Genomic DNA, 57,671 nt, shown 5'->3' with positions numbered 1-57,671 from the left:
TAATTAACAATATTAGATTTACATCAAGAGAAATAGATGTAATAGCATGCATTATGCATGGGAAGAACATAAAAGGAGTAGCTAATTTTTTATCAAATGAGGATAAACAGGTTGAGACAAGAACTATTGAAAGTCATATTTCTAACATCAAACGGAAAATAGGAACAAATGTTCGAGAGGGCATTATAAACTTTATGGAAAAGTCCGATAAATATAAACTAATACAAAGTTACTATTTAAGTTTATTAATTCAACAAGAATTTAAAAAAAACTTAAAGGAAATTTTAATATTAACAAAGCCTTATAATATATCTTTTTTTATTGTTTTGCAGATGCTAGGAAACAATGATTTAAACTGGATGATTTATAAGATACGTAGGGATTTACAACTTGTAGGCATAACAGTTTTTATAGAACTGCGAGAATATTCTGATAATGTTCCTATAGTGCTCATGCATAAGGGGACACATGGCGAAGATAAAAAGCAATGTACTATCTATGTTTTATCTGTAAATAAAACTAATATACCTAAACGACAATCTATTGTTATGTCTAATGATCAGGATATATCTAAAGTATTTTTCCTTACAACACAGGAAAAACAAGGTTTAGAATTTTTACCTAAGCGAACTAATTTTGAATATATTAATCTTTCTCTATCCAAACAATATCATTTTATTTTTTTAGAAATTGTCACAAAAGTTTTTTCTAATACAAATGTAGAGAATATTATTGTTAAGTTCAGGGAAAGATATAATAATATTATGTCAAATCAGACTAGTTCAGTTGCCCCTCACGCCTATTTGACAGACAAAAATATTCAAGCTAAAGTTAGGAATATTTATTTACCAATAGTTGATGTATTGGTTTTGATTATTTGTAGTACTTATCTTTTAATATTTGACCCAGCTGTTAGAACAACGGTTAAAAGTCAAGAAGCAGAAATGCCTTACCTTAAACCACAAGAATCAATAATATTTCCTAAGAATTTGACTACTTGGAATATACCTAGACAAGATAACGTTTTTGTTGGTAGAGAAAAATTATTGAATAATTTACACAATAAATTACGTCAGAATCATACACCAGAAGGAATAAGTAATGTGGCAATTAGTGCATGTACTGGACTTGGAGGAATTGGAAAAACACAATTAACTTTGCAATATGTCACGCACACAAAACATCCGTATACATTTAAAGCTTGGTTTCCTGCAGAGAATATTGATGATTTGTGTAATAAATATATTGAATTCGCTAAGCTATTAGGATATACAGAAAACATCTATACAAAAGAAAACATTATCGCTTATGTTAAACAATGGCTAGTTGATAATCCAGGATGGCTTTTAGTTTATGATAACGTAAATAACTATCGTGAAATTGCACCATTTTTACCAGAAACTGGGGGACATGTAATTTTAACAACTCGTCAACGTCATTGGTCAACAAAATTTTCAATATTGCCCATTGACGTCATGACAGAAGAAGAATCTATTAAAACAATAAAGACTTTAATACAGCGAAATGTGGCATTAGAAGAAGAAAATGCTATAAGGGAATTAGTAGAAATTTTAGGATATTTACCCTTAGCACTAGTACAAGCTAGTGCTTATATTAAGCAAAAACATATTACTATTCCAGAATATTTAGGCCTTTACAAGAAGTATGAATCAGAATTATTATCAGATAATTCTTTTTTAGAAGAGACAAATAATTATATCTACCCAGTGGCAGTAACCTGGAACATTACCTTAGATGAAATTGTTAGAGATACTAGAATTAACAATGAACCACCAATAGCTATTGAACTTTTAATAGTATGTGCTTACTTAGCACCAGACAAAATCTCTCGAAAACTATTGCTTACATGGCTGCAAACTGCTCATCCTGATTTATCATCGCCAGAATTAACATTAAATAAACATATTGCTCTATTATGGAAATATTCCATGATCAATTATGATAACGATAATAATATTTCCGTCCATCGTCTAGTACAAACAGTTTTACGTCATCAGTCCAATCAGATACTAAATAAAAACAATAATATGTATCCTACCTTAAATTTAAGGTGGTTTGAATCCCTATTACAATTTTTTATAGATAATAAGCAAGAATTTAAACTAACTAATTCTTTTCAACAAATTATTGAAACTAGTCAGCACTTTAAAACTCAATTTCAGGATAAATATAATGAAAATCTTATAACAATGGATTTGATGGTTGCTACAATCTACTATTATCAAGAAAAGTATAAAGATTTTCTAAAGATACTTGATCAGGTTAATGCATATTTGCAGAAAATTGACGGCTTAGAAATGTTAAAATGTGAAATGCTAGCCTTATATTCAGCATATTTTTATAAAATCGGTAATTATCATGAGGCTGAAGAAAAACTAAATAAAGCATTTGATGAGTACAATAATATAAAAATAAATAATTCAGAAAAAGACAATGATATGAAAATATTGAAGGCAAAATTAGTGTATAATAAAGCCAATCTTGTCTTAGAGAAAAGTAAAAAAACAGATAAAACTAATATAAATACACTAGAAATAGAGAATGCTATTAAATCAATTCAAGAAGCAATGATTTTATTTAAGGCAGCTAATAGAACTAGAGGTTTTTTATTATCAATTAGATTGTATGGACAACTACTTATTTTAACTAACCAAGGGGATAAAGTAATAATAGAGTTTAATAAATACAATAACTTAATTGAGCAAATATATGATTACATGATAAAAATGCTTTTTTATATAACTTATTCAGATGCTTATTTTAGCAAAGGCGATTTCAACAAAGCTTTGGAATATTGTGGTAAAGCTAAACAACAAGCAGAGAAATTACATCTTAACAATAAATTAAATTATCTTAACAATCAAGAGAAAACTATTAAAGCATCACTGCAATAAAATTGAATAGCATTCTATAGTTAAGTAAATTCAATTAGGTATAATAAAGAGTATTAAAGATATTTATTGCGTAATAACAATTTACCGTTATTGTGGAGTAAGAGGAGAGAATGGGACTGTGTTATTATATAAATTTAATCTTTTGTAATTTGTAGTTATATTTAAACAATGTGTGTGTAATTGTCTTGCAACTTTTGGTGTTTTGAGATAAGTAGCAAGAGCTAAGAAGACCTGTAAAGTTTCTAAAATTGTTTTCTGTCCTTTTTTATGAGTTTTAGCTCCTATTGTTTGTACAGGCACCGTCAAGTTAAGAGAGATGTAAATTAAGTATTGAGCAAATGCATGGAATAATTTATAGAATAGCAGTAACCATTTATCTCTAAATTTCACCATTATGCGTATTACTCAAGCTCCGAAGAGACATCGTTTTCCAGCAAGCATCATTAGCCATGCAGTATGGTTATATCATCGTTTTAATAGTAGCTACCGAGATGTTCAAGAACAGATGGCATATCGAGGTATTATTTTGAGTCATGAGACAGTAAGATTTTGGTGCAATAAATTTGCAGTTTATTTTCAAGATGTTATCAGAAGGAGAGAGCGGAAGCCAACTGATAAATGGCATTTAGATAAAATGAACATTAAGATTAAAGGTGAAGTATTCATACTATGGAGGGCTGTTGACTCTGAGGGACATGAATTAGAAGTATTGCTACAGAAGCGACGCAACAAGAAATCAGCTATTCGCTTTTTATTAAGATTATTGGGCAATTACCCAGCTCCAAGAGTAATTGTTACTGATAAGCTCAAGAGTTACATTAAACTGATTAAGCTTATGTGTCCTAGGACTAAACATCGAACTAATAAGAGATTAAATAATCGCGTTGAGAATGCACATCAACCAACTAGGCGAAAAGAGAAGATATTGATTAAATTTAAGCATCCTAATGCAGCACAATGTACATTATCACTGATGGGAAAAGTTAGAAATATATTTGCCGTAAATGTTGGAAGATATACTAAAACAGCACCTTACCAAAGAATTGCATTTGCATCCGCTAAATCCATTTGGGATGAAGCTACTCAAAGACTTCTTGCTGCCTGAAATCTAAAAATATTACTCTTTTTGACACTATGTTACTTAACTTGACGATGCCCTTTACACTTATTGTTATTACATGCATCTTTTAATTTCTGTCCAGATTTAAATTTTATCTGCTTATGTGCTGCTATTATCACCGGTTTACCTGTCTTTGGATTACGACCAGTTCTAGATGCAACATTTATAATACCAAAACTACCAAAACCTAATAATGATATTTCTTTTCCTTCACTTAATGCAGATGTAATCGAAGAAGTAAAAATATCTATAATTTTTTCTGCTTCTACCTTAGTACAATCATGCTTCTCTGATATATAACTTATGATTTCACTTTTATTCATTTATATTACTTGTTTAATCCAAATTATTATTTAACACAAAATATTTCAGTAATACTGACTCTAAGTTATTTCAAATACTCTACAAAATTTAGGCTCCAAGCAATATTTTTATAGTGTAGTTACTTCGATAACAAAAACATGCATGTCAATATTAATGAGACCATTCAATTTATCTTGAATGTACTATTTGCTGTTTTTGTATATTTTGTACATTATTTCTTATATTGTCTTGTACTGAGCATTTAAGCTTTAGGCCAATTTCTTGAGCTTTGAATTGTAAATCTGTAAGAAATACATTTCTGATATAATTTTTATTATATCCATTCCACACATCTTTTATATAAGATACCATTTTTTTTATCACATTTTTCTTGGAATTATTTAATCCTCTTGATTCAATACACTGATTTACTATGTCTCGAGAGAATCTATAAACATATCCTTTAGGTAAATCAATAAATTTTTCTAAAATTATTGCAGTATTATGGGCAATATCTTTTTTATGTTCAGAGGTAATATTGTGTCCTTTATCATTAAGTTGTTTATTGACATTATTCAATACTGTTGCACTTAATGCTTCTGGTACAAAATTTAGTTTTTTTAAATTTTCTATCGCTTGTGGCTCTATCAAATCTGTGGATGATATGTTATCTATTTCTGCTTTTATAGCTTGTTGATAAAGCTTATGTTGCCCATTAACTTCCATTATGCTATTAGCAAAATCGTTATATTTTTGTAACGCATGTTCCGCAGTTAAAGGTTTAATATCTGTACCTATCTTTTGCAATTCACCAATAATCTTATCACCAGACATACCATCCCCCATCACACTAATCACTACTTTTGGGTCAAACGACGATTCCCCTGCTTTTCCAAGTTGAGCAGTAATGGTCGCAGCAACATAATTTTTAGATTGAAACTGTGTATGAATATTATCCTTGATAAGGTCGTTGTAGGCAGTTCTATCACAATCAAATGTTATTTTTTGCCCACCAATATAAGAAAGGTTATTATCTTTATCTATGATCACCTTAGACATATTACCATTTCTATTCATATATAGTATAGGGTCTACTATATAATCTGCTATTAGAGTGCCAAAACCTGTTAACCCTCCTGCAATACTTCCCTGATAAGAGGTCGCAAGAATATATTCAGATTGCTGTTGGGATAATTTATATTTATTGGTTAGCACATTATAAACATCATGGTAATCTATATCGCGCTCATCTCCATATTGTAGTTTTATTTCTTGAGTTAAGTTAGTGAGACCTTGTTCTGTTTCGATATAAAAATTTGGACTACGATTTATATCAATATTAAAACTTTTTTGCACTTCAGGGCTATTCATTTTAAAGGACCCGTCTTGTAATTTACACAAAGGATCGTATTTAGGATCAAAGAATGTTAAATCTTTTAATTTTTTATCTATTTGCTGTGCAGCATCTGCTGTAGTAAAAGTATGTGTATTCATAAAATCATCTTTAATTTTAAATTAACCAAGTATTTCATATATAGCTTCTATTAACTAGAAAACTAATAGGGTGACCATATTACTCTGTACATTTACTCAGTATCTTCACCTATTAAATTAGTGGTATCCTCATCACTCAAGTAACTTACATCCCAAGTATCATAATTGTTATTAAACCACTGATCTTGCAATACATCCATCTCTTTTGATGGCATGTTATCTTTAATAAGCTCCTATCGCCTTGAAATGTTCATATATATCATCACTAGTTAAGTTATTTGCTTCCTTGCCAGCAATATACGCTGTTTTAAAGGCATCGTCAAGTTAAGTAACATAGTGTCAAAAAGAGTAATATTTTTAGATTTCAGGCAGCAAGAAGTCTTTGAGTAGCTTCATCCCAAATGGATTTAGCGGATGCAAATGCAATTCTTTGGTAAGGTGCTGTTTTAGTATATCTTCCAACATTTACGGCAAATATATTTCTAACTTTTCCCATCAGTGATAATGTACATTGTGCTGCATTAGGATGCTTAAATTTAATCAATATCTTCTCTTTTCGCCTAGTTGGTTGATGTGCATTCTCAACGCGATTATTTAATCTCTTATTAGTTCGATGTTTAGTCCTAGGACACATAAGCTTAATCAGTTTAATGTAACTCTTGAGCTTATCAGTAACAATTACTCTTGGAGCTGGGTAATTGCCCAATAATCTTAATAAAAAGCGAATAGCTGATTTCTTGTTGCGTCGCTTCTGTAGCAATACTTCTAATTCATGTCCCTCAGAGTCAACAGCCCTCCATAGTATGAATACTTCACCTTTAATCTTAATGTTCATTTTATCTAAATGCCATTTATCAGTTGGCTTCCGCTCTCTCTTTCTGATAACATCTTGAAAATAAACTGCAAATTTGTTGCACCAAAATCTTACTGTCTCATGACTCAAAATAATACCTCGATATGCCATCTGTTCTTGAACATCTCGGTAGCTACTATTAAAACGATGATATAACCATACTGCATGGCTAATGATGCTTGCTGGAAAACGATGTCTCTTCGGAGCTTGAGTAATACGCATAATGGTGAAATTTAGAGATAAATGGTTACTGCTATTCTATAAATTATTCCATGCATTTGCTCAATACTTAATTTACATCTCTCTTAACTTGACGGTGCCGCTAAAACCTCAAAACCTTCATTATACCTTGCGTCCCTCGTTCGACACGTTCGTACGAATAGCAAAAACTGAAGAGTGGCGCACCCGAGAGGAGTCGAACCCCTAACCTTATGATCCGTAGTCATATACTCTATCCAATTGAGCTACGGGTGCTAAATCTTAGAGTAGCATATATAAAAGCTTATAGTTTGTCAAGAAACATAGATTTTCCAAATAAAACTTCGTTTACTTACTCTTCATTCATTAAAGGTAATTAAAAAACAATAAAATATAAAAATAATTACAATTAATAGTTGAATTATCATTTTAGATATTGTATATAGGGTTTCATAATTAATAAGAGAGAGAAAATGCATAAAATTTTTAGGCACCGTCAAGTTAAGAGAGATGTATGGTAAATTAAGTTGAAGTTTGCGTATTAAAGAATTGAATTAAAGCATTATATAATTGATCAAATTGAGTAATTGTAGCTTTAATCCATCGCTTCATATTGACCCAAAATTTCTCTATTGGATTTAGATCAGGGGAGTAAGGTGGTAAGAATATTATCCTACAACCTACTGATTCTATTAGTTCTTTGGTCCTTTGAGACTTATGGAAAGCAGCGTTATCCATCACTACAACTTGTCCAGGTTTTAGCTCTTTTATTAAAAATTCTCCAACCCAACTTTCAAATAATTGTCTATTACATGTTCCATTAAATATCATCGGTGCTATACACTCTTTATTAACATAACCAGCTATGATATTTGTTCTGTTGTAATATTTACCGCTTTTTTTACCAATAAGTTTTTCGCTTTTTTTGCCCCATCCTCTATCTTTGCAGATATTTATCTCAATACCACTTTCATCAATATATACAAGATGTTCTATTGGTGTATCTTTTATGACCTCTTGGTACTTATCTCGCTTTTCTTGACTTGCTTCCAAGTAGGAAAAGTCTTTTTTTTATAGCTAAAACCTAGTTGCTTTAACCAATAATACGCACCCACAGAACTCATATTAAAATACGTACCCATTTCTAATAATGTGAAATTAGGATTAGAACTCACGTACAACTCAACATCTTGACTTGTTACCCGTCCTTTTTTGCCTCCTATTCTTCTTGCTAAATAATGTCCTTCGGACTTATATCTCTTATACCAATTCCTTACTGTGTTTGCTGCTATTTCAAATCTTATCGCAGTGCTATTGCAGCTATTACCTCTTTCTACATATCCTATAACTCTTTTTCTAAAATCTTGACTATATGATCTTGGCATTTTCCTTTATATATATCATCCCTATACTCAAACCTCAACTTAATTTACTATAAATTAAGTATTGAGCAAATGCATGGAATAATTTATAGAATAGCAGTAACCATTTATCTCTAAATTTCACCATTATGCGTATTACTCAAGCTCCGAAGAGACATCGTTTTCCAGCAAGCATCATTAGCCATGCAGTATGGTTATATCATCGTTTTAATAGTAGCTACCGAGATGTTCAAGAACAGATGGCATATCGAGGTATTATTTTGAGTCATGAGACAGTAAGATTTTGGTGCAACAAATTTGCAGTTTATTTTCAAGATGTTATCAGAAAGAGAGAGCGGAAGCCAACTGATAAATGGCATTTAGATAAAATGAACATTAAGATTAAAGGTGAAGTATTCATACTATGGAGGGCTGTTGACTCTGAGGGACATGAATTAGAAGTATTGCTACAGAAGCGACGCAACAAGAAATCAGCTATTCGCTTTTTATTAAGATTATTGGGCAATTACCCAGCTCCAAGAGTAATTGTTACTGATAAGCTCAAGAGTTACATTAAACTGATTAAGCTTATGTGTCCTAGGACTAAACATCGAACTAATAAGAGATTAAATAATCGCGTTGAGAATGCACATCAACCAACTAGGCGAAAAGAGAAGATATTGATTAAATTTAAGCATCCTAATGCAGCACAATGTACATTATCACTGATGGGAAAAGTTAGAAATATATTTGCCGTAAATGTTGGAAGATATACTAAAACAGCACCTTACCAAAGAATTGCATTTGCATCCGCTAAATCCATTTGGGATGAAGCTACTCAAAGACTTCTTGCTGCCTGAAATCTAAAAATATTACTCTTTTTGACACTATGTTACTTAACTTGACGATGCCGTTATTTCAGAATTTTTTATAAATGATTTTTTAAACAGCAGAGTAAATTTTACAAGAAATATATTTACTCTAAAGAACTAATAAAAGCTTCATCAAGACCGGTTACACTAGAGATTAAAGCAATATTGCAACCTTGGGATAATAGTTTTTTTGCTATTTCTGTTTTTACTCTGATATTTTCTTCAGCTTTTCCTTCAGCTTTTCCAATTTGGATACCTTTAGCTTCACCAATTTGGATACCTTGAGCTTTACCAACTTGTAAACCTTCAAGAATACCTATTTCTTTTCCTTCTTGTTGCCAATGCTCTGCTAAACTTCTCATAAGCCTTGTTCCTATTTCCGGATTCAACTTTGTTGATAATAAATTCTTTAGTCTTATTTTATCAGCTTGCTCTATCTTCGTCAATGTATAATATAATATCATTTCTAGATAATCATAGCCTATAGTTATTTTTGTTAATTCCGGTAATATATCTGATATTTCTTGCCATCTCTTTAATAATTCCCTCTCATGTATATGCTTGAGAAAAAATTCTAATATCCCTGACCATATCCTTTGTTTAAACTCTTCATCAGGAATTTCATGGACATTCACTAACTGGTAATCATTAATCCATAATTCTTTTGCTAATTTGTTATTGGCAAATAAATCCCACAAATTCCTTGCAACATTATATTTCGCCTGATTATTGTAAAATATCATTGGGTATACCAACGGTAAAGTCTTAGCTTTAGGATTTTGTATTAAATGTCGCTCACAAATATTAATCATATATTTAAATAGCCTAAAAGCCATAAAATGATCTGCTTGTGATTGATGTTCGACAAGCAAAAATAAGTATCCGTCTTGTTTATCAAATTTGCATGAAAATAAAACATCAGAGATAGAATCTTTTAAAGAGCTTTCTACAAATGTGGTGTTTTCCATTGCTAAACTAGGAAAATCTATTAAACTTTTAATATTTGGGGGCAAATGTGCATTAAAGAATTCATGGGCAACTAGAGGATTCTCCAGTGCTTTACGAAATATCTTATCATGCTTAGCTTTCTTCTTATCCTGATCTGGATCACCCAGCAGGTTTCCTTGTTCACTCATATTGTTGACATTTTTTAACTTGATAAAATATTATTATACTACACTCTAAACTCTTATTCCTTGACTAAGCTTGTGCTCAGACACTTGCTTTACCGCACTTCTTATTTCTTTAGCTATTTCTGAGCTTGGACTTATATACTGCATTACTTGTTTATCCCTTCCTATAGCATTTAAATAATCTTCAGCAACGAGATGGCTTTTGCCTTGAAAATCATATATTACTATATCAGAAAATTTTTTATCACCAAGATTATAATTAGGATCAAATTTATTCTGCATAATTTGTAAATCTTTCTGTATCTTCTGCTTTATTGCTGCTATGCAAATCTTGTTACTATAAGCAGTACAAGAATCTATACCTTTTTCTCTGTAGAGTTGCATAGCAGTATTGATATTTTCTGCTGTGCCAAACTTGGCTAAAGCTGTTATTTGCTGTTGTTGTAAATTATTTAGTTCATTATTATCGTTATTTGCCAATTTTGAGAATAATAATTCTATAGACTTAATTTGTGATTTGCTATTATCATTTGCTTTTAAGGATGATTTAAGTTCTATTGCCTTGATAGTTGCTGTTAATTTTATTATTTCAGGCTCTATAAGCTTATCTATAGATTCTGCCCCTTGGGATTTTAACATATCATTAAAATCGCCTTTTTCTGCTGGTCGTATTATTGATACTATAGCTCCTTTGCTAATTAATTCTTCCTGTGCTTTAATTACAGTATTAACTGATACTGCATCTTTACCATCATTATCAGCAGCAATTATTATTCTCTCACCTTTGATAGGCTCATAGTTCCTGATGTTACTTACACCTAAACTACAAAGAATTTTGCCTTTAATACCAGCTTCCGCAATGCTTAAAGCGGTTTCTACCCCTTCTGCTATAACCGTTACATTACTTGCTAAATTATTGCCATCTTTACTGCTTTGTACGTTCTGCTGTTCGTTATTTTTATTAATCTCAACAAAAGAACCTTTAATTTTTCCAAATGAACGTTTATTAACCTCAATATCAGCTTTATTATTTGTTTCTTTGTTTAAATAAATTGATTGTCCACCGGTAATATTACCATCTTTATTTCTAGCAAAAGCAATTAATGCAGGATAATATTGTTTACTATTACTATCCCACATCATATTAGTTTTTAGATCGTTACTTAGTTGGTATCTTGTTAATACTTCTTTAATTCTACGATGTTCTGATAAATATCTTTTTGCTACATTATTTGGCATGACATATTTTACAGAGTCTGATTTTTCATATAATCCTATAGCTCTCTTAATTTTTACTGTTTCAGCCTCTTGCTCTGTTTGAGTTTTAATTTGTTGATTTTTGTTTGCTGCTAAATTTACTGCTAGATCTTTACTATTTGTTGACACACCAACCATATTTTGTAAATATTTCTTAGCTTCTACAAAATCACAATTTTTTTCTCTTTGTACTAAGGTAAATAAATCTCCTCCCTCTCCTATACTAAAATCATGCCAGATACCAGCTTTACTGCCACCTATCTTCATCGCTATTTTACCATCTTTCTCCCAGCGGAGTAACTGGCTATTTGATAAATGCTTATTTGGACTACCAAGTAAGCTTCGTCCTATTTCTTCAGCTTTAAATGATAATTTTTGTTTTAATTCCAGTGCTTTTTGTTTATTAATAGCATTATAATCTATTTTATTCTTTGCCATAATATCCTCTTGTAACTTAACACTCATTGTTGTATCTTGCTTATTACAATTATTGAGATTATCAGAAGAGCTTTTTTGCTCTTCTTGGGCTTTATGGCTTGTGGCAAGATTTGTACTAGTGCTTCTTAGGATTTCTGCTACTTTAGCAGGTGGTCTTGAGCTTATTCTTAAGTGATAATAATTATCATTACTGTGTAATCTATCCTTAATATCTTCTACTACCCCTTTAAACCAATTACCTACTTTATCTATAATATTAGGACTCTTGCTTTCCTGAACTGCTAGCAACTCTTCTAAAGTTTTAAAATTAATGCTAGATAGCCTATTATCTATTTTGCTAAGTTGCGATATTAAACTGACCATATTCCTGGTAGCCTTCCTATTATAGTAAAGTTTTACCTCTTCTATATGTCTAGTCATGGCTACATAAGAATTTCTGCTATTTCCTGCTAAATTATGTAATACATAGACATCTTTAATTGAGGCTCCTTGTGCTTTATATACTGTAGAAGCATAGCCATGTTTAAAGCTTACATCTTGAGGATTAAATTCTATTTCTTTCCTGCTATCTGTTTTAGTAACAAACTTATCGTTGCTTACTGAAGTTATCGTTGCAAATTCCCCATTTTCTATTTGTAAATCTTTATTAGTACTTTTAAACAAAATACGATCTCCTGCCATATAATCTTCATACTGCTGAGATGGTAGATAGCGTCTATACTCTTTACCGGTAAGCAAGCCTTTAGCTTTTAGTAACTCCCTGATCCCTTGATTAATACTATCTACTTCAACATTACGCATGGTAATTATTAAACGCTCATTTAGAGCAAATTTGCTGTTGCTCCAATCATTAATTAATCTTGCCATTGATTCTTCTAGCGTATGATCAATCTTTAAACCATCATGTTGTGCAAGTAAACGCAAGCCACCAGCAATATCTGATTTTGCAAAGCACGAAGCCATGTCTCTTGCCCATACTTTATTTTGTCTTCTAATTCTACTCAACTCATACGAGCCAAATTTACTAGCCAATACTGCAAACATTCCTCCTCGCTCAACGGAAGTTAGTTGTCTCTCATCTCCAGCCAGTATCAAATTACAATTATTACTCCTTGCTACTTTTAATAATTCTAAATAATCACTATTACCTACCATTCCTGCTTCATCTACTACTAGCGTAGTATTTCTTGGTAGCTCAGCTTTACCATTATATAATTTAAATAAAAACCCTTTTACCGTATGACATTGCTGGTAGCCTTTACTTTTAAGCTCTGATGCTGCTTTATGAGTAGGAGCGAGTCCTATAATATTTTGCCCATGATGAGTAGCAATTTTATAGCCTTCAGCAAGTACTTGTGACTTACCGGTGCCGGCTCTACCTTGAAGGATTTTAATACCTTGACTATTAATTAATATGTGATGCAGGCTTGCTCTTTGTGCTTCATTAACACTTGCAAGATTATCAATAGCACTTTTAAGCTTAATACCATTATTAAAATGAATCTGGCTATTTACCTTATCAGCTATTCTAACTATCCTTAATTCTTCATCCCGTATGTCTTGAGTAGTATAGTATTTAGTATCCGTGCCATCTTCATTATATAGTTTTACCAGCCTATCTGAATTTAATACCTCCCTTATTAGTTTTTGCTTTTCTGCTTCTTCTGGAATTTCTTTTACTGCTTTTTCTATATCGAGTTTAGTAAAAATAGCTTGATGACGAATAATACGATCAAGTACCACATCCGCTCCTTTGATAATTTCAATATGGGCTAACTTACATATTTTATTTTGCTCTGCTATTTCATTGATAATACTTCTCATTCTAGTAGGACCAACATGCTGCTCAGGGCTAAAACTTATTGGGTCTACTCTGATTTCTAAACCTAATTTAGCAAAATATTTATTGATTACTTCTTTAGCTCTTTCATGAATAATTTTATCTTCGGGGATAATAAACGCTTTGCCACTTACCTTGGCAAATTTAGGATTTAAATCTACTGCCTTAGCTCCTAAAGATTTTCCATCTTCTGTAAATCTTCTGGTAGTAACAAGCAAGTGAGCATGCCAATTCTTCTCACCATCATGAGGTGAATGAATATCTACCTGCACCCTAAGCCCATTCTTTACCCATCCCATTTCTTCAATAATTTCATGGGTAATAGCTATTCTATCTTGTAAATCTAATTCCGTATCATCAGGCAGTGCTATAACTACATCTTTTAATAATTGACTGTTTTTTCACTTTTCTGTACGCTCCACTTCATTCATCAAAACCCTTGGGTCTTTGAATCTTTCATCTACATGAGCAGGCAACAACACTGCATGGTAAACATTATCTCCTTTTTTGCTAAAATTATAAGTGACGTTAGTTCTCTCATCTTTAATAATCAGCCTGGCATTATAAGCAGCTTTTAGGCAAGCATTTTTACCTTCACTTCTGCCAACTATTTCTATTCTTGCAAACTGTATCGCCATGGTTCATGAATCTCAATCCTATTCAATCCATCATTGACATTACCATGCAATCTTAAAATCATCCATTGAATCTAAAATATATGAACCAGCAAGCAAATAATAAACGATAGTTTATATATTGCGTCTGCCTACTCTTTCGAGTAGGCCTGAACCTCTTCCTCTGCTGCTTTTTAACTCTACTTCATAACTAAACTCTTGTTTCATTATTTGTTGATTGGTTCGGTTACAGGTATGGAATTACTTTAATTTTAACTCTGTGTTTATTTTTGTGCTTATATTGGAGGATTTAGGTAGTATAAATCTAATTAACGCGAGTTTCGTATTAAGATGCCTAGATTATAGCTAATAAATTTGTCATAATCCTGATTCTTTAAGGCTTTTGGGCAATTTAATAAGAATAGTTGGAGTAAAAAACGACAATTTGCTGAAAATTTACGTATTTTTAGCAAATTTTATAACAAAGACCGTGTTATCAATATCCTTATAACCCAGTATTTATCAGCTATTCAGGACCTTTGTGAATACGAAACTCGCGTTAATTAGTCGCTTCAAAAGGAAATCTTGCAGAATTTTTTATCAATAATTAAAATAGATTTGACTGCTCTAATTTTTTGAGGATTCATGACATGTGACAATAATATTTAAATATTATACTCATATGGGGAATATCATAAAACAAAGACTAAAATTGCAACAGAAAAAAGCAAAAATTATTACAGAAGAGGCTAAACTTAAAATTCAAGAAAGGAAAATGCGTACTCTCCACTTAATAGCAATGGGAGGATTAATTGCTAAAGCTAAACTTGATGATTTACCATCTAACAGCTTATTTGGGGCTTTGATTTCTTTGAAAAAAGAATTAATACAACATCCTAATGTCCAAGATCAGTGGACTCAAATCGGTAAAAATATTTTTGATCAAAAATTAAACAATTAACGTCCATTATCTTAATGGGACTGTTGAAAAAGTTTTAAGTAATTTAAATACATTATAGTAAAATAAATTAAAAGTTATACTATATACGCTTATTTATCAAAACTACAGTGGTTTATACAAACAAAATGACTACAAAAATACTTTTTCAACACTTCGCTGATATTAATACACATAACACTTTATCTTCTATTAAAGGTAAATGTAATATTCTACCATGACATCTTTTCTTAAGTTCAATCTTTTTAAATTCAGGTCTAATCCGTTCTACTATCTCTCTAAATCTTTAAATTTACACCAGCTAGTTGTACCAAATTTTTTGGGTATTTACTCAACTTTAGATAATTTAAACTTTTATTCACATTATCTATTTTCCTTTACTTAATTCAATCCAATCTCTTTCGCAGGAGGTTTATTATTTCACGAACCTTTTCTTTTATAGCTCTTGTTAGAATCTTGTATTTATGTAATATTTATGATATGTATGCTTTCCTTTTTCCTAATTTTATAGGATGACTATGACTTTCTCAAACTAAAGTTTCTCCACATGAAGGTAGAGGCTAGAGCCATCCGATGGATAGTCCACTTTTCGCTTTTCGCATGTTCCGTTACGGCAATCCAAATGATGACAAAGATTCTCAAGTATCTGCTCATATGCAAGGAGTTGTGACATAGTCCAATTAAATCGACTCAAAATATTATAGGCATTATTGATGTTAGTATTAATATAAGCTGTATTAAACCTATCATTAGAGAGTAACTTTCTTAATCTTGTTTCCTGTGTCTTTTTATATTCATCGTGGTTTGCTGTACCAAATTCTGCTGTATTATGCATCTCTCTGCTACGTATTTGTATTTCTATATTACGTTTATAGATATTAATTATGACATGTAAGGAACGGTAGCCATTATCCTTAGGATTAGTAATATAGTCTTTAAACTTCTTTACATCAACAGAATAAATATTGTAAATAATATCTAATACTTTATAACAGTCTTCTTTTTTATTAACTATAATCCTAAAAGCAATTAGGTCCTTCAATTCTTTCACAGTGGTAGCTTTTTTTAATATCTTCTTTAAAACAGAACAAGGGGATTTTAATCTGTAATGTATTTCAGCAGCTATATTAGCTTTATATAGTTTAGTGCTAATAGCAGCTATGATATTATGTAAATCATTAGTATTTATACCTTGCATAATTAACATTTATAATAAATTATAATACGTTTGTTATAAAATAATCAGCTTTTGATCCCTGTAATTAACTATTAACTCCACATTAGTACACTAAACTCCATAAAGAGATATAACTCTTGGAACTTTACTTTTAAATTTATGGAGGGAAAAAGCTGATTATTTTACAGTAACTTAAGTGCAATTTAACTCCCTGACCTTACTAATCTGGCAGAATGTAATAAATTCGCAGAACTAAATTTGCCTATCCCCGAGGCAAGCCACGGGGAATTTAACCCAACAGGGATTAAAACTTAAATTAGAATTATTAACAACTCTTAAAAAAACAGTAAGTATTATACATAAATAAAAAACACATAGATATTTAATGTAAAAATTTATCTATTAAAGACCTCTAAAAATAAGTGAATTAAGTAGTCAATAATAAGAAAGTAGATATTAATGAAGAGATTATAATCATTAAGAATTATTAGAATGGATATATTTACAGTTGCTGGAAGAGACAGATTAAGTAAAGATAACGTACTTAAGTTAGAACAAATAATTAACTGGAATCAAGTAAGTAATTATTTAAAGAACAGTAAACTGAGATCTGACTTAGAGCCTGTCTTGAAAGACTAATTATCTAATTACATAGTACTTCAACATGTTACTTTAGTACTATTTTATGTCTAAAAAATTTACAAGTTTTAGCAAAATTACTGTTTTTTTATATAGATTTTAAACTGCTTGTTATGAATTAGTGTATTATTGTTGTTATCAATCCACTTTCAAGACAGGCTCTTAGGCAGGATTGGTTATAGCGAGTGATTGTTATTTAAATGTATCCTATTAGGACAATTATATAATTTAACGTGAATAGCGAATTAAAATAAGTCAAGAATTAAGGGAAGAGTCGATAGATGGTTTGTTAGGTAGTAACTGGTAATTGATAAGAGAAGCGATCATGTGAGAGAAGGCATTTTTGACTGATCCATATATGACGATGTCTTTTAACCTTATAGAATATATAATAGTTTAAATAAATTAGATTTTATGGAAGATAAAGGCTATGTGTCCGCAAGAAATATATGCAAAACATTTACGTGTAATTAACAATATTAGATTTACATCAAGAGAAATAGATGTAATAGCATGCATTATGCATGGGAAGAACATAAAAGGAGTAGCTAATTTTTTATCAAATGAGGATAAACAGGTTGAGACAAGAACTATTGAAAGTCATATTTCTAACATCAAACGGAAAATAGGAACAAATGTTCGAGAGGGCATTATAAACTTTATGGAAAAGTCCGATAAATATAAACGGCACCGTCAAGTTAAGAGAGATGTAAATTAAGTATTGAGCAAATGCATGGAATAATTTATAGAATAGCAGTAACCATTTATCTCTAAATTTCACCATTATGCGTATTACTCAAGCTCCGAAGAGACATCGTTTTCCAGCAAGCATCATTAGCCATGCAGTATGGTTATATCATCGTTTTAATAGTAGCTACCGAGATGTTCAAGAACAGATGGCATATCGAGGTATTATTTTGAGTCATGAGACAGTAAGATTTTGGTGCAATAAATTTGCAGTTTATTTTCAAGATGTTATCAGAAGGAGAGAGCGGAAGCCAACTGATAAATGGCATTTAGATAAAATGAACATTAAGATTAAAGGTGAAGTATTCATACTATGGAGGGCTGTTGACTCTGAGGGACATGAATTAGAAGTATTGCTACAGAAGCGACGCAACAAGAAATCAGCTATTCGCTTTTTATTAAGATTATTGGGCAATTACCCAGCTCCAAGAGTAATTGTTACTGATAAGCTCAAGAGTTACATTAAACTGATTAAGCTTATGTGTCCTAGGACTAAACATCGAACTAATAAGAGATTAAATAATCGCGTTGAGAATGCACATCAACCAACTAGGCGAAAAGAGAAGATATTGATTAAATTTAAGCATCCTAATGCAGCACAATGTACATTATCACTGATGGGAAAAGTTAGAAATATATTTGCCGTAAATGTTGGAAGATATACTAAAACAGCACCTTACCAAAGAATTGCATTTGCATCCGCTAAATCCATTTGGGATGAAGCTACTCAAAGACTTCTTGCTGCCTGAAATCTAAAAATATTACTCTTTTTGACACTATGTTACTTAACTTGACGATGCCATTGCTAAATATAAGCTTTTAAAAACAGCATTAGTTGTATAAATTATTTTCCTTATTTCTTCTGGATATCCTAAGAAAATCATTAAATTATCCCAGTGAACGTACCAAGATTTAGCAATTTGATGATATTGTTTATTCCATTTAGATTCAAAAGCCTCTAAAGCGGAAAGTGCTTCTTTTTCTGTGCTAGCTGTATAAATAGGTTTTAAATCACCAGCAAGCTCTTTCCGGTCCTTGTATGATACATATCTTAAACTATTTGTAATTTGATGTACAATACATAATTGATGCTCCGTCTTTGGAAAAACAGCACCTATAGCTTCAGACATACCATTAAGGTTATCGCTACATGCTATCAGTATGTCTTGCATACCTCTATTTTTCATCTCAGTAAAATTACCAAGCCAAAATTTAGCTCCTTCATTCTCGCTGATCCACAATCCTAAAATATCTTTCCGTCCTTCTAAATCAACGCCTAAGGCAACATATACTGATTTATTGATAATACGTTTATCTTGACGCACTTTTACTATTAAACAATCAAAAAATACTATAGCATATACTGGATCTAATGGACGGCTCTGCCATAGCTTAACATCCTCTATTATATCATCCTGTGATCCCGCTAATTAAACTCTTGCTTACATCAGCTCCATATAACTCCTGAAGCTGTAATTTTATATCTGATAAACTCATACCTTTAGCATACAAAGATAGTACTTTATCATCAAAACCATCAAGTCTTCTTTGGCGCTTTGCTACCAATGATGGTTCAAAGCTACTATTTCTATCTCTTGGTACCTCAATCTCAACAGCACCATTCTTTGTAATTAGATTCTTTGTATTATAACCATTACGTGAATTCTGGGCAGCACTTTGATTATACTTGCTATGGTAAATTAAGTTGAAGTTTGCGTATTAAAGAATTGAATTAAAGCATTATATAATTGATCAAATTGAGTAATTGTAGCTTTAATCCATCGCTTCATATTGGCCCAAAATTTCTCTATTGGATTTAGATCAGGGGAGTAAGGTGGTAAGAATATTATCCTACAACCTACTGATTCTATTAGTTCTTTGGTCCTTTGAGACTTATGGAAAGCAGCGTTATCCATCACTACAACTTGTCCAGGTTTTAGCTCTTTTATTAAAAATTCTCCAACCCAACTTTCAAATAATTGTCTATTACATGTTCCATTAAATATCATCGGTGCTATACACTCTTTATTAACATAACCAGCTATGATATTTGTTCTGTTGTAATATTTACCGCTTTTTTTACCAATAAGTTTTTCGCTTTTTTTGCCCCATCCTCTATCTTTGCAGATATTTATCTCAATACCACTTTCATCAATATATACAAGATGTTCTATTGGTGTATCTTTTATGACCTCTTGGTACTTATCTCGCTTTTCTTGACTTGCTTCCAAGTAGGAAAAGTCTTTTTTTTATAGCTAAAACCTAGTTGCTTTAACCAATAATACGCACCCACAGAACTCATATTAAAATACGTACCCATTTCTAATAATGTGAAATTAGGATTAGAACTCACGTACAACTCAACATCTTGACTTGTTACCCGTCCTTTTTTGCCTCCTATTCTTCTTGCTAAATAATGTCCTTCGGACTTATATCTCTTATACCAATTCCTTACTGTGTTTGCTGCTATTTCAAATCTTATCGCAGTGCTATTGCAGCTATTACCTCTTTCTACATATCCTATAACTCTTTTTCTAAAATCTTGACTATATGATCTTGGCATTTTCCTTTATATATATCATCCCTATACTCAAACCTCAACTTAATTTACTATATATCCTAAATGATTATTCATCTCAGACTGTAAAGCTCTCTCTACAAGACGCTTGGTCAGTTCTTTTAATAAATCATCCTACGCAAATAAAGTTGATACATCTGTATCATTATTGATCAATAAATCTATCGCTTGATCCATTGCAGCATTTTGTTTCTCTGTCATTGTAATTTCTCTTTTTGTTATATTTTCTTTTATATAACCTTTGGGAAATTTACACACTTATTTGGACAGAGCCGATTGCTTATTTATATTCTGTAGTTTAGTGGTATTGGTTAGCAAGTCGTACACTATCACCCACCATTTAAATTTTTCATTTATTGGTAGTATGTCACAATAAATTTTTTATTTGGATTTGTTCTAATTTTTCTTCTTTCTCCAGCTTATTTAAAAAATCCTTATAGAAACCATTTGTAACATATACTAACTCCATATCTAAGTTATTTTCAGACGATTCAAGTATTACTAAACAGTCATCATCGCTAAAAGTAGCAATTTTTTCACTTTTTTGTTCAATTATATTATTTACCAAACTATATTTATCTTTTAAAATCTCATAAAACTCTTCAAATTTGGTTTTATCTATAGTTAAAATTACTGCTTCTATTATATTAAAATCATTACATATTACTAAAGCTTTAGATATGTATTTTTCATTAGGTTCGATAAAATAATTATGCCCTTGCCAATAATTAAGCTCTTTTCCAGTAATTTTATATTTTTTTGTTAAATCTAAAGCAGTAGCTTTATTTAGCTCAAGTCCAAGCGGGGTGGGATTAGAGTAAGAGTTTAAGGATAAAAATATTATGATAAAGTACAATAAGTTTTTTATAAACACATGAAAACCTTAGTGAATTATATTAGAGAGGTAAGATTATTTTCTATAAATTGATATCTATATATTACTAATATCATTATATTTATAATTTTTTAATTAAAAGTTAAATAAAATCCTCTTAAAACTTAATATTAAAAATCTTTACAAAATTTAGTGAAAAAAGATAAAATCTAATATATTATAAATAATTATATCTTTAGCTCATTACATGGTAATTTTTAGTATAGTTTTTTTTAAAACCGTTTCAGTGTTATTAAGTGTAGTAATCGGATTTTTAGCAGGTAAGTACTCAAATGTTGAAAGAGATAGTATCTCTTCTTTATTATTCTATTTTATATCGCCTATAGTATTCTTTACTATTCCTGCTAGTACAACTTTGACATTTTCAGCATTAAGTGTTACGGTTGTAACCTTTGTAATTGCGACATTGTTGTCATTATTTTCTTACTATTTTTTCGGTAAATTTTGGCAGGACCACACACGTAATATTATAGCTTTGTCTGCTGGTACAGCAAATGGTGGATATTTTATGTTGCCTATAGCTGCTGCACTTTTTGATGATTATACGCTAAGTATTTACATGATGGCAGTGATAGGCGTTAATATTTATGAGTGCTCGGTAGGCTTTTATATTTGTATGCGAAGCTTTGCAAACACTACTGATAGTATATTGAAAGTAGTAAAATTGCCAATTTTGAATGCATTTTTCCTAGGTTGTTTATTTAGTTTTTGCGGTTTTACTTTACCTGATTTCTTAGATGATTTTATATATAATATGAAAGGTTCTTTTTCTATACTAGGTATGATTATGGTAGGTCTTGCTCTTTCATCACTTCAAAAATTTGAAGTGGATATAAAATTTACTCTGGCTACTTTTGCTGCTAAATTCTTATTTTATCCCTTAGGAGTGGGGCTATTTATCATGTTTGATCATTTTGTAACAAAATGGTATAATAATGATTATTATAATGCATTAAAGTTACTTTCTACAGCACCCTTAGCTGCAAATACTATAGTTATAGCAAATTTACAAAAAATTTATCCTGAAAAGGTCGCTGCTACTGTGTTTTTATCACTACTTTTTGTAGTAGTATATATGCCAACAATGGTCAGTATATTTTTAAGTGATTTAAATTAATCGATTCATATGAAAATTAGCTCAATTAAAATTGGTCCATATATTAACTTTCTTCCTCTTCAATATATACCAGAACATAAAATTTCTTATGTAGAATTTGGTGATCCTCAAAATAAAAATGTAATAATATGTGCTCATGGCTTAACAAGAAATGCTCATGATTTTGAAAAATAGCTAAAGAATTAAGTAAGGATTATAGAGTAATTTCTCTAAGCTATCCTGGACGTGGTGATAGTGAAAATTTTAAAAAACCAGCCATTATAACTATACTACTTACATTAAAGATACATTATTATTTTTAAATAAGTTAAAGATAAAAAAACCTATTTGGCTAGGTACTTCAATGGGCGGAATTATAGGTATGGTTCTTGCCAGTAAATTTAAAAATATTTTTAAAGGTTTAATATTAAACGATATAGGAGCGTTTATCGATGCTGCTCCTTTAGTCAAAATTGCAGCTTATGCTAAAAAAACTGTCATATTAGAGGATTTAGAGAGTGCAAAAGAGCATTTAAAGCTTATTTATGGTCAGTCGGGAATTTAAAGATGAAGAAGATTGGGATTATTTAACAAAACATAGTGTTATTTCTACATTTGGCGGAAAATATAAAATGAATTATGATCCTGCTATAACAAAAGGTATAAAAAATGTCAAAAGTCAGAAAGATGTAGATTTATGGTCTATATGGAATAAAATAAAATGTAAAATATTACTGATTCATGGCATTAAATCTCAAGTTCTAACAAAATCTACTGTAGAAAAAATGCAAAAAACAAAAGATTTTGATCTTTACGAAATTAAATATGCAGGTCATACTCCCTCCTTGACAAATTCCAATGAAATTGAACATATAAAATCTTGGTTAGAAAAATTATAAAAAGAAGATAAATTAAATTATGAAAATTACTACTAAAGTACTAATAATTGGTTCAGGTCCTGCCGGGTTAAGTGCTGCTATTTATGCAGCAAGGGCGTCTTTAAATCCGATATTAATTAATGGTATTCAGCCTGGCGGTCAGCTTACCATTACCACCGATGTTGAGAACTATCCAGGATTTGCAGAAAGCGTACAAGGACCTTGGCTAATGGAACAGATGCGTATGCAAGCTGAAAATGTTGGTACTAAAATTGTTAACGATTATGTTGAGAAAGTGGATTTGTCACGAAGACCTTTTAAAGTGTCTACAGGATCTAGGACAGAGTACGAAGCTGAAAGCATAATTATTTGTACTGGTGCGGAAGCAAGGTGGCTCGGCATCCCTACAGAGCAAGAATTTATGGGATTTGGGGTGTCAGCTTGTGCTACTTGCGATGGTTTCTTTTTCAAGAATCAGGAAGTAGTAGTAGTTGGTGGCGGTAATAGTGCTGTTGAAGAGGCTTTGTATTTAACCAATCATGCAAGTAAGGTTACTATAGTACATAGAAGAGATAGTTTTAGAGCCGAAAAAATATTACAAGAGCGTCTGTTTAAAAACCCTAAAATATCTGTGATTTGGGATCATGTAGTGGATGAGATAGTTGGTAATAATAAGCCAAAATCCGTTACAGGGGTTAAAATTCAAAATGTTCATACTAAGGAGGCGAGCTTAGTAGAGTGTAGCGGCGTATTTGTAGCTATCGGGCATAAACCAAATACCGCTTTATTTGCAGAGCAAGTTACAATGGATAGTGATAATTATATTATTACTACTCCAGGAAGCACTAAAACCAATATAGAGGGGGTATTTGCTGCTGGTGATGTTCAAGATAAAATCTATAGACAAGCTATAACCGCAGCAGGTACCGGCTGTATGGCTGCCCTTGAAGCAGAGAAATTTTTGAATAAGTGATGTTCTTGTGGCTTGTCCAATAATAGTACCGGACAGTTTAAAAAAATGTTATATTTTATTCAGGTATAGGTGACTTTATATGTCATTCCCGCATAAGGCTTGCCCGCATGTATTGATTTTTCCGTCATTGCCACGCAAGCGATGCTCGCTCGCAATGACGTAAAAGCAATTTATGCAACCTGCTTATGTAAGCAATAGTATAATAAAAAGTTAAAATTTTTCAGCCCAATCGTTAAGCATATCACCGGCTAATTCACGATTTAGATTTTCAATCTCATTTATCAATACATTTACAGCATATTTAATAATATTAGGTGAAATTAGATATTCATTTATTTTTTGTATAGTTTCACTATTTACTAATTTTGGTCTAGTTTCTAGAAAGTTTTTAAGATTATCTAACTCACTTAAATGTTTAGAAAAAGATTTTGAATTTTCAGGTGTTATTGAGGCACCGTCAAGTTAAGAGAGATGTAAATTAAGTATTGAGCAAATGCATGGAATAATTTATAGAATAGCAGTAACCATTTATCTCTAAATTTCACCATTATGCGTATTACTCAAGCTCCGAAGAGACATCGTTTTCCAGCAAGCATCATTAGCCATACAGTATGGTTATATCATCGTTTTAATAGTAGCTACCGAGATGGGCATCGTCAAGTTAAGTAACATAGTGTCAAAAAGAGTAATATTTTTAGATTTCAGGCAGCAAGAAGTCTTTGAGTAGCTTCATCCCAAATGGATTTAGCGGATGCAAATGCAATTCTTTGGTAAGGTGCTGTTTTAGTATATCTTCCAACATTTACGGCAAATATATTTCTAACTTTTCCCATCAGTGATAATGTACATTGTGCTACATTAGGATGCTTAAATTTAATCAATATCTTCTCTTTTCGCCTAGTTGGTTGATGTGCATTCTCAACGCGATTATTTAATCTCTTATTAGTTCGATGTTTAGTCCTAGGACACATAAGCTTAATCAGTTTAATGTAACTCTTGAGCTTATCAGTAACAATTACTCTTGGAGCTGGGTAATTGCCCAATAATCTTAATAAAAAGCGAATAGCTGATTTCTTGTTGCGTCGCTTCTGTAGCAATACTTCTAATTCATGTCCCTCAGAGTCAACAGCCCTCCATAGTATGAATACTTCACCTTTAATCTTAATGTTCATTTTATCTAAATGCCATTTATCAGTTGGCTTCCGCTCTCTCCTTCTGATAACATCTTGAAAATAAACTGCAAATTTGTTGCACCAAAATCTTACTGTCTCATGACTCAAAATAATACCTCGATATGCCATCTGTTCTTGAACATCTCGGTAGCTACTATTAAAACGATGATATAACCATACTGCATGGCTAATGATGCTTGCTGGAAAACGATGTCTCTTCGGAGCTTGAGTAATACGCATAATGGTGAAATTTAGAGATAAATGGTTACTGCTATTCTATAAATTATTCCATGCATTTGCTCAATACTTAATTTACATCTCTCTTAACTTGACGGTGCCTTCTGGATTCCTGCTTTTAGCTAAGAATGACATTAAGGTATTTTGCGATCCACGCTACAATGCCTCCACGGGAATGACGTATAACCTTAAAAAATGAGCAGTAGACGAAGTTTAATTTGGAACAGAGCTAGGCGTTTTGAAGATTTTACTAGCTGCGTGCATACTAGTGTAGTAGCGGATTAAAAGCGAAAAACAACGACGTTAATTTTTCAAATTAAACGAGTATACTAAATAGAGCAAGCGTTGCTACTATAATCATCTTCCTCACGGATAAATTTTTGCTTTACCTTAGAGTTATTATTGTAAGGCTTACTATTTTTAACTGGTGCTACAGGTTCGTAATTTGAAACTGGAGGCACATAATTTTGATTTGCTGTTGCATTTGGGCAAGTATATTTCGATATATCACGCTTAGTTTCCCTTAGCATTGCCTTTATCTGGTCTAGCTCTTCTTGCATTTTTCTTTCTTTATCGGTATTATCCTTTCTAACCTTTTTATTAGCTTTACTTAAGGAAATATCATCCTCAGAATCTTCACCTGATTCAGCTTTATACCTTGCCATATCTCTTTTAATCATTTTAAGGTATATCTCACGATTTCTTTTGACGGGATCAATTTGCTCCCCTCTTAAAGGATTATCATAATCATCATCGTCATCCTCTGGGTCATCAAGATTATCTTCAACTATATTCTTTTTAGCTAAACTAATATATTTATTATTATATAAAGGTTTTCTTTTACCACCTTTAAAACCTTTACTATCAACTAACCTATTATTTGCGGATTTTTGGAAGTAACCTCTAACGCTATCAGTACAACCTGACAGCACAAAAACACCTAAAAATAATATTATAATTTTTTTCAACATATATTATTCCAAAACTTCAATTAGATTTATTTATATAACTTGACAAATTATCTTTAAAAACAAGCCATATGAAAAAGTCTATTATGATTAATGCCACATAATAATCAAACTTGCAAGAATAAAGAGCTTATATTGTTTAAATTAGCTCTTCTATTAGGTTACTTAGCAACTTATGCCCCTCTTTTTTTCTTTTTAATAGATTTTTCGAGGTATTTTCTAATATCCTCAGATTACTTATTAACTCAAATATTTTCTCAGCTAATTTTTCACTTGATATATCATCTTGCTTCATACACCAACCACATTTCTCATCCTCTAATAATTTTGCATTATGATATTGATGATTATCGGCAGCACTTGGTAACGGAATAAAAATTGCTGGTAGTCCTATATAAGTGAGCTCTTCTATAGTAGATGCTCCTGCTCTTGAAATCACTAAATCAGCATTTTTATACTGATTTGCCATATTGTCAAAAAATTCAGCCAATTCGTAAGTAATATTTAAATTTGAGTATATATTTTTTATTTTTACTTGATCGTCAAATGCTGCTTGTTGAGTTATATGCAGTTTAAGACTTGGTTGCTTTTGCACTAAAGCTTCTATGCTTTCAGGTATTAACTCCGAAAATAATTTAGCCCCTTGGCTGCCACCAAAGATAAACAGCCTGAACGGCTCTGATTTCTTTTTGACAATCTTTAATTCCCTAATATTCTTTCTAACTATCCCACCAGTAACTACTGTTCTATTTTTTGCAACTACAGGCAAGTTTTTGGTATTTTTATAAGAGATAGCTATTTTCTTAGCAAAATTTGCAAAAAATTTATTAACCTTTCCAAGATAAGAATTCTGCTCATGAATTACAATCGGCACTCTTAGAAAAATTGCTGCAAACATTGAAGCAACAACTGGATAACAACCAAATCCTACTACTACTGAGGGAGAAAGACTAAACAACAATTTTATAGCTTTAAAAATAGCAAGCGATAATAGCGGTAAGAATAACAAAATATTTTTTGGTCGTTTTAAATCTATGACATGAAAAATTAATCCCGCATCATGATTTATATACTTCTTACATCTTAAATCAGTAATAAAATGAACTTCATATTTTCTTTTTATTAACTCTTCCCCAAGAGCAACTGCCGGAAAAAAATGTCCACCTGTCCCACCTGCCACTAAAACTATCTTTTTCATATTTCTATTTTATTTATCTTGTACGAATCAAGCGGCGTTCGGTATCTAGTAAAGCCAAGAAGCATACCAGTAGCTATAGCGATCGCAAGCGTTGAAGAGCCACCATAGCTAATAAAAGGCAACGTCATACCCTTAGTAGGTAATAAATGCAAAGTCACGCCCATATTAATTATTGCTTGGAGCCCTAATTGGGCAATAATACCGCTAGCAGCAAATTGGACGAATTTATCTTGCTCATTTAATAGCTTAGCAAGGCTTCTAAGCACTATAAACGCAAATATACCTATAACAATAAGGCAAATAATAGCCCCAAACTCTTCTCCTGCAACGGCAAAAATAAAATCAGTATGCGAATCAGGTAGAACCTGCTTTACTGCCCCCTCACCCGGTCCTTTACCATATAAACCACCATGCTCAAAAGCTTTCAATGACTTGCTAACTTGATAATTCTCACTACTATCAGGATCTAAGAATGAGTTAATCCTTTGCGTAACGTGCGGTAACCAAAAATACGCAATAGTTACTCCTATCATTCCTAAAAAACCTGCTAGAACAATCCAAAATATCGGCATACCAGCAATAAAAAGCTGAATACCAAAAACTGCTGTAATCATCACAAGCATTCCAAAATCCGGTTGAATGATTAAGAGAATAGCAACAATAAAATAAAGTATAGAGCAAACTGTAAAGCTTGGGAAATCATCATTAAATTTTAACGATAATATCCAGCCTGTAACGACAGCAAAAAATGGCTTAATAAACTCTGACGGCTGAATAGATAAGCCAGCAATATTAATCCACCTAGTTGCACCTTTCACTTCATACCCAAAGAATTTAACAGCGATCAATAAAATTACACTAGCTATAAAACCCAATATGGCAAAACGCTTTAACCACTTCTTATTAAAACACGAGAATAACAATATAAGGACTGAGGCAGCTGTTAAATAAAACACTTGCCTTGATGCAAAATAATTTTCTTCGAGCCCTATTCTACTTGCTACTGCTGAACCTGAAGTAGTCACAAGCATTAAGCTAAAAGCAAATAAAATAACTAAAGAAATAACTATTTGACGATCTGTACTACGCCACCATAATTTTATAAAATTATTAGATATTTCGTTATTCATGCTATAGTTATTCAATTTTTTCCTATCTTTTCATTACATAATTTTACAAACAAATTGCCTCTCTCCTCAAAGTTCTTAAACTGATCGTAGGAGCTACAGCAAGGTGCTAATAAAATATTTTTTATGCTCTCATTATCATTTAATGCATCTTTATAAGCAAGTTCAAAAGCCTGTTTAAGGTCATCACATATAACAGAATCTATTACATCTTTAGCAGTATTTGCAAACATTTCTTTAGCTTGCCCATAAAAATAAGCTTTCTTGATTTTACTAAAATAAGGTTTTATTTCCTCAATACCACCCTCTTTAGCAATACCGCCTGCAAGCCAATAAATATTATCAAGAGCTTTGATTGATTGCACAGCAGCTATAGCATTCGTTGCTTTACTATCATTATAGAAATTTATACCATCTATACTACCTAGATATTGCATTCTATGTGGCAACCCTTGGAAATTACTTATGGATTCAAGTATTTGTGCAGTTTTGAGACCTATTATTCTAGCAACTGCATAGCTTGCTGCAATATTTTCGCTATTATGGACTCCTTGAAGACTTTTATTAAATAGTAATTTAAAGCTAATATGCTCAAAGAAATTATCAGTAATTGTATTATTAACTATTGATATACCTTTCTCAAGAATTTTAGTAACTGAAAAAGGGATTAATTTAATATGAGGTTTTTGTTGTAGATTTGTAAAAATTTCATGGCAATAATTATTATCAATATTAATTATTCCATAACTATTTTTTTCCATTCGGTCAAAAATTTTAGATTTTGCTGCAATATAACTCTCCATATTTTCATGTCTATCCTGATGATCGGGAGTAATATTAAGAAGTACTGCTATTTTAGTGACAAAAGTTTTCACTAAATCTAGTTGAAAGGAAGATAACTCAAGCACATATCCCCCCTTACTTGCTTTAGCTTGCAGAGCTGGAACACCTATATTGCCGGCAATCGGGTATTCTAAGCCGTTATTGTTTAAGATATGACTGATTAAAGCGGTGGTAGTACTTTTGCCGTTTGTACCTGTCACAGCAATAAGGTTTAAATTTTTGGACTTTTCGAAGAATAAATCTATATCGGAAGTAATCGGTATATTAAAATTTTTTGCGATTTTGACTATCTCATGTGTTAGAGGAATTCCAGGACTTAATGCAATTTTATCTAAATTTTGCCATTTTATATCAGATATAGGAATAATATAATTTTTACCGAATAATCCCTCAAACTTATCCCTATTTGCTTCTAGATCATCATATACAATTATATTGCATTTGCTTTGCAGCTCTTCATAAACCGAAATACCAGTTTTACCAAGCCCAAAAACACCTATATTTTGTTTTTTATGGATAGTCATGAGTTAATTACACGATGTCATTCCCAGCAACAACGGGAATGACATAAACCATTACTTCATCTCTTGTATCAATGCTTGCTCACCCTTGTTAAGGTTAACCTGATCATTAACATTATTATAAACTGCTTGATTGTTGGTTGGAACAGGTAAATAATAATGAGGTGGCACTTCTAAAGCCTTACTACGCTGAACTTGATATTCATTAGGACCAGCCGTTGATATCCCTACAGTTTCTTTTAATTTTTTATTACACGCAGAAGTAATTAATAAAACAGTAAATAATAAAAAAACTTTTCTCACTTTAATACCTTATAGATTATTTAGATTATATTTTATCGTTATCGCCTTGTGGAGCATTACGAATCTTTTCAGCCATAGCCTCAATTTGGGCTTTATCATAATTCTCTTTAGCTTTTTCTTCAATATTTTTTTTTAGCACTATAGTAATCTTCTACTAAGATAATTACTCCAAGTGTAATAAAACAGTCAGCTAGATTAAATACTGGAAAGCTATAATCTTGATAATGGAAATGTATAAAATCAAAAACTGCTCCTCGAAAAGATCTATCAATTAAATTACCGATAGCACCACCAATTACAAAGCTATAACCAGCAAAACCTCCTATGGTTTTGGAACTCATCATTAAATAATATAAATAACAAACAATAATCGTATTTGTTATTAAAAACACAATATTACTATATTGGTAATAATCACGCATTAAACCAAAGCTAATACCATAATTCCAAGTATAAACCATATTTAAAAAAGACGTGACCTTTAAGGTCAAGCCAGGCTTCCATCTTAGATTATTGATAAACCACCATTTAGTCAATTGATCAATAATCACTAATATTATTATAATACGGCTACTACGAGCAAATGTTAGATATAGTTTTTTAAATGATAGAATCATAATTATTTAGGGATTTTTATAAAGGAGTGTAAGGAAGCTTTCGTCATTGCGAGGAGATGAGGCAATCTCATGAAATAGTAAGAGCTCCTGAAATTGCTTTGTTGCTATGCTCCTCACAATGACATATTACATCATATCGAAACTTCAGCTACTTTATTAGCCTGCAAATCTTTATCAAGCTTAACATTCAAAGTTTTAACTTCTTTCTTAAACTGCTTGAATTTTTCTAAATTTTTTCCACTTAATTCTACGCCTGGTGTTGTTTTAACCGACATAGGATTAACATGTTTACCATCAATTTTAACTTCATAATGTAAGTGCGGACCTGTAGCTCTACCGGTGCTTCCAACATATGCTATAATATCACCTTGTTTTACTAAACTTCCTACTTTTAAACCTTTAGCAAAATTTGATGCGTGAGCATAGGCAGTAGATAACGTACCGCTATGTTTTATCTGGATAAATTTCCCATAACCTGATTTCCAACCTATTTCAGTAATAACACCATTACCCGCTGAGTATATAGGTGTTCCAGTCGGTGCTGCAAAATCAACCCCTTTATGCATTTTGGTATAACCAAGTATAGGGTGCTTTCTAATACCATATTGTGAAGAAACTTTTATAACTTTTAAAGGAGTTCTAAGCAAACTTCTTTTTACACTTTTACCATCCTCAGAAAAAAATGCATGATTATTTACATTATTATCATGTGAATAGCGATAAATATTATATTCTTTTCCTGAAAGATTTAACGAGACATATAAAATCTTACCGTGATGAGAAAATTTACCATCTTCTGTTATGTATTTTTCTGTTATAACAGTCGCAGTATCACCACTTTTTATTTGACGCTGAAAATCAATTTGATAAGCATAAGCATTAATCAGCTCTATTATATTATTGTTTGACAAACCAAGCTTCTTAAGAGCAGACATAAAGTTTGATTCAATATTTACTGATGACTTAGCCACTGTTTTTGTTAAAGGCACGATAATTTCTGCAATCTTAAAATTATCGTTTTCTCTTATTATTTCAATAGTCTTAAGTTTATCTATAGCTAAAATAATCTTATTAAGAAATACTGTTTCAGAAGTTAAATCCTCATCATCATTTTCAGTAATTTTTGTTTCATATTCAAAAGTAATTTGCTGCCCTATTTTAAGTGATGGCAATAATTTATTTTCTTTTACTAAGTTTAATATTTTTTCTATATCATTTCTTGGGATATTTTGACCGCTCAGAATAGAATTTATAGTATCGCCTTTTTTAACTGTTACTTCTTTAAATGAAATTGCTTCTTGAGCTTCTTCAGCCTCAGGACGTACTAATGTTATAGATAAGGTATCATTCACATAGTTATTAACCGCAAAGGAGACAAATATCACTAATGCTATAAATAGTAATAGGGATACAGAGGTGAGATTTTTTTTGAATCGTGCACTAAGATAAGGAACTGATAATACATCATCAAAATCGTAAGATAGCGTGTCGTTTTTCATTGATTACTTAGAAGTTATCTTGGTTTCGTTATTATTAATATATGAACTATATAAATACAAATTACAATAAAAAATTATAAAATAATTTAGTTTTAAATCGTTTTATTTAAAATACTTTCTGTTTTTATTTTATATTTTTTGTGTTATTAAAGTTAATTTTCTTTAATTTTTAATAACTAAACAACCCTCAGCTATAAGCTGAGGGGTTATAAAGTGGAATCGATTAGAAATCGATCATCATTCACAGGTTCACCTTCCTGTTCATCAATATAGTGCTGTATCATTTCATCAGTTATATTACCTGAACTGACTGCCATATAGCCCCTAGCCCACAAATGATTGCCCCAAAATTGTTTTCGTAAATGAGTAAATTCTTGCAATAAAATTCTTGAGCTAATGCTTTTTAAATACTGTACTAACTTGCTAAGAGATATTTGCGGCTTATATGAGATAAACATATGTACGTGATCACATGATATTTTCCCTGAAATTATATGTACTTCATGTTCCATACAAATCTGCCTCAGTAAATCTCTAGTCCTTTCCGATACTTTGCCTATCAATATTCTCTTCCTATATTTTGGTATCCATATAAGATACACTTTTAAATCATACTGACTATGACTATTCTTTCTATAACTTCTCATATTTCTTGATATAAATTCATTGCTAAAGCAATTTCATTATATCTTCCCTTCGCCTAAAGGCGAGGGATTTTTGATCCCCGAAGGGGGACATTAAAATTATGTTTAGATTATTTCTATTTTTATTAATTCTTACAAACTTCACTTCTTGTTCGTTTAATAATCAAGATGTTAAACCATCAAAAATAGAATATTATGAGAATATTCTTTCAAATAAAAAATGTTTACCAAATAGCAAAACTGTTTTAGTAGGAGGTTGTTTTGATGTGTTACATTATGGTCACCTAGAGTTTTTACGCAAGGCTAAACAACAAGGTAAATATTTAATCGTTGCTTTAGAACCTGATCAAACAATTATTAAATATAAAAAGCGGAAACCTATTCATAATCAACTGCAACGAGCAAAAATTTTAAGTTCCCTTACATTTGTTGATAAAGTACTTATGTTACCTGAGCTAAAAGGTTTTCAGGATTATACAACATTAGTACAAAATACTTGTCCTTCTATAATTGCCGTAACAAGAGATGATCCTCAGCTAACTAATAAACAAGCTCAAGCTAAATTAATAAATGCACAAGTTATAGAAGTTATAGACCTAATACAACATCCTGATTTAGGCATACTTTCCAGTTCAAATATTATTAAGAGTATATAATTTTTTCAAAAAATTTATCGATTTTTGCTTTAATAAAAATACATATACATTTATATTAGTATAGAAATAATTTGTATTATGTACTTTATGAAGAATGTTATTACTTTAATTGGCTTAGTTTTATTTAGTAGTTTTTGCTTTGCTTCCGAGCCTTTGCCTTGGCAAATGGGATTTCAGCCACCCGCAAGCCCGATCATGGAGGAGTTACATAAATTCCACGATTTCTTACTTTATATATCTACTGCTATAGTTTTATTTGTCGCAGGATTACTAGCTTTTGTGTGCGTTAGATTTAATGCAAGAAATAATCCAGTGCCGGCAAAATTCTCGCATAATGTTTTAATAGAGATTATATGGACTGTAATACCTATAATAATTTTAGTGATTATTGCCGTACCATCTTTTAGAATATTGCGTCATGCTGAAAAAATCCCTCAAGCAGACTTAACTATTAAAGTAGTAGGTTATCAATGGTACTGGCATTATATATATCCTGATCATAATGATATAGAATTTGATAGCGTCATGATCTCAGATGAAAACCTAAAACCTGATCAGAAAAGATTATTAGATGTTGATAATAGGATTGTAATACCTGAAAATGCTACAGTAAGATTTCTTGTAACCGCCGGTGACGTAATACATAGCTTTGCCGTTCCGTCTCTTGGCTTTAAAATAGATGCCGTACCCGGAAGAATTAACGAAACATGGACAAGAATTGCCAAAAAAGGCGTATATTACGGGCAATGTTCAGAGCTGTGCGGCATTAATCACGGCTTCATGCCAATTGCCATAGAGGTAGTCAGCAAAGAGGATTTCGATAATTGGGTTACGAGTAAGAAATAATGTTTTACATATATCATCCCGTGGCGGCATTGCCCGCGTGGATCGAAAAACGTCCTGGATGTCATTCTTAGCTAAAAGCAGGAATCTAGTATAAAGCGAGATAAATCAAGCTTTTAATTTTAAAAATTTGCTGTATTTATGCTTTTTTTCCTGGATTCCTGCTTCTGCAGGAATGACATCGAAATCACGCAAGCAAGCCTTAAGCGGGAATGACATCAAAGCCATGCAACAAAGCCAAAATGACAAATAATTACATTTAAAAAAGTGAGGATGCCGTAGGTAATGAATTATGGTAACTAACTTAAAAAATAAATATAAAATTTAACACAAACAGAATAACAATTATGGATATAACTACTGACGATTTAAATCATGATGACCATCACACTCCGCACAGGTGGAAAAGGTGGCTTTTTTCTACTAATCACAAAGATATCGGCATTATGTATATCATATTTGCCATATTTGCCGGAATTGTCGGGGGGTTGTTTTCGCTACTATTTAGGCTAGAACTTGCAATGCCAGGTGGTACTTTCCTAAATCACGATTTCCAGCTATATAACGTGCTGATTACTGCTCATGCGGTGATTATGGTGTTCTTTATGATCATGCCGGCTTTATTTGGGGGCTTTGGTAATTACTTTGTACCTTTACTAATAGGGGCTCCTGATATGGCATTTCCACGCCTCAACAATATCAGTTTTTGGCTGCTAGTTCCGGCTTTCATTCTACTTATGGGATCGGCTTTTGTTGACGGCGGACCTGGTACAGGTTGGACGCTCTACCCTCCTTTAAGTAGTATTAGTGGACACCCAGGGGCAGCTGTTGATATGGCTATTTTTAGCTTGCATTTAACGGGTCTTTCATCAATCCTCGGCTCAATCAACTTAATAGTTACCATCTTTAATATGAGAGCACCTGGGATGGGATTATTTAAAATGCCATTATTTGTTTGGTCTATTTTAGTTACTGCATTCTTGATAATTTTAGCTATGCCGGTGCTTGGCGGAGCTATTACTATGCTACTTACTGATCGTAATTTCGGCACTACTTTCTTTAAAACAGATGGCGGCGGTGACCCCGTATTATTTCAGCATTTATTTTGGTTTTTTGGTCACCCTGAAGTATATATCGTAATACTACCGGGCTTTGGTATTGTAAGCCAAGTTATTTCTACTTTCTCACGTAAACCAATATTCGGCTATCAAGGCATGGTTGGAGCTATGGTAATAATCGGCTTTGTCGGATTTATTGTATGGGCTCACCATATGTTTACAGTTGGGCTTTCTTACAATGCACTTATATATTTCACTGCTGGCACAATGATTATCGCGATTCCAACAGGTATCAAAATATTTAGCTGGATAGCAACTATGTGGGGTGGCTCAATTACTTTCCCAACGCCTATGCTATTTTCTATAGGATTTATTATATTATTCACAATTGGCGGTGTAACGGGTATAATCTTATCAAACTCGGCACTTGATAGAGTGTTGCACGATACATATTATGTTGTGGCACATTTCCATTATACGATGTCGCTCGGTGCTTTATTTACGGCATTTGCTGGCTTTTATTATTGGTTCGGTAAAATATCAGGCAAACAATATCCAGAAATCTTAGGTAAAATCCATTTTTGGATTACCTTTGTCGGTGTTAATTTAACTTTCTTCCCACAGCACTTCTTAGGGCTTGCCGGTATGCCAAGAAGAATACCAGACTACCCTGAAGCTTTTGCAGGTTGGAATATGGTTTCATCAATAGGGGCAGGAATCTCTATGGCAGCCGCTCTTTATTTCGTATTTATCGTTTTCTATACGTTGAAATACGGCAAAGACTGCCCAAATAATCCTTGGGGTGATGGAGCTGATACGCTTGAGTGGACACTTACCTCCCCTCCTCCATTTCATACATTTGAGAACCCTCCACATATTGAGGAATAATTTATGATTCTTAGAAGATTATTTGCTTTCTTAATTGACAAAATTATAGTTGGAATGTTGCTATCATTGACTATAGCATTTGCAAGAGACACTATAATAGAAATTGCTTTATTTTTTATCATTTCAGGAGTTTACTTTTCTTACTTAGAATCTTCAAAAATACAAGCGTCTATTGGGAAAAAATTACTAGATTTAAAAGTAGTTCATCAAGATGGAACTACTCTTAAAGGTAGTGAAGCATTTATTAGATTTATCGCTTTTTATGTGATTAATTTAACTGGTATACTTTTTGTAATAAGCATTATCATTATGATTATGAGAGAAGATAATAAGATGCTTCATGATTTAGTGTTTGATACACAAGTAGTAAAGTCATAATGACTAAACAAGAGTTACGTTTGTATTTCAAAGAGTTTTTAACAAAAAATATAGATAAAATAAATTCTGATTTAATAAAAACTTCTTTACTAAATCAAGTTAGTAATTTATTAAAACAGTTAAAAGTAAAGCATGTGGGAATATATTACCCACTAAAATATGAAATTAACTTGCTTGAAATAATAAATATTAATCATGAAATAAAATTTTTTCTGCCTAAAATTATAAATAATGAAATAAAATATTGTACTTATAACTATAACGATGAATTAGTTTTAAGCAGCTTTAAAACTTTAGAGCCGATAAATAATGATTTTTATAAACCAGAATTGATAATTGTTCCAGGTCTGGCATTTAGTAAAGATGGCTACAGACTTGGTTATGGTAAAGGACATTTTGATCGATATATAAATAATAATAAAGATATATTAACCGTTGGTGTTTGTTTAAAAGAACAAGTTATAAATAACTTTCCTATTGAATCACATGATCAGAAACTTAATTTTATTATTTCTATATGAAGAATATGAATAGAAAACCTATAATAGGAATTACTCCTGATTTAGCTCAAAATTGTGAGAAATATAGCTATGCTGCTTTTCCCTGGTATGCATTACGTAAGAATTATACCGATGCAATAATCGAAGCCGGCGGCGTACCTATGTTACTGCCATATCAAAGCGAAACAATAGATCATCTTATGGATTTTATTGACGGCGTTATATTGCCTGGTGGTGATGAGGATATACACCCTAAATTTTATGAGCCTGAATATGCTGAAGATGTAGTAATTTCTAATGAAGAGCGTGATAATTTTGAAATATTAATTTTAAAGAAATCGTTAGAAAAAAACATACCTGTTTTAGGAATATGCCGAGGGATGCAACTAATAAATGTTGTTTTAGGCGGCACTCTTATTAAACATATTCCGGATTATATTGAAGCAACAAAACAGCCTATAATCATAAACCATACACAGCCTCATCCTAAAGATATAGCCTCACATGCAATTAGTATAAAGCCAAATACTAAGCTTGCTAGAATGACGAATAATAAGCTGGACACAATGGTTAATTCAACTCACCATCAAGCCATCAAACAAATTGGTAATAATCTTATTATATCAGCAAAAGCAGAAGACGGGATTATAGAAGCAATAGAATCAACAAGCCATAAATTTCTTATCGGCGTACAGTGGCATCCGGAATATGTCAATGATAATGGCATAGACTTGACTTTATTTAAGGAACTAATCAAAGCTAGCACTATACAATAATTAGAATGAATATTTTAAAGTATTATGCTCTTGAGGTACTGACTGAATTTCATTTATAATTGTTTTAGGCACATCTAAATCATTAACATCCCCATATAAATTATTAATTACAGTAATCTCACTTAATATTTTTAAAGATGCAACAGTACCGGAAAGTAATGCAGAGCCTATAGCATTATCATGAATTTTAGTAATATCATATTATGGCGTCCTTCCTTTCTTATTAGCTATTGCAGCGGATTTGTAGTCATTTCTGAGTAACAACATTAATTCATTATTTTTATTCAAATCAGCCGCATAATGATAGATAGTATTACCATTTACATCTTGATATCCTACGTTAAACGCTCACCTTTGAAGTAGCAGTTCTAGAATACTATATGAACTATCTATAACAGCTATTTGTAAAAAGGATTGATTGACTTGTATCAATCACCCCTCTCGAATTAATAAATTCTTCAAGAGCATTAATATTTTTATCAATAATTAATGTAGTAAAATATTCATTTTCTGATTCTGATAATCGTTGTGTATTAGGCATAAATATATTTTATTATGTTATTTGTTATGGATTATAAAATTTTTTTACTTACAATAATACTAGTCCATCCATCATCCGTTAGGTTGAATCTAAACTTCTACCGCTATTAACTGAATATTACTACCTATTAGATGATAGTCTTCTTTTACAAAACTTGTTGAGTTAGGCGTATATGTGTCAAATAATAATGGCTCATGTTGATCATGACTACCAAAAAATGATGTTATATATTCGGCAATAGGTTCACAAGCACTTGATAAATGAATTGCTGCCTCCTGTAATTTATTTACAGCATTTAGACCATCATCTATCGCTTTACTAAATAATTGCTGTTCTTTAGTGATTGCATTACTGGCGTTGATGATTGTTTCTACTACCTCATATATAATGAAACCATTTTTTACTATACTCTCTAACTTTGTATCAGTAAGATTCAATTGTTTTGTTTTCGATAAAGCTACAGTTGCAAGTACTCCATATTTATTAATCACTTTAGGTATATCTAAGAAATGATTTACTGATTGTCATTGTCAATTAGAAAGGGACCAGTAAATTACGTCAAAAAGGGACCACTATATTTAAAAATTTTTATGCCATATTACCTCCAGATTTATAGTTATTAATACGATAACTTTTACCTTTTATGTTTAGTATATGAGCATGATGTACCACTCGATCAATAATTGCATGAGTTAATACTTCATCAGCAAATATTTCATTCCATTTTTCAAAATCCTTGTTTGTGGTAATAATGGTAGATTTATTTTCATATCGTTTAGCAATAATATTAAAAAAGTCTTCTACTGAATGTTTTGGCAATTGCTTAAACCCGAGCTCATCAAGAATTAATAAATCAAACGATAGGAGTAATTTAACCTTTTTGTGATAACTATTATCTGCTCTTGCAATATGTAAATTATAAAGCATATCCGATACCGTAGTAAAATATACAGAGTATTCTCGTGTTAAAGCTTTTAATGCTAGCCCAATGGCAAGATGAGTTTTCCCAGTTCCTGAATCACCTATGAATATTACATTTCCCTTAGTATTAATATAATCACAAGTTGATAAATCACTTATTACTTTGGCATCAACACTTGGTTGGAAATTAAAATCAAAGTCTTCTAAATTTTTAGTTACCGGTAATTTAGCAGCACTTTTACGGCGACGGTAATTATTATCCTTACGGTTAGATTTTTCATCTTCACATAATAGTGATAGAAATTCTTTAAATCCTAGTTTATTATTTTGAGCATAAATAATCCTTTCATTTAAACTATTGACTATACCTGATAATCTAAAGCTTCGTAGGTCATTAAATAAGTTCTGCATTATTACCTCCAAACTCTGGTAATGGTAAGTTTACTGCATTACTATTTAAAATATTCTTAATTTTAGAGTAAGAACTTATACCATAATGTAGTGCTCTATGACAGGCTTTATCTATTAAGTCATCATTGTAAACCTTACGTAAAGAAATGATGCCTCTGGCACAACGTTGCCAATCATTCACTCTTGTTTGTTGTAATGATTCTAATAATAAACTGCAATTATTCCCTATCTGCTGCATTTGTTGTTGATAATGTTCACTATATTCTATAAAACCTGGGCATAGACGTTTGTGTTTGGCATAATGAGACGGATTAGTGGTAAATATCCCCTTGCCCTCTGTTCTAACATGTCTTGCTATTAAATCATTTTGTATAGAAAATATTTGAACAAGTTTTGGGGACAATTGTACCATTACATCACTGTATATATATTTTGCTGGTACAGAGTAATAATTATTATCTATGGTAATATGACAATCTTTTGCTACTTTTCGATTATGCCAAGATGACAAATCAAAAGTTTCTAATGGTAAAGGAATTAAACTACTTCTTTCCTCTTGCTCAAACAGTTCTCTAGGTATTCTCTTAGTAGTACCATGTATTCGGCTATTGACCTTATTTAACCAATTTGCAAGACCATGTGTTAATTCTTCATATCTATCAAATTTACGACCAGCAAAAAAATTATTTTTAACGTATTTTATTCCCGACTCAACTTTGCCTTTTTCTTGCGGTTGATAAACTCGACAAGGAGAAAGTAAAATTCCATAATGATCGGCTAAGCACTTATATTCCTTCTGATATACTGGCTCATAAAAATTGGCATCTACCACTCCAGCTTTAAGATTATCAAGTTTTATTACTTTTGGACTACCAGCAAAATAATTAAATGCATTGATATGACATTGAATCCATGTTTGACAACTTTGATCAAACACTACTTCATAATAATCAAGGCGACTATAGCTTAAACGCATATTAAATACATATGCTTTAACTCTACGCCCCTTAGAATTATACTGTAAGCCTATGTCACCAAAATCTACTTGTGCTTCCTCTCCTGCTAAAGTATGAAAACGAATGCAACTGTTATCCTTAATTTTATATTTTTTGATATAACGGGTCAAAGAAGTATAACTGCTTGTATAACCTTGATTTTTTAACTCCTCAAAAATTCTTATGTAACTTAGATTTTTTTCTAATAACTCAATTATTTTTTCGTGCCAAAAATCCAAAACTGAAGATCGTTCATAGATTGCTGGGGATTCTGTACCAGCCTCTACATAGCGGTTTATTATTTTTCGTACTGTTTTGCGGTCTGTTCTTGTTAGTTTGGCAATATTCCTTTGACTATTGCCTTGTTTATAAAGGGTGATAATTGTTGTATACATATTTATTCTTATCATTGTATCACTAGATATTTACTTGCTTAATTATCTAGTGAATATTGCACATTAACCTTATTAGGTCACACCAACTTCTCTGGTCCCTTTTTCGTGCAATTTACTGGTCCCTTTTATTTTAGCAATGACAACTGATGAATATGTTAAAACTATCGCATCATTTAAACAATTAAATGCTTGTGTTATTTTAAATTCGTATCCTTCTTGATTGTAACTCATAATAATACTCCTTTTTAAATTTAACTTGCCTTACTAAAAACTTTTCTACACTCTCATCCTAAACTATGGTAAATTAAGTTGAAGTTTGCGTATTAAAGAATTGAATTAAAGCATTATATAATTGATCAAATTGAGTAATTGTAGCTTTAATCCATCGCTTCATATTGGCCCAAAATTTCTCTATTGGATTTAGATCAGGGGAGTAAGGTGGTAAGAATATTATCCTACAACCTACTGATTCTATTAGTTCTTTGGTCCTTTGAGACTTATGGAAAGCAGCGTTATCCATCACTACAACTTGTCCAGGTTTTAGCTCTTTTATTAAAAATTCTCCAACCCAACTTTCAAATAATTGTCTATTACATGTTCCATTAAATATCATCGGTGCTATACACTCTTTATTAACATAACCAGCTATGATATTTGTTCTGTTGTAATATTTACCGCTTTTTTTACCAATAAGTTTTTCGCTTTTTTTGCCCCATCCTCTATCTTTGCAGATATTTATCTCAATACCACTTTCATCAATATATACAAGATGTTCTATTGGTGTATCTTTTATGACCTCTTGGTACTTATCTCGCTTTTCTTGACTTGCTTCCAAGTAGGAAAAGTCTTTTTTTTATAGCTAAAACCTAGTTGCTTTAACCAATAATACGCACCCACAGAACTCATATTAAAATACGTACCCATTTCTAATAATGTGAAATTAGGATTAGAACTCACGTACAACTCAACATCTTGACTTGTTACCCGTCCTTTTTTGCCTCCTATTCTTCTTGCTAAATAATGTCCTTCGGACTTATATCTCTTATACCAATTCCTTACTGTGTTTGCTGCTATTTCAAATCTTATCGCAGTGCTATTGCAGCTATTACCTCTTTCTACATATCCTATAACTCTTTTTCTAAAATCTTGACTATATGATCTTGGCATTTTCCTTTATATATATCATCCCTATACTCAAACCTCAACTTAATTTACTATATAGCAGATAAATTAGGTATAGATATTAAGGAGGTTGATAAACAACTTCTAAAAAGTGGTCATACTGTGGGGCAAGCTGGTGGTGTATGGCTTTGTTGCATAAATAAGATTTGTAGAGAAAGAGTGGTGATAATCTGGTAAGATGCCCTGAATTAAAAATGATCCAGATTATATGAGTTCTCGGAAGAAAGCCCCTTTTAGTAAATTACGCAAATATTCTAAATATAAAATAACGAATTGATTAGAATATAATAATTTTTTACGCAATAGGGGTCGCATAGATTTTATGATTGCCAGTGATTTGGCTACTGTCTGGTATGCTGATCACAGAGAGGAAATGAAACGAGGGAGGCCTAGACGCTATAGTGATCACGCTATATTACAGTGTTTGAAGATCAGATGCTTATTCGGTCTTAAGTTACGCCAAACCCAAGGCTTGATAAACTGGCTCTTTGAAATATCGGGTTTATCCATTAGATGCCCAGACCACACAACATTAAGTAAGCGTATGAAGTCATTAGATCTTAGGTACTTACATGGAAATCAAGATAAAGAATTTAGTTATATTGCAATGGATAGTACAGGGATACAAACCTACACAGGGAACGAATGGCTAGAAAATAAGCATGGTAAGCAATATAAGCGTCGCGCATATGGAAAAAGCTACATATCGTTATAGAAGACCAAGGTATGATACTTGCCGATAGTACCACAGAGCATACTATAGATGATAGATCACAGATTGGTGACTAACGAATATTAGAATTCCCTATGACGAATATTAAAATTACCTATTTTTGAGTAAAAAATATTGTCTAGTGTATTATATTATTATCCTCCAATTTTATAGTTAATTTTTTTTCTTTTGCTGTAGCGATTCTATAACTTTCAGTATTCAGTTCAAGAATTGAAGAATGGTGAACCAATCTGTCAATGGCTGCTGATGTAGTCATTTCGTCTTTAAAAATGGAATTCCATTTTGCAAAAACTAAATTGCTAGTAATTAATACACTACGCATCTCATAACGTTCAGCTAATAAGGTAAATAAAACATCAGTTTCCTCACGATTATATGGTACATATGATATATCATCAATTATCAATATTTCAAAATAATCGAATTTTTTAATAATTTGCTTAAGTTTTAAACTAAGCTTTGCTTCTAGTAATTGTTGAACCAAATTAGCTGCTGTTGTATATAATACACGCCTACCGGCAAGACACCACTCACGTGCTAAACCTATACTAAGATGACTTTTGCCAGTACCAGGATTACCAAAAATAAGTATATTTTCATAGCGATCCATAAATTCTCCTTGTGCAAGATATTGGATCTTAGTTGACGATAATCCTGGGATACGCTTAATATCAAAGTTGCTTAATAACTTATCTCGAGAGAGTTTTGCTTGCTTTAGCAATCTGGCGATACGTTGCTGATGTCTATGTTCTAACTCACGTATGGCTAACTCTTGTAGATAATCTATATATGTTTTCTTTTCTTGCTCAAAGCTTTCTGCAACTGATTTATAGCATGATGCAAAAGTAGGTAAACAAAGGTTCTTGAGTAAATTATTTAGCGGTTGCGGAGTTATTATCTTTTTACTCATGCGACCTCCATTGTTTTAAAGCAATGTAATTGATCATATTCGGACAGTACTGGTTGATTAATTTTTACTGAACAAACAGTTTTAGTCTGACTATTTAGTAAATCTGTAATATGATCAATTATTGGTTCAATCTTCTCTTCTACTAGCATTTCTAATGCAGCAACTACATTCAATTCTCCATACATTTTTGCTAATTGTAATATTTTAAGATATATTTTATGCCCCTTATATGGATATATAGATATCAGCTGGTCATATACCTGACGAAATATAGCACGTGGAAATAAAGCTTCATAATATTGATATTGGGCAAATGCTCCAGGTTTACGTACTAAACTATCAATGATATGTCTATAATCAATAACATAGCCATTGCTGATTCTAAACATTTTTTGTAAACATTTGTTACCATAGTAAAGCTCTATTTCTTCAGAATAAATATAAGCTTTTAAAGTATAACCTATTAAGCGACTAGGCACAGAATAAGCTACAGATAAAATACTAACTGTACTGCTTGGGTTAACACGTACTGATAATATTGTAGGTGCATTCCATTTCCTGATTGGTAACTCTTTTAAATAAACTAATTCTTCAGCTAATTTTTCTTTTCTACAGCTATTGCGCTTTTCTTTAATTTGTGTAAGGAATAATTCATAAGCTTTTAAATCAACAAAATTACGTGATCCACGTAATAGCAAATGTTGATTCACTGCTTGCTTAAATGTATCATGACTTTTTTCAACAGAACCATTTTCATGACTGACACCGGGATTATTTCGCGATGGTGCAACATCGTAATAACCAAGCAATTCTTGCCATTTTTCTGTAAATTGTCTACTATTACCACATTGCTTGGTAGCTGCACTTAAATTATCTGTACGATGCTCTGGTAAAACTCCACCTAACTCCCATACAGCTTTTTCAAACCCTGATGCTAATGTATCAAAACTTTCACTATGGCATATGCTGAAAGTTTCCCAACATGAATAAGGCAATATAAAATGAAATAGTAAATGAGAATATGGTTTCCCATCAATACAAATACCTAATTGATTCATATTGGTCCAATCAGACTGGCTTTGTTTGCCAGGAAGAATATTTTGTAAAAAGATGACTGGCTTATCCTTACCATGTTCAGCTCTCCATTGTTTCAACCTTTTCTGCAAACAGCGTAATTGCTTTCCATTATAATTTCCATGATACTTTTCTGTCAAATATGCTAATATGGTAGTTGCTTGCAACTCCGGTGCTGATCCTAGCATTGATTCTATTTCATCCCAGTGCTTAACAAATGGATCCTTACGTGTCCTATATTTACGTACTGTTCGTAATTCGCTTGGATACTTATTAACACCTAAATATTTACGTGCTGTTTTTACACTCATACCTGCTTTTGCAGCAGAAATTATCTGATTATATTTTTTGATCTTTTGCATTAAAATACCTACTTGTTTATTTGTACATGTCATCAGTAATTCTCGAATAATAAATAAATCTTAAAAAGAAATTTTTATTCGATATTACTGTCCATAGTTACTTCTTTTTTATAGGTAATTTTAATGTTCGTTGAGGGTATTTCTAATATTCGTTAGTCAGTTCAGTACATTTTAGCAATTTATCTCTTATAGCTTAATGCGATAAGATAGTGACTTAGAGTATGAGTTAGATTATACTAAATGAAAAACTTATGGCAAAGGCATATTCATACGATTTAAGAATACGAGTAATAAAAAGTTTAACAGATGGTAAAACAATAAAAGAGACTTCTGAGATATACTCTATTAGTAGGAAGACTATAATAGAATGGAAAAAATTAAAGAAACAAACCGGCGATATCAAAGCAAAAAGTGGTTATCATACAGGACATCGTAGAATAATAAGAGACATAGAAGGATTTAAAAAATTTATAGAATTAAATTTTGATAAAACCACCATGGAACTAGCTAACAACTGGAGTCAAAAAGTATCTGCAAGTACGATATCAAGATTGCTTAATAAATTAGGTTATATAGTAAATTAAGTTGAGGTAAACCCCATTCTTTATCTAAAATTTTTAGTTGATCTTTAATATTAGAAAAATTATTAAGCGGAGGGATCTGAGCTTTATGTAATTTATCCATTACCTTGCAAGCTATAGCAATTTTATTATCTGACGAATATCCTTTTAAAGAAACACCAGGCGCTGCTTTTTCAAGCAATAATGCATTATCTTTTTGGGCTAGAATATCTACAACTCCAGAGTTTTTAAAAGCTTTTAATGCTTCTGTTTCTTGCAATAGTTCATTGTTATCAAAGCCTATTTTTAATATAATAGGTGTATTATTTTGATATCCCAAAAGAACATAGTTAAAGGATAAATTATTTATAGATTTGAGTTCAGTTAAATTCCATTCTATAGCTAGCTCTGTTACAATTTTAGGTAATTTTTCAAGCCAAGCTTTTCCTTGCTCTTTATATTTACTGATTATATTATTTCTAAATCTATCCATATTATTGATTATATTATGAAATTTTTTGAAAACCAAAATAATAATAAACCTAAATTATTTATCTTTTATTTAGGGGGAAAAATAGAAAAATGTAATATAGAAATTCACGATGTAATATTTGTTGTAGGACAAACTGACATTGAAATAGCAAATAAAATTAAAGAAAAATGGATTGGCAGTATTAAATCTTTACATATAGATTCTTGGTTTATGATAGAGAATGTTGATGGATTTGAGATAGAAGTTAATCAAGACAAAATAAAATCAACATCTAATAATTTGTTTTTGTTAATTTAGGCTATTACTTACAAGACATCTTTGGCGAAAGTCATTTTATGACTCTAACAGTAGCAAAATCTAGAGCAGAGGCGATAAAAATAGCGAGGAATAAACTTTTTGCTAATCACAAAATGCTACATACAGACAATATTTATGATATTGATGAATGCATGAAAATAGAACAAATAGAGGATTATCATATATCATTAAAATATACTGGTACTGCAAAACTAAACACTATAAGTAATGGATATCAAAAGTTAAGTTATTAATCATAATTTTTATTTAAAATAAAATCTTCTAATTTAGCCGTATCTTCAGTATCAATTTCAAAATCAGGAATATATGGTATATTGTCGCCTCGATTGCGATTTCTGTAAACTTTAATAGGAAAAGAAAAAATACCTAGCTTACTTGGTAGCTTGACCGTTCTTAATTCCATATATAGCCGGTCGGCTTTTGTAGTCTTTCCTACAAGAATTACATTTTGAGTCATTATTTTTAACTCATCGATAAAATCAAGTGTGCTACTTACATTTTTCTCATCAATAATTACAATAATTTTTGCTTTAACTGGATTTAATAAAGAAGTATTTAAGGGTAAAGATTTATCAAATAGTAACTCTCTAATAATAAGGTTGCTTTTCTTGTAAATTTTTCTCTAACCCTTCAATAATATCTTTTAAGACAAGGGCTTGGATATTGTTTATATAAATTTTTAACATGGTTTAAATTATTAAGGCTTACCCGCCAATCTACATAAGCATTTTTATAAGCTAGATTTCTTTGTTGTGTAGCATAATTTTTTTCAAATAATTGATCAATAAGCTTACTACCATAGTCCGAATTCCCGCCTTGATTACCTCTTAAATCAAAAACTATTATATTCTTTTTTCTAAAGTTTTTAATTATAGCTAGAAGTGAATTAAATTCTTGTTGTTGCAACTCAGTTAAATCAAAGCTAGGTAAATCTATCCAAACAATATTTTTAAGAAAATACTTAATTTGAAATGGTTTAAAATTAGAAAGTATTATTTTTGGCGTTTCATTATACCAATTAACGCTTAAATGAGTATCGTTAAAATTGCTGATAAAAGCTTCTATAATTTGCTTAGGGCTTTGAGATGTTTCATAAAAAGCTTTGTTTGCTTTTAAATAATTATATTCAAGGTTTTCCTTAAATGTTGGATCTCCTTTATTAAAAATACCAGGATGATTTTCTTAAATTTCGTTATAAATATATTTAAGATCGCTGTTTCTGTGATTACCATTCTGACAGCTAGTTAAAAAAATAATACTAAAAAATATATGAAGAAAAACCATATCTTATGTATATGATAAGATGAATGCTCTTAACGATGTTTTTTATTGCTCATTTTATTATTTATATTCTCTATTTTTTGTAATTAAACTTAATTTTTTGAGTATAAACAGAAGATTTGACAAGAGGAATTAAAAAATTTGCATTGCAAGCTTGGCAGCGACTTACTCTCCCATGCCTTATGACATAGTATCATTAGCGCTATGAGGTTTCACGTTCGAGTTCGGGATGGGATCGTGTGTTTCACTCATGCTATAACCACCAAGCTAGCAATACAAACTTTTAAGTAGTAGATTGTATTGATTTGCTGTTAGTGCTGTTGCAAGACTTTAAAAAACCTTGAATATATTTGAATATATACTGTAGTTTAATCTACAGATTTTATTTCGCAGTTAATGTCCTGAGAGCCCGTGACTTGATCACGGAACCTTAGTTTTAGTAGATCCCTGCTTTTAGCTAGGAATGACATATAAAGCCGTACAACAACACTTTTATTAATTGATAAAGCTATTTTAACCTGATAACTTTGTGAGTTGATACTGACATATTATAGAATAAACACTATATACATGTGTAATCTCACAGCAAAGTAAATCAATCGAGCTATTAGTATCAGTTAGCTACACACATTACTGTGCTTCCACACCTGACCTATCAACGTGGTGGTCTTCCACGGCTCTAATGGGGAAGTCTAGTTTTGAGGTGGGTTTCCTGCTTAGATGCATTCAGCGGTTATCCCTTCCGTACTTAGCTACCCAGCTGTGCCGTTGGCACGACAACTGGTCCACCAGGGGTACGTCCACCTCGGTCCTCTCGTACTAAAGGCAGATCCTCTCAAACTTCCTACACCCACGGCAGATAGGGACCGAACTGTCTCACGACGTTCTAAACCCAGCTCACGTACCACTTTAATCGGCGAACAGCCGAACCCTTGGGACCTTCTCCAGCCCCAGGATGTGATGAGCCGACATCGAGGTGCCAAACGATTTCGTCGCTATGGACGCTTGGAAATCATCAGCCTGTTATCCCCGGAGTACCTTTTATTCGTTGAGCGATGACCCTTCCACTCGGGACCACCGGATCACTATGACCGACTTTCGTCTCTGCTCGTCTTGTCAGACTCGCAGTCAGGCTAGCTTATGCCATTGCACTCTAAAAGTTGATTTCCGACCAACCTGAGCTAACCATCGCGCGCCTCCGTTACTCTTTGGGAGGCGACCGCCCCAGTCAAACTACCCACCATGCATTGTCTCGGATCCTGATTCAAGGTTCTCGGTTAGATGTCAAGAACCAAAAGGGTGGTATCTCAAGGATGACTCCACAAAGGCTGACGCCTCTGCTTCATAGTCTCCCACCTATCCTGCACATTTGATTCCTAACACCAGTGCAAAGCTATAGTAAAGGTTCACGGGGTCTTTCCGTCTGACCGCGGGAACTCCGCATCTTCACGGAGAATTCAATTTCGCTGAGTCGATACTGGAGACAGCGGGGAAATCGTTACGCCATTCGTGCGGGTCGGAACTTACCCGACAAGGAATTTCGCTACCTTAGGACCGTCATAGTTACGGCCGCCGTTCACTGGGACTTCAATTCAGAGCTTGCACCCCTCCTCTTAATCTTCCAGCACTGGGCAGGCGTCAGACCCTATACTTCGTCTATTGACTTTGCAGAGCCCTGTGTTTTTAATAAACAGTCGCTACCCCCTAGCTTGTGCCACCCACAAATGGTTGCCCATATGTGGGTCATCTTTCTTCCGAAGTTACAGATGCAATTTGCCTAGTTCCTTCAGCATCGTTCTCTCAAGCGCCTTGGTATACTCTACCTGTCCACCTGTGTCGGTTTCGGGTACGGTCTATAATGAAGGTGTTATTTCCTGGAAAATATTCGCTGCACAATCAATCCAATAAGACTGTACAACTTACTACTTTCGTCACATCCTTCAGGTTCAGGAATATTAACCTGATTCCCATCGATTACGCCTTTCAGCCTCACCTTAGGGACCGACTAACCTTGCGCAGATTAACTTTACGCAAGAACCCTTGGACTTTCGGCGAGAATGTTTCTCGCATTCTTTATCGCTACTTATGTCAGCATTCTCACTTCCGATACCTCCAGCAAACCTTACGGTTCACCTTCACAGGCTTACGGAACGCTCCGCTACCACTCACACTAAATGTGTGAATCCGCATCTTCGGTACATGACTTGAGCCCCGTTACATTGTTGGCGCAAGAAAACTTATTTAGACTAGTGAGCTATTACGCTTTCTTTAAATGATGGCTGCTTCTAAGCCAACATCCTAGTTGTTTTGGTCTTCTCACATCCTTTAACACTTAGTCATGATTTAGGGACCTTAGATGGCGGTCTGGGCTTTTTCCCTCTCGACTATGGACCTTAGCACCCATAGTCTGTCTGCTATGCTATACTCATCGGCATTCGGAGTTTGATTGAGTTTGGTAAGTCTGTGGGACCCCCTAGCTCATTCAGTGCTCTACCTCCGATGGTAACCGCTATAACGCTCTACCTAAATAGATTTCGCGGAGAACCAGCTATATCCGAGTTTGATTGGCCTTTCACCCCTAACCACAGCTCATCCCCTACTTTTTCAACAGTAGTGGGTTCGGTCCTTCAGCGGATTTTACTCCGCTTTCAACCTGGCCATGGCTAGATCACTCGGTTTCGGGTCTAATTCATCTAACTATAGTCGCCCTATTCAGACTCGCTTTCGCTACGCCTACACCTAACGGCTTAAGCTTGCTAGATAAACTAAGTCGCTGACCCATTATACAAAAGGTACGCCGTCACAAGACGTAAATGCTTGCTCCGACTGCTTGTAAGCATTTGGTTTCAGATACTATTTCACTCCCCTTGTCGGGGTACTTTTCACCTTTCCCTCACGGTACTTGTTCACTATCGGTCACTAGAGAGTACTTAGGCTTAGAGGGTGGTCCCCCTATGTTCAGACAGGATTTCACGTGTCCCGCCTTACTCAAGGACTTCAAACTTTTTACCTATACGGGACTATCACCCTCTACGGTCAACCTTTCCATGTTGTTTTAGTTATTTTTTTGAAGCCACTGGCCTGGTCCGCGTTCGCTCGTCACTACTAACGGAGTCTCGGTTGATGTCCTTTCCTCCAGCTACTTAGATATTTCAGTTCGCTGGGTTTGCCTCATATAGCTATGTATTCACTATACAATACCTAATAAATTAGGTGGGTTTCCCCATTCGGAAATCTTCGGATCAAAGCTTATTCACAGCTCCCCGAAGCTTATCGCAGCGTATTACGTCCTTCATCGCCTTCTAATGCCAAGGCATCCACCAAATGCTCTTATTATATTTACTTACGCTTTATTACTTGAGATTACACGATGCATACAGAATTAATTTTACAATTTCTTCAGTATCTAACTCACGATATAAATTTTTATTATCGCGGTGTATTTAGTTTTTAGCTTTATCAACTTTTTAAACAGCTACAAAGTTTTGTGTTTCAAACCTTGTGTGATTGATTTTATATCCATAATTTTAGATGTTGTCAAACACTATTTTAAATAATTTTTAAATTTCTTTTTTGCGATAAGAATAAAATATTATTTTAGCTTCTTTTAAGGATAGACCTTTTTGGCTTTCCATTAGGGTTTATTGCACTATTTGGAACTTTTATATCTTTCCCTGAATCTTCAAAAAAGAATCTGCCCTTTTGTAAAATTTTATTCACTTCTTTTAATTCCCCTTGCCTATTTACTAAGCCTTTCTCTGTTTTAGCAAACAATAAATTACCATCTTTTCGTAATACTATCTCTTCATCAGCTTCAAAATTTTTAGATATTTTTAAATTACCCTCCTTATCAAACTTACCTAAAATATTTTTTGTAAATCGGCAAATTCTGCAAAAGCGTATAATTTTAGATTCTGTTTTATTTGTTCAGGTTCAGTTACATATTTCCCAGCTTTATTAATAAAACCAGTTATTTCATATTTGGAATCTTTACCATACGGAGTTTTTTTAACAAGGAATTGAGTTTCAGTAAGTAATTTAGTTTCATTTTCTACCTCATCATCAACTATATTAATTATATTCCTCTTTATAGAATAAATCTCACTATTTTTATCAAGCTTTGGAGTAAATTCTTTAATGTCAGGATTTTCATTAAATTGAACTGATTTTTTATCTTTATTCATAATTGCCCTTTATATTACCAGCTAAAATGATACTCCTCGCAGCAGAGCTACGAGGTATCTATCCAAAAAGTTTTAACTGTTTTTGTTGAAATGCTTTATAAGAAGGTTTGCCTGAACCTTTATTTTTTACATAATTACGTAATTTCCGCTCATCACCATGTTTACATACTGTGCTCATAAAATATCCTTTACTCCAAAACTCACTTCCCCATAATTTTTCTTTAAGATTTGGATATTTCTTAAACATTTCCTTAGATGTAATACTTTTTATGATTTGAGTTATTTTTGTTGGGCTATACATTGGTATTGACTGTAGTAAAAAATGTACATGATCTTTATCTACTCCTATTTCCAAAAATCTAATTTCATAACGAGCTTCTATGTCCTCACAAATTTTACATAAATAATCGTCTAGTTCCTCATTGAATATTACTCTTCTATACTTTGCCGGTGTTACTAAATGATATATTAGTACTGTGACATTATGACTTTTATGTATATAACTGCTTTCTTCCATGCATCTAGTATATCACGAAGCAGAGCTTCGGGGAATTAAACCCTAAGAGATTAATTCACACTTAGTTTTTTAGTCATTACTTTTTATATTTTATTCTATTGATCGTAGAAATCCAAAAATTTTTGTCACTGTAACTTGTACTTGTTAAAAATACAACTTCAACTTATTTTTTAATATTTTATTAATATATTTGAGTTGCAGCAAGAAAAATGATTTCTTAATATTTATTAATAGAAGTACTTAATAAACATTAAAAGGTTAATTATGTTTAGACATGAAAATAATACACTATTTTTAGATAATTTAAATGAAAGAGAAATTAACCAAGTATTAGAATTATTAGGTTCTCATCCTGAAATTAATGAACTTACAATTGTAAGGAATAATGATAATGAGCTATTAAAAACATTAGCTGATTCTAATAAAAGTCAAAATATCACTTCTTTAATTTTAAGAAATAGTAATATAACAGATGAAGGAATAAAGCACTTACCTATAAATCTTAATTCTTTATATTTCTCTTTCAGTAGTATAACAGATGAGGGGCTAAAGCTCTTACCTACAAATCTTAATTCTTTAAATTTAGATTATAGTGATACAGTTAATGAAGCAATAAAATATTTACCTAAAACTCTTACTTCTTTGAATTTAGCTAACACTAATATAACAGATGAAGGAATAAAGCAATTATCTGAAACCCTTATTTCCCTTACTTCTTTGAATTTAAATAACACTCAAATAACAGACAAAGGATTACAAAACTTACCGCTAAATCTTATTTTTTTAAATATAAAAGGTACTAATAATGTAGATATATCTACAAATTTGCTTGGGAAAGTTATTTAAGTAGAGCAGGGTATGATACGGAATTATTTACTTTAGAACAGATTATAGATGAAAGACCAAATATTGATTTACGGGGTAATGAATTTTCCGAAGAGCTTATTAAAATAAGAAAAGCCAGCTCTATGCCAAAAATTTTAGTATAGAAGATGCAGTCAAAGAAATGGTATTTAATATTGCTCGCTTCGATAATGATGGTAAAATAATTAAGCATATATTAAATGATTCGGACCGATATCCGTTTTTAATTAATTCTAAAGATTCTAATGGACACAATATAGAATATTATTACACACATTCTCCAAAAATGCAAGAATACTTTTTCGAAAATGGTTTAATCCCTAGTGTAGAAAATAATCGTGATAACGCAATAATTAACGATCCGCAGTCAGTCCATGCCTCAGAAATAACAAAGCGTACAAAGTTTTTTGTTGAAGAATTAATAACTGAATTTGGCAGTAATACAATTGAAGCTTTTAATACAGCAGAGAATTATAAAAATAATGTGCAAAATTTATTTAATAGTAATGACTCTAAACTTAACAAACTTACCATAGATCTTTTGGATTTATCGGAGCAAGAGAAAAAAAGCGTTATGGAGAAAACGCTTCCAACTGATGCACCTATACCTTCTGATCAAGAATTTATAAAAATTGTAAATGAGCGAGCGTTTAAAGAGTTAAATCAAAATTACTTAAACAAAAGTTCACCTTACTCAACCGCTTTTGTACAATATGATTACACCGAAGGTGCTGAAAAGAAAATTACAATACCAGAATCTATAGCCTTAGTTTCAAAACTAACGGACAAAACAGAACCAAATTTAACTCAGCTGCAAGAACTAACCGTAACTTTATGTAATAAACATCCCGATTTAATTAACGATAATTTAGAAGCAATTACGGCGTTAAATTTAAATATTAATCTTCAGCAATCACATGAACGAAAGGAATTATATAATCAAATAAAATCACTTGATGAAATTCAACTAAAAAAATTATTTGAAGTAACAAGCGGTGGGTTAGATGCAACAGAAGTATTTAAAGAACAGCAAAAATTTAAATTAGCTAAACAACTATATGTAGCAGCCACTACTTATGGAGAAAATACTAGTGCCTGTCTGCAAGGAACATGCACACAAATTATAGGAGCATCAGGAGAAATTAGTACCAATTTAAACAATAAATGGGGAGCATATCTGGACGCTGGGAGAGAAGAAGAAGTCCAAAAACTCCATGTTACCGAAAAAATATACAGCCACTTTTAGATGCATTTGCTAAAGACGAATTAGGCAAAGAAAATAGTACCATTATAACAAATGAAAAACTAAAAGATACCATACTGGGTATGCAAGATTTACCAATAAACACTCCGGAAAAGATATCTAAGGAAGAGCAAAAAATATTATCCGCAATTAATATATATTTTAGTGAACATATAAAAGAACATTTACCAAATTATAATAAGTCAAAACCAACACTTGAAGAATATAAAACACTTATAAATACACTACCCAAAAGTCAAGAACTACAAAAATTTGCACTCGATCCTGATAAATATGCCCTTGCTGGAAAATCACCAACACATAATAAACCTTTAGAGCAAAAAGAAGTCAGTAAGGCTACTCATCAAGAAAGGTTATTGGCACAAAGAGAACAATCAAAGCAATCTCAAGGAAGAGGAATATAATTTATAAGATAATAGTAACTTTCAAATTACTATTATCTTATTTTATTACCATTTACCTAAAAGTGGATTTGTGATATTTTTTGCAAATTTTCTTTTTATATAAACACCTATTAAAAATGTTAACATGGTGGTTGGAACATAGCGGATAATTGTTGGTAAATATTTAATCAAGGTTTTATTAGGAATTAAATCCGAAAATTGATCGCTTACGCCATCTACTAAACTTCTACTTTTATCCCTTAACATATTTATTGTACGATATCTATTTTTATATTTTAGATAACATCTGATAGCTTCAATAATAATAGAAATTATTATTGATGCTATACCAATATTCATAAGAGAACAAAATTTTACCGCATTCGCAACATAAAGATAATTAGCAGCAATTATTAAAGCTAAACCTAGAACATTGAAAAAATATACAAACGGCTTGCCGTAAGATTTTTTTTCCTGCTCCATACTACCTTTTAATAACTCAAATATTAGAGATTTTAACATTGAAGTACCTATTTCATAAGAATAGCGAGTAACACACCTGCACCAAAAGCGTAGGCGAGATTCCTCAAAGGGTGGTCACGTGTCGACTCACATAAATCAGCTACATTAGCTTTACCTTTTTCTATTCCTTTATGTTTGTAATGATCCATAACAGATGATAAATTATCTAGCTGCTCGTCTAAGATGTCACCAGATTTACCTTTCAAATTATGTAACCTTGAAACTAGGCTCTCTATATCTTTTTTGATTCCTTCGATATCTTCTTTAGCAGAACCAACTTTTAAGTCTTTCATAATTTACTCCTTTATTAATTATGTTTTATTAAGCAAATTATTTTGCTCATAGTTAGATGATACACCTCTAAAATCTTCTTTACAATAGCTTAATTATATTATTTTTATTTAACCAAATTGCTTTTTCCATTCTTTCTTCATAGCTTTATATTTTTCATTTTCTTCTGCTTCTTGCCATTTTTTAAAAAATATCTTAGCACTTATAGCTTTTTCAGGATCACCTGTTCCTTTTTCTAACTGCTCGTAATCATGCTCAGCATCGTATTTTTTACCCCCCTTATAATTAGTGTAACGTCTGCTTCTGGTAAAACCCATTTGTAAATATTTACGAGCCATATCTGCTCCAACAAAATCATTATTACTTAAATACTTCAAAAACATATCATATATTTTTTCACTAATTTCTCTAGCAATCTCAGGGGTTTTAAACTTCCAGAAAGGTAATATTTCATTTTTATAAGGCTGACAAATAAGCACGCCTTGCTCTCCTTTCCCCACTCTATATTTTTCAGGCTCTTTACGATAATCAATATCGTTTTTCCATTTATAATTCTTATTATCAAAATTTAGATAGCTTGGCTTTTGCATAACTGATATTTATATTTATTTATTTACTCTAATTATTTTGTTAGATGTTAGCAAATTACGGAAATAAGTTAATAAAAGAATTATTACAAAAAATACCTATCCAACCCGGGGTATATTTAATGTATAATTCTGATAAAGAAATTATTTATATAGGTAAAGCTAAAAATTTAAAAAAACGTTTAAATTATTATAGTAAAAATAATTTGTGTGGCAGAATAGCTAGAATGGTGCATCAAGTTTATTTAGTTGAATATAAAGTTACTATTTCAGAAAGTGAAGCGTTTTTGATGGAAACACAATTAATTAAACAATA

At 31.9% G+C, this 57,671-nt stretch carries 59 protein-coding genes, 1 tRNA gene, 2 rRNA genes and 5 pseudogenes (2 of these 67 running past the window's edge); 24 read left to right on the top strand and 43 right to left on the bottom strand.

The window, feature by feature from the left end; genetic code table 11:
* Together ACICQC_RS02730 and ACICQC_RS02725 are read left to right on the top strand one after the other, a co-directional pair.
* Window positions 1–2,915, top strand: partial view of an NB-ARC domain-containing protein gene (locus ACICQC_RS02730; RefSeq protein WP_395477298.1) — the 3' portion only. The gene continues 37 nt to the left of window position 1, outside the view; 2,915 of the gene's 2,952 nt are visible here — the last part of the coding sequence; its start codon lies beyond the left edge, outside the window; its stop codon occupies window positions 2,913–2,915.
* Window positions 2,916–3,309: 394 nt separating this feature from the next.
* Complete coding sequence (locus ACICQC_RS02725; protein WP_395476422.1) at window positions 3,310–4,020, top strand: IS6 family transposase; 711 nt, start codon at window positions 3,310–3,312, stop codon at window positions 4,018–4,020.
* A 32-nt stretch (window positions 4,021–4,052) separates the two neighbouring features.
* Here the strand turns inward: ACICQC_RS02725 and ACICQC_RS02720 are convergent, their stop codons facing one another.
* The 7 genes from ACICQC_RS02720 to ACICQC_RS02690 form a co-directional block, all read right to left on the bottom strand.
* Window positions 4,053–4,358: an HU family DNA-binding protein gene (locus tag ACICQC_RS02720; RefSeq protein WP_395477297.1), complete on the bottom strand. Its 306-nt coding sequence runs from the start codon at window positions 4,356–4,358 to the stop codon at window positions 4,053–4,055.
* A gap of 169 nt (window positions 4,359–4,527) precedes the next feature.
* The gene (locus ACICQC_RS02715; protein WP_395477296.1) at window positions 4,528–5,832 is read right to left on the bottom strand and encodes a hypothetical protein; all 1,305 of its coding nucleotides are present in this window, start codon (window positions 5,830–5,832) and stop codon (window positions 4,528–4,530) included.
* Window positions 5,833–5,924: 92 nt separating this feature from the next.
* Window positions 5,925–6,047: a hypothetical protein gene (locus ACICQC_RS02710; RefSeq protein WP_395477295.1), complete on the bottom strand. Its 123-nt coding sequence runs from the start codon at window positions 6,045–6,047 to the stop codon at window positions 5,925–5,927.
* A 149-nt stretch (window positions 6,048–6,196) separates the two neighbouring features.
* Window positions 6,197–6,907, bottom strand: a complete 711-nt coding sequence (locus ACICQC_RS02705; RefSeq protein WP_395476494.1) for an IS6 family transposase — start codon at window positions 6,905–6,907, stop codon at window positions 6,197–6,199.
* 175 nt (window positions 6,908–7,082) lie between these two features.
* A tRNA-Arg gene (locus ACICQC_RS02700) sits at window positions 7,083–7,159 on the bottom strand.
* Between the two features lie 246 nt (window positions 7,160–7,405).
* Window positions 7,406–7,936, bottom strand: a complete 531-nt coding sequence (locus ACICQC_RS02695; RefSeq protein ID WP_395476458.1) for an IS630 family transposase — start codon at window positions 7,934–7,936, stop codon at window positions 7,406–7,408.
* Window positions 7,891–8,268: an IS630 transposase-related protein gene (locus ACICQC_RS02690; protein ID WP_395476240.1), complete on the bottom strand. Its 378-nt coding sequence runs from the start codon at window positions 8,266–8,268 to the stop codon at window positions 7,891–7,893. The genes ACICQC_RS02695 and ACICQC_RS02690 overlap by 46 nt, the downstream gene beginning before the upstream one ends.
* Window positions 8,269–8,393: 125 nt before the next feature.
* On the opposite strand from ACICQC_RS02690, the gene ACICQC_RS02685 reads away from it, so the two are divergent.
* Complete coding sequence (locus ACICQC_RS02685) at window positions 8,394–9,104, top strand: IS6 family transposase (protein ID WP_395476494.1); 711 nt, start codon at window positions 8,394–8,396, stop codon at window positions 9,102–9,104.
* Window positions 9,105–9,220: 116 nt separating this feature from the next.
* Here the strand turns inward: ACICQC_RS02685 and ACICQC_RS02680 are convergent, their stop codons facing one another.
* Window positions 9,221–10,252 carry an Rpn family recombination-promoting nuclease/putative transposase gene (locus ACICQC_RS02680; RefSeq protein ID WP_395477294.1) on the bottom strand — a complete coding sequence of 344 codons (1,032 nt, stop codon included), beginning with the start codon at window positions 10,250–10,252 and terminating at the stop codon, window positions 9,221–9,223.
* A gap of 45 nt (window positions 10,253–10,297) precedes the next feature.
* A pseudogene (locus tag ACICQC_RS02675) lies at window positions 10,298–14,422 on the bottom strand (AAA family ATPase).
* Window positions 14,423–15,080: 658 nt separating this feature from the next.
* Between ACICQC_RS02675 and ACICQC_RS02670 the strand changes: the two are divergent.
* Window positions 15,081–15,359: a conjugal transfer protein TraD gene (locus tag ACICQC_RS02670; protein ID WP_395477626.1), complete on the top strand. Its 279-nt coding sequence runs from the start codon at window positions 15,081–15,083 to the stop codon at window positions 15,357–15,359.
* A gap of 529 nt (window positions 15,360–15,888) precedes the next feature.
* Here ACICQC_RS02670 and ACICQC_RS02665 read toward each other — a convergent pair.
* On the bottom strand, window positions 15,889–16,554 hold the full coding sequence (locus ACICQC_RS02665; RefSeq protein WP_395477293.1) for a bifunctional (p)ppGpp synthetase/guanosine-3',5'-bis(diphosphate) 3'-pyrophosphohydrolase: 666 nt from the start codon (window positions 16,552–16,554) through the stop codon (window positions 15,889–15,891).
* 1,048 nt (window positions 16,555–17,602) lie between these two features.
* Between ACICQC_RS02665 and ACICQC_RS02660 the strand changes: the two genes are divergently transcribed.
* Complete coding sequence (locus tag ACICQC_RS02660; protein ID WP_395477292.1) at window positions 17,603–17,890, top strand: helix-turn-helix transcriptional regulator; 288 nt, start codon at window positions 17,603–17,605, stop codon at window positions 17,888–17,890.
* A gap of 67 nt (window positions 17,891–17,957) precedes the next feature.
* Window positions 17,958–18,668 carry an IS6 family transposase gene (locus tag ACICQC_RS02655; RefSeq protein WP_395476422.1) on the top strand — a complete coding sequence of 237 codons (711 nt, stop codon included), beginning with the start codon at window positions 17,958–17,960 and terminating at the stop codon, window positions 18,666–18,668.
* 36 nt (window positions 18,669–18,704) lie between these two features.
* Here ACICQC_RS02655 and ACICQC_RS02650 read toward each other — a convergent pair whose 3' ends face one another.
* From ACICQC_RS02650 to ACICQC_RS02625, 6 genes are all read right to left on the bottom strand, one after another.
* Window positions 18,705–19,325, bottom strand: coding sequence for an IS256 family transposase (locus tag ACICQC_RS02650; RefSeq protein ID WP_395477625.1), 621 nt, complete (start codon window positions 19,323–19,325; stop codon window positions 18,705–18,707).
* 4 nt (window positions 19,326–19,329) lie between these two features.
* Window positions 19,330–19,551, bottom strand: a complete 222-nt coding sequence (locus tag ACICQC_RS02645) for a transposase (RefSeq protein ID WP_395477624.1) — start codon at window positions 19,549–19,551, stop codon at window positions 19,330–19,332.
* A gap of 68 nt (window positions 19,552–19,619) precedes the next feature.
* On the bottom strand, window positions 19,620–20,150 hold the full coding sequence (locus ACICQC_RS02640; protein ID WP_395476342.1) for an IS630 family transposase: 531 nt from the start codon (window positions 20,148–20,150) through the stop codon (window positions 19,620–19,622).
* Entirely contained in the window at window positions 20,105–20,482 is a 378-nt protein-coding gene (locus ACICQC_RS02635; RefSeq protein ID WP_395476240.1) for an IS630 transposase-related protein, read from the bottom strand. Before ACICQC_RS02635 ends, ACICQC_RS02640 begins: the two co-directional genes overlap by 46 nt.
* A gap of 129 nt (window positions 20,483–20,611) precedes the next feature.
* Window positions 20,612–20,755, bottom strand: coding sequence for a hypothetical protein (locus ACICQC_RS02630; RefSeq protein WP_395476501.1), 144 nt, complete (start codon window positions 20,753–20,755; stop codon window positions 20,612–20,614).
* Between the two features lie 109 nt (window positions 20,756–20,864).
* Window positions 20,865–21,371 (bottom strand): hypothetical protein, encoded by a 507-nt coding sequence (locus ACICQC_RS02625; protein ID WP_395477291.1) that lies wholly within the window; start codon window positions 21,369–21,371, stop codon window positions 20,865–20,867.
* Window positions 21,372–21,579: 208 nt separating this feature from the next.
* Here ACICQC_RS02625 and ACICQC_RS02620 point away from each other — a divergent pair, with 208 nt between their 5' ends.
* The 4 genes and pseudogenes from ACICQC_RS02620 to ACICQC_RS02605 all read left to right on the top strand — a co-directional run.
* Window positions 21,580–22,509: an AEC family transporter gene (locus ACICQC_RS02620; RefSeq protein ID WP_395477290.1), complete on the top strand. Its 930-nt coding sequence runs from the start codon at window positions 21,580–21,582 to the stop codon at window positions 22,507–22,509.
* Between the two features lie 9 nt (window positions 22,510–22,518).
* A pseudogene (locus ACICQC_RS02615) lies at window positions 22,519–23,387 on the top strand (alpha/beta fold hydrolase).
* 19 nt (window positions 23,388–23,406) lie between these two features.
* On the top strand, window positions 23,407–24,339 hold the full coding sequence (trxB, locus tag ACICQC_RS02610) for a thioredoxin-disulfide reductase (protein WP_395477289.1): 933 nt from the start codon (window positions 23,407–23,409) through the stop codon (window positions 24,337–24,339).
* Between the two features lie 549 nt (window positions 24,340–24,888).
* Window positions 24,889–24,987, top strand: a pseudogene (locus tag ACICQC_RS02605) (IS6 family transposase); the annotation flags it as partial.
* A 53-nt stretch (window positions 24,988–25,040) separates the two neighbouring features.
* Here the strand turns inward: ACICQC_RS02605 and ACICQC_RS02600 are convergent.
* The 9 genes and pseudogenes from ACICQC_RS02600 to tnpA (ACICQC_RS02560) all read right to left on the bottom strand — a co-directional run bounded on the left by ACICQC_RS02600 (window position 25,041) and on the right by tnpA (ACICQC_RS02560) (window position 33,471).
* On the bottom strand, window positions 25,041–25,751 hold the full coding sequence (locus ACICQC_RS02600; RefSeq protein ID WP_395477288.1) for an IS6 family transposase: 711 nt from the start codon (window positions 25,749–25,751) through the stop codon (window positions 25,041–25,043).
* Window positions 25,752–26,077: 326 nt separating this feature from the next.
* The gene (locus tag ACICQC_RS02595; RefSeq protein ID WP_395477287.1) at window positions 26,078–26,719 is read right to left on the bottom strand and encodes a hypothetical protein; all 642 of its coding nucleotides are present in this window, start codon (window positions 26,717–26,719) and stop codon (window positions 26,078–26,080) included.
* 136 nt (window positions 26,720–26,855) lie between these two features.
* Complete coding sequence (gene murG, locus ACICQC_RS02590) at window positions 26,856–27,914, bottom strand: undecaprenyldiphospho-muramoylpentapeptide beta-N-acetylglucosaminyltransferase (RefSeq protein ID WP_395477286.1); 1,059 nt, start codon at window positions 27,912–27,914, stop codon at window positions 26,856–26,858.
* On the bottom strand, window positions 27,911–29,044 hold the full coding sequence (ftsW, locus tag ACICQC_RS02585) for a putative lipid II flippase FtsW (RefSeq protein ID WP_395477623.1): 1,134 nt from the start codon (window positions 29,042–29,044) through the stop codon (window positions 27,911–27,913). The genes murG and ftsW overlap by 4 nt, the downstream gene beginning before the upstream one ends.
* Window positions 29,045–29,055: 11 nt before the next feature.
* Complete coding sequence (gene murD / locus ACICQC_RS02580; RefSeq protein ID WP_395477285.1) at window positions 29,056–30,408, bottom strand: UDP-N-acetylmuramoyl-L-alanine--D-glutamate ligase; 1,353 nt, start codon at window positions 30,406–30,408, stop codon at window positions 29,056–29,058.
* 51 nt (window positions 30,409–30,459) lie between these two features.
* Entirely contained in the window at window positions 30,460–30,708 is a 249-nt protein-coding gene (locus ACICQC_RS02575) for a DUF3035 domain-containing protein (RefSeq protein ID WP_395477284.1), read from the bottom strand.
* Between the two features lie 25 nt (window positions 30,709–30,733).
* Window positions 30,734–31,325, bottom strand: a pseudogene (gene lspA / locus ACICQC_RS02570) (signal peptidase II).
* 131 nt (window positions 31,326–31,456) lie between these two features.
* The gene (locus ACICQC_RS02565; protein ID WP_395477283.1) at window positions 31,457–32,824 is read right to left on the bottom strand and encodes a peptidoglycan DD-metalloendopeptidase family protein; all 1,368 of its coding nucleotides are present in this window, start codon (window positions 32,822–32,824) and stop codon (window positions 31,457–31,459) included.
* A 206-nt stretch (window positions 32,825–33,030) separates the two neighbouring features.
* The gene (tnpA, locus tag ACICQC_RS02560) at window positions 33,031–33,471 is read right to left on the bottom strand and encodes an IS200/IS605 family transposase (protein ID WP_395477282.1); all 441 of its coding nucleotides are present in this window, start codon (window positions 33,469–33,471) and stop codon (window positions 33,031–33,033) included.
* Between the two features lie 98 nt (window positions 33,472–33,569).
* Here tnpA (ACICQC_RS02560) and ACICQC_RS02555 point away from each other — a divergent pair, with 98 nt between their 5' ends.
* From ACICQC_RS02555 to ACICQC_RS02530, 6 genes are all read left to right on the top strand, one after another.
* On the top strand, window positions 33,570–34,124 hold the full coding sequence (locus ACICQC_RS02555; protein WP_395477281.1) for an adenylyltransferase/cytidyltransferase family protein: 555 nt from the start codon (window positions 33,570–33,572) through the stop codon (window positions 34,122–34,124).
* 78 nt (window positions 34,125–34,202) lie between these two features.
* A complete protein-coding gene (gene coxB / locus ACICQC_RS02550; RefSeq protein WP_395477280.1) occupies window positions 34,203–34,970 on the top strand; it encodes a cytochrome c oxidase subunit II in 768 nt (255 codons plus the stop codon).
* 344 nt (window positions 34,971–35,314) lie between these two features.
* Entirely contained in the window at window positions 35,315–36,913 is a 1,599-nt protein-coding gene (gene ctaD, locus ACICQC_RS02545) for a cytochrome c oxidase subunit I (RefSeq protein WP_395477279.1), read from the top strand.
* 3 nt (window positions 36,914–36,916) lie between these two features.
* Window positions 36,917–37,291 (top strand): RDD family protein, encoded by a 375-nt coding sequence (locus ACICQC_RS02540; RefSeq protein WP_395477278.1) that lies wholly within the window; start codon window positions 36,917–36,919, stop codon window positions 37,289–37,291.
* Window positions 37,291–37,812: a 5-formyltetrahydrofolate cyclo-ligase gene (locus ACICQC_RS02535; protein ID WP_395477277.1), complete on the top strand. Its 522-nt coding sequence runs from the start codon at window positions 37,291–37,293 to the stop codon at window positions 37,810–37,812. Before ACICQC_RS02540 ends, ACICQC_RS02535 begins: the two co-directional genes overlap by 1 nt.
* 5 nt (window positions 37,813–37,817) lie before the next feature.
* On the top strand, window positions 37,818–38,567 hold the full coding sequence (locus ACICQC_RS02530) for a gamma-glutamyl-gamma-aminobutyrate hydrolase family protein (RefSeq protein ID WP_395477276.1): 750 nt from the start codon (window positions 37,818–37,820) through the stop codon (window positions 38,565–38,567).
* Between the two features lie 630 nt (window positions 38,568–39,197).
* Here ACICQC_RS02530 and ACICQC_RS02525 read toward each other — a convergent pair.
* From ACICQC_RS02525 to ACICQC_RS02500, 6 genes are all read right to left on the bottom strand, one after another.
* A complete protein-coding gene (locus ACICQC_RS02525) occupies window positions 39,198–39,599 on the bottom strand; it encodes a DUF5424 family protein (protein ID WP_395477275.1) in 402 nt (133 codons plus the stop codon).
* A 97-nt stretch (window positions 39,600–39,696) separates the two neighbouring features.
* Window positions 39,697–40,440, bottom strand: a complete 744-nt coding sequence (gene istB / locus ACICQC_RS02520) for an IS21-like element helper ATPase IstB (protein ID WP_341790851.1) — start codon at window positions 40,438–40,440, stop codon at window positions 39,697–39,699.
* Window positions 40,424–41,830, bottom strand: a complete 1,407-nt coding sequence (gene istA, locus ACICQC_RS02515; protein WP_395476243.1) for an IS21 family transposase — start codon at window positions 41,828–41,830, stop codon at window positions 40,424–40,426. Before istA (ACICQC_RS02515) ends, istB (ACICQC_RS02520) begins: the two co-directional genes overlap by 17 nt.
* Before the next feature lie 72 nt (window positions 41,831–41,902).
* Complete coding sequence (locus tag ACICQC_RS02510) at window positions 41,903–42,061, bottom strand: DUF5424 family protein (RefSeq protein ID WP_395477274.1); 159 nt, start codon at window positions 42,059–42,061, stop codon at window positions 41,903–41,905.
* Window positions 42,062–42,134: 73 nt separating this feature from the next.
* A complete protein-coding gene (locus ACICQC_RS02505; RefSeq protein ID WP_395476342.1) occupies window positions 42,135–42,665 on the bottom strand; it encodes an IS630 family transposase in 531 nt (176 codons plus the stop codon).
* On the bottom strand, window positions 42,620–42,997 hold the full coding sequence (locus ACICQC_RS02500; RefSeq protein WP_395476240.1) for an IS630 transposase-related protein: 378 nt from the start codon (window positions 42,995–42,997) through the stop codon (window positions 42,620–42,622). The genes ACICQC_RS02505 and ACICQC_RS02500 overlap by 46 nt, the downstream gene beginning before the upstream one ends.
* 337 nt (window positions 42,998–43,334) lie before the next feature.
* Here ACICQC_RS02500 and ACICQC_RS02495 point away from each other — a divergent pair, with 337 nt between their 5' ends.
* Window positions 43,335–43,727 carry a transposase gene (locus ACICQC_RS02495; RefSeq protein WP_395477273.1) on the top strand — a complete coding sequence of 131 codons (393 nt, stop codon included), beginning with the start codon at window positions 43,335–43,337 and terminating at the stop codon, window positions 43,725–43,727.
* 136 nt (window positions 43,728–43,863) lie between these two features.
* Here the strand turns inward: ACICQC_RS02495 and istB (ACICQC_RS02490) are convergent, their stop codons facing one another.
* Window positions 43,864–44,655, bottom strand: coding sequence for an IS21-like element helper ATPase IstB (istB, locus tag ACICQC_RS02490; protein WP_395476338.1), 792 nt, complete (start codon window positions 44,653–44,655; stop codon window positions 43,864–43,866).
* Window positions 44,652–46,124, bottom strand: coding sequence for an IS21 family transposase (gene istA, locus ACICQC_RS02485; protein WP_395476339.1), 1,473 nt, complete (start codon window positions 46,122–46,124; stop codon window positions 44,652–44,654). Before istA (ACICQC_RS02485) ends, istB (ACICQC_RS02490) begins: the two co-directional genes overlap by 4 nt.
* A 218-nt stretch (window positions 46,125–46,342) precedes the next feature.
* Between istA (ACICQC_RS02485) and ACICQC_RS02480 the strand changes: the two genes are divergently transcribed.
* Window positions 46,343–46,675, top strand: a complete 333-nt coding sequence (locus tag ACICQC_RS02480) for an IS630 transposase-related protein (protein ID WP_395477272.1) — start codon at window positions 46,343–46,345, stop codon at window positions 46,673–46,675.
* On the opposite strand, the gene ACICQC_RS02475 is transcribed toward ACICQC_RS02480, so the two are convergent.
* A complete protein-coding gene (locus ACICQC_RS02475) occupies window positions 46,647–47,144 on the bottom strand; it encodes an aminoglycoside phosphotransferase family protein (protein ID WP_395477271.1) in 498 nt (165 codons plus the stop codon). The two genes, ACICQC_RS02480 and ACICQC_RS02475, sit on opposite strands and share 29 nt — an antisense overlap.
* 15 nt (window positions 47,145–47,159) lie before the next feature.
* Here ACICQC_RS02475 and ACICQC_RS02470 point away from each other — a divergent pair, with 15 nt between their 5' ends.
* Window positions 47,160–47,441, top strand: coding sequence for a DUF1543 domain-containing protein (locus ACICQC_RS02470; protein ID WP_395477270.1), 282 nt, complete (start codon window positions 47,160–47,162; stop codon window positions 47,439–47,441).
* A 38-nt stretch (window positions 47,442–47,479) separates the two neighbouring features.
* Window positions 47,480–47,695 (top strand): DUF1543 domain-containing protein, encoded by a 216-nt coding sequence (locus ACICQC_RS02465; protein ID WP_395477269.1) that lies wholly within the window; start codon window positions 47,480–47,482, stop codon window positions 47,693–47,695.
* Here ACICQC_RS02465 and ACICQC_RS02460 read toward each other — a convergent pair.
* From ACICQC_RS02460 to tnpA (ACICQC_RS02435), 6 genes and pseudogenes are all read right to left on the bottom strand, one after another.
* A complete protein-coding gene (locus ACICQC_RS02460) occupies window positions 47,692–47,865 on the bottom strand; it encodes a hypothetical protein (RefSeq protein WP_395477268.1) in 174 nt (57 codons plus the stop codon). The two genes, ACICQC_RS02465 and ACICQC_RS02460, sit on opposite strands and share 4 nt — an antisense overlap.
* A gap of 227 nt (window positions 47,866–48,092) precedes the next feature.
* A complete protein-coding gene (locus ACICQC_RS02455) occupies window positions 48,093–48,368 on the bottom strand; it encodes a S41 family peptidase (protein WP_395477267.1) in 276 nt (91 codons plus the stop codon).
* A 527-nt stretch (window positions 48,369–48,895) separates the two neighbouring features.
* Window positions 48,896–49,010, bottom strand: a 5S ribosomal RNA gene (gene rrf, locus ACICQC_RS02450).
* A 319-nt stretch (window positions 49,011–49,329) separates the two neighbouring features.
* A 23S ribosomal RNA gene (locus ACICQC_RS02445) occupies window positions 49,330–52,088 on the bottom strand.
* Between the two features lie 252 nt (window positions 52,089–52,340).
* A pseudogene (locus tag ACICQC_RS02440) lies at window positions 52,341–52,717 on the bottom strand (hypothetical protein).
* Window positions 52,718–52,985: 268 nt separating this feature from the next.
* Entirely contained in the window at window positions 52,986–53,444 is a 459-nt protein-coding gene (gene tnpA / locus ACICQC_RS02435) for an IS200/IS605 family transposase (RefSeq protein ID WP_395477266.1), read from the bottom strand.
* Window positions 53,445–53,708: 264 nt separating this feature from the next.
* On the opposite strand from tnpA (ACICQC_RS02435), the gene ACICQC_RS02430 reads away from it, so the two are divergent.
* The 3 genes from ACICQC_RS02430 (at window position 53,709) to ACICQC_RS02420 (ending at window position 55,976) form a co-directional block, all read left to right on the top strand.
* Window positions 53,709–54,290, top strand: a complete 582-nt coding sequence (locus ACICQC_RS02430; protein ID WP_395477265.1) for a hypothetical protein — start codon at window positions 53,709–53,711, stop codon at window positions 54,288–54,290.
* 160 nt (window positions 54,291–54,450) lie between these two features.
* Window positions 54,451–55,554: a hypothetical protein gene (locus ACICQC_RS02425; RefSeq protein WP_395477264.1), complete on the top strand. Its 1,104-nt coding sequence runs from the start codon at window positions 54,451–54,453 to the stop codon at window positions 55,552–55,554.
* Between the two features lie 80 nt (window positions 55,555–55,634).
* Window positions 55,635–55,976 (top strand): hypothetical protein, encoded by a 342-nt coding sequence (locus ACICQC_RS02420; protein WP_395477263.1) that lies wholly within the window; start codon window positions 55,635–55,637, stop codon window positions 55,974–55,976.
* Window positions 55,977–56,021: 45 nt separating this feature from the next.
* On the opposite strand, the gene ACICQC_RS02415 is transcribed toward ACICQC_RS02420, so the two are convergent.
* The 3 genes from ACICQC_RS02415 to ACICQC_RS02405 all read right to left on the bottom strand — a co-directional run bounded on the left by ACICQC_RS02415 (window position 56,022) and on the right by ACICQC_RS02405 (window position 57,358).
* Window positions 56,022–56,477 (bottom strand): hypothetical protein, encoded by a 456-nt coding sequence (locus ACICQC_RS02415; protein ID WP_395477262.1) that lies wholly within the window; start codon window positions 56,475–56,477, stop codon window positions 56,022–56,024.
* Between the two features lie 8 nt (window positions 56,478–56,485).
* Window positions 56,486–56,770 (bottom strand): hypothetical protein, encoded by a 285-nt coding sequence (locus ACICQC_RS02410; RefSeq protein WP_011477061.1) that lies wholly within the window; start codon window positions 56,768–56,770, stop codon window positions 56,486–56,488.
* A gap of 108 nt (window positions 56,771–56,878) precedes the next feature.
* Window positions 56,879–57,358: a DUF4385 domain-containing protein gene (locus ACICQC_RS02405; protein ID WP_395477261.1), complete on the bottom strand. Its 480-nt coding sequence runs from the start codon at window positions 57,356–57,358 to the stop codon at window positions 56,879–56,881.
* Window positions 57,359–57,477: 119 nt separating this feature from the next.
* Here ACICQC_RS02405 and ACICQC_RS02400 point away from each other — a divergent pair, with 119 nt between their 5' ends.
* On the top strand, window positions 57,478–57,671 hold the 5' end (the start) of the coding sequence (locus ACICQC_RS02400; RefSeq protein WP_395477260.1) for a GIY-YIG nuclease family protein. 601 nt of this gene lie beyond the right edge of the window; the window shows 194 of its 795 coding nt (coding positions 1–194); the start codon lies at window positions 57,478–57,480; its stop codon lies off the right edge, out of view.

The organism is Rickettsia endosymbiont of Pantilius tunicatus, assembly GCF_964291875.1.
Lineage (GTDB): Bacteria > Pseudomonadota > Alphaproteobacteria > Rickettsiales > Rickettsiaceae > Rickettsia.
This window is presented reverse-complemented; position numbering and strand designations above follow the sequence as displayed.

What these genes read in the sequence shown, in the direction of transcription:
- ACICQC_RS02725 (WP_395476422.1), top strand. Translation starts at nt 3,310, where the DNA reads ATGCGTATTACTCAAGCTCCGAAGAGACATCGTTTTCCAGCAAGCATC.
- tnpA (WP_395477282.1), bottom strand. Translation starts at nt 33,471, where the DNA reads ATGAGAAGTTATAGAAAGAATAGTCATAGTCAGTATGATTTAAAAGTG.
- istA (WP_395476339.1), bottom strand. Translation starts at nt 46,124, where the DNA reads ATGACATGTACAAATAAACAAGTAGGTATTTTAATGCAAAAGATCAAA.
- ctaD (WP_395477279.1), top strand. Translation starts at nt 35,315, where the DNA reads ATGGATATAACTACTGACGATTTAAATCATGATGACCATCACACTCCG.
- ACICQC_RS02510 (WP_395477274.1), bottom strand. Translation starts at nt 42,061, where the DNA reads ATGAGTTACAATCAAGAAGGATACGAATTTAAAATAACACAAGCATTT.
- ACICQC_RS02500 (WP_395476240.1), bottom strand. Translation starts at nt 42,997, where the DNA reads ATGCCAAGATCATATAGTCAAGATTTTAGAAAAAGAGTTATAGGATAT.
- trxB (WP_395477289.1), top strand. Translation starts at nt 23,407, where the DNA reads ATGAAAATTACTACTAAAGTACTAATAATTGGTTCAGGTCCTGCCGGG.
- murD (WP_395477285.1), bottom strand. Translation starts at nt 30,408, where the DNA reads ATGACTATCCATAAAAAACAAAATATAGGTGTTTTTGGGCTTGGTAAA.
- ACICQC_RS02685 (WP_395476494.1), top strand. Translation starts at nt 8,394, where the DNA reads ATGCGTATTACTCAAGCTCCGAAGAGACATCGTTTTCCAGCAAGCATC.
- ACICQC_RS02470 (WP_395477270.1), top strand. Translation starts at nt 47,160, where the DNA reads ATGAAATTTTTTGAAAACCAAAATAATAATAAACCTAAATTATTTATC.
- ACICQC_RS02495 (WP_395477273.1), top strand. Translation starts at nt 43,335, where the DNA reads ATGATTGCCAGTGATTTGGCTACTGTCTGGTATGCTGATCACAGAGAG.
- ACICQC_RS02465 (WP_395477269.1), top strand. Translation starts at nt 47,480, where the DNA reads ATGACTCTAACAGTAGCAAAATCTAGAGCAGAGGCGATAAAAATAGCG.
- murG (WP_395477286.1), bottom strand. Translation starts at nt 27,914, where the DNA reads ATGAAAAAGATAGTTTTAGTGGCAGGTGGGACAGGTGGACATTTTTTT.
- ACICQC_RS02540 (WP_395477278.1), top strand. Translation starts at nt 36,917, where the DNA reads ATGATTCTTAGAAGATTATTTGCTTTCTTAATTGACAAAATTATAGTT.
- ACICQC_RS02460 (WP_395477268.1), bottom strand. Translation starts at nt 47,865, where the DNA reads ATGGAATTAAGAACGGTCAAGCTACCAAGTAAGCTAGGTATTTTTTCT.
- ACICQC_RS02415 (WP_395477262.1), bottom strand. Translation starts at nt 56,477, where the DNA reads ATGTTAAAATCTCTAATATTTGAGTTATTAAAAGGTAGTATGGAGCAG.
- ACICQC_RS02595 (WP_395477287.1), bottom strand. Translation starts at nt 26,719, where the DNA reads ATGTTGAAAAAAATTATAATATTATTTTTAGGTGTTTTTGTGCTGTCA.
- ACICQC_RS02600 (WP_395477288.1), bottom strand. Translation starts at nt 25,751, where the DNA reads ATGCGTATTACTCAAGCTCCGAAGAGACATCGTTTTCCAGCAAGCATC.
- istB (WP_395476338.1), bottom strand. Translation starts at nt 44,655, where the DNA reads ATGAGTAAAAAGATAATAACTCCGCAACCGCTAAATAATTTACTCAAG.
- ACICQC_RS02620 (WP_395477290.1), top strand. Translation starts at nt 21,580, where the DNA reads ATGGTAATTTTTAGTATAGTTTTTTTTAAAACCGTTTCAGTGTTATTA.
- ACICQC_RS02680 (WP_395477294.1), bottom strand. Translation starts at nt 10,252, where the DNA reads ATGAGTGAACAAGGAAACCTGCTGGGTGATCCAGATCAGGATAAGAAG.
- ACICQC_RS02710 (WP_395477295.1), bottom strand. Translation starts at nt 6,047, where the DNA reads ATGCCATCAAAAGAGATGGATGTATTGCAAGATCAGTGGTTTAATAAC.
- ACICQC_RS02480 (WP_395477272.1), top strand. Translation starts at nt 46,343, where the DNA reads ATGGCAAAGGCATATTCATACGATTTAAGAATACGAGTAATAAAAAGT.
- coxB (WP_395477280.1), top strand. Translation starts at nt 34,203, where the DNA reads ATGTACTTTATGAAGAATGTTATTACTTTAATTGGCTTAGTTTTATTT.
- ACICQC_RS02715 (WP_395477296.1), bottom strand. Translation starts at nt 5,832, where the DNA reads ATGAATACACATACTTTTACTACAGCAGATGCTGCACAGCAAATAGAT.
- ACICQC_RS02705 (WP_395476494.1), bottom strand. Translation starts at nt 6,907, where the DNA reads ATGCGTATTACTCAAGCTCCGAAGAGACATCGTTTTCCAGCAAGCATC.
- ACICQC_RS02425 (WP_395477264.1), top strand. Translation starts at nt 54,451, where the DNA reads ATGGTATTTAATATTGCTCGCTTCGATAATGATGGTAAAATAATTAAG.
- ACICQC_RS02665 (WP_395477293.1), bottom strand. Translation starts at nt 16,554, where the DNA reads ATGCAAGGTATAAATACTAATGATTTACATAATATCATAGCTGCTATT.
- istB (WP_341790851.1), bottom strand. Translation starts at nt 40,440, where the DNA reads ATGCAGAACTTATTTAATGACCTACGAAGCTTTAGATTATCAGGTATA.
- tnpA (WP_395477266.1), bottom strand. Translation starts at nt 53,444, where the DNA reads ATGGAAGAAAGCAGTTATATACATAAAAGTCATAATGTCACAGTACTA.
- ACICQC_RS02660 (WP_395477292.1), top strand. Translation starts at nt 17,603, where the DNA reads ATGTGTCCGCAAGAAATATATGCAAAACATTTACGTGTAATTAACAAT.
- ACICQC_RS02405 (WP_395477261.1), bottom strand. Translation starts at nt 57,358, where the DNA reads ATGCAAAAGCCAAGCTATCTAAATTTTGATAATAAGAATTATAAATGG.
- ACICQC_RS02635 (WP_395476240.1), bottom strand. Translation starts at nt 20,482, where the DNA reads ATGCCAAGATCATATAGTCAAGATTTTAGAAAAAGAGTTATAGGATAT.
- ACICQC_RS02535 (WP_395477277.1), top strand. Translation starts at nt 37,291, where the DNA reads ATGACTAAACAAGAGTTACGTTTGTATTTCAAAGAGTTTTTAACAAAA.
- ACICQC_RS02430 (WP_395477265.1), top strand. Translation starts at nt 53,709, where the DNA reads ATGTTTAGACATGAAAATAATACACTATTTTTAGATAATTTAAATGAA.
- ftsW (WP_395477623.1), bottom strand. Translation starts at nt 29,044, where the DNA reads ATGAATAACGAAATATCTAATAATTTTATAAAATTATGGTGGCGTAGT.
- ACICQC_RS02655 (WP_395476422.1), top strand. Translation starts at nt 17,958, where the DNA reads ATGCGTATTACTCAAGCTCCGAAGAGACATCGTTTTCCAGCAAGCATC.
- ACICQC_RS02530 (WP_395477276.1), top strand. Translation starts at nt 37,818, where the DNA reads ATGAATAGAAAACCTATAATAGGAATTACTCCTGATTTAGCTCAAAAT.
- ACICQC_RS02410 (WP_011477061.1), bottom strand. Translation starts at nt 56,770, where the DNA reads ATGAAAGACTTAAAAGTTGGTTCTGCTAAAGAAGATATCGAAGGAATC.
- ACICQC_RS02690 (WP_395476240.1), bottom strand. Translation starts at nt 8,268, where the DNA reads ATGCCAAGATCATATAGTCAAGATTTTAGAAAAAGAGTTATAGGATAT.
- ACICQC_RS02565 (WP_395477283.1), bottom strand. Translation starts at nt 32,824, where the DNA reads ATGAAAAACGACACGCTATCTTACGATTTTGATGATGTATTATCAGTT.
- ACICQC_RS02670 (WP_395477626.1), top strand. Translation starts at nt 15,081, where the DNA reads ATGGGGAATATCATAAAACAAAGACTAAAATTGCAACAGAAAAAAGCA.
- istA (WP_395476243.1), bottom strand. Translation starts at nt 41,830, where the DNA reads ATGTATACAACAATTATCACCCTTTATAAACAAGGCAATAGTCAAAGG.
- ACICQC_RS02475 (WP_395477271.1), bottom strand. Translation starts at nt 47,144, where the DNA reads ATGGATAGATTTAGAAATAATATAATCAGTAAATATAAAGAGCAAGGA.
- ACICQC_RS02420 (WP_395477263.1), top strand. Translation starts at nt 55,635, where the DNA reads ATGCAAGATTTACCAATAAACACTCCGGAAAAGATATCTAAGGAAGAG.
- ACICQC_RS02555 (WP_395477281.1), top strand. Translation starts at nt 33,570, where the DNA reads ATGTTTAGATTATTTCTATTTTTATTAATTCTTACAAACTTCACTTCT.
- ACICQC_RS02720 (WP_395477297.1), bottom strand. Translation starts at nt 4,358, where the DNA reads ATGAATAAAAGTGAAATCATAAGTTATATATCAGAGAAGCATGATTGT.